Origin of the sequence: Domibacillus sp. PGB-M46 (genome assembly GCF_022668875.1) — a bacterium.
In the GTDB taxonomy this organism is placed as follows: domain Bacteria; phylum Bacillota; class Bacilli; order Bacillales; family Domibacillaceae; genus Domibacillus.
Map to the genome: position 1 here is coordinate 1 of NZ_JAKGCR010000031.1, position 46,440 is coordinate 46,440.

Genomic DNA, 46,440 nt, shown 5'->3' on the forward strand with positions numbered 1-46,440 from the left:
CTCCGCAGGCAAGACTCGAACTTGCGACCGATCGGTTAACAGCCGATTGCTCTACCACTGAGCTACTGCGGAATAATCTGCATTAACGACAGCTATAAAATAATATCACCTTTAAAATTTAAAATCAATACTTTTTTCAAAAATATTTATTACTAACTTCTTTTTTCAGCATTTCCCCTTATAGCCAATTGAGATGCACCTTAAAAAAAAGCACCGTATAAAGCTTTGAATTTATCTTGAAGAGCGGCACTTATCAAAAATAGAAGATGTAAAATATAAATAAAGCAGAAAATCGAGATGCTAAAAACCCATGTAAGAATCACCTTCAAGAAGAAACCCATTCTACACTTAGCATCAGGTTCCGGTTAAACTTCTGTGTATAAGCTTGTTCTACACCTAACACGACTCAAAAATATACCTGAATGACAGAAGCTAGAGAGTTTTCTTGTGCGGGGGGTTTAGGAGTACAGGACAACAACTACCATTGAATATCGTGAACAGTCCGCGTAATATATACAAGCTGCTTTGTGCGTCCTAATGTAAAGTTTTAACCTTTAAACTGTAACAGGGAGTTTTACATGGGATCCGGAATGACAAGCCTCGTTCGTTTTCTAGCTAATGAGGACAGGCAGGAAGGTTTCTGCGAACACCCACTTTGGGGAGCGGTGGTTTAAAACTTTCTTCTATTCAACAATGGCAAGGGCGGCTTACTTATATACCAACCTTACACTTCACCTACATATATGATCGTTAAACCCTGAAAGTAGTTCCTTAGACGACTTTAGATAAATCTCAACATAAAAAAAGCAGCCCCTATACCGGGCTGCTTTTTTTGCGCAGTCACTTGAGATCTTTATGATTAACCTACTCTTTGTTTCCTGATTCCCGCTAAATCATCAGTATTTCACGAATATCCTCTTCAGTAAGCATTGACGATGATTTCTTCTTAGAATCGATAATTTCTTCAATTAGATCCCTCTTTTTCTCTTGCAGTTCATTCATCTTTTCCTCGATTGTACCGCGGGCAACAAGCCTAATGATCTGTACATCATTTGTCTGGCCGATGCGGTAGGCCCGGTCAGCTGCCTGCTCCTCGACTGCAGGATTCCACCACATGTCATATAGGATCACTGTATCGGCACCTGTCAGATTAAGGCCGGTTCCGCCCGCCTTCAGGGAAATGAGAAATAAATCACGTTCACCGTCATTAAATCGACTGCATTTTTCCACCCGTTCTTCTGGTGAAGTTTGTCCATCCAGGTAGAAAAAAGGGAGCCCTTGACTCGCCAGCTCCCTCCCTATTAACTTAAGCATTTGCGTAAACTGCGAGAAAATCAATACTCTTCTTCCAGAAAGCCTTGATTCCTCTACAATCTGCATCAGCTGTTCGAATTTCGCTGAGCTTCCTTTGTATCCATCCACAAACAGAGCTGGATGACAGCAAATCTGTCGTAAACGAGTTAAACCTGCAAGGACTCTGATACGATTTTTTCGAAGTGTGTCCTTGTCCAAATGCTTCAAGGTATCGTGCCTAAGTTTCGCCAAGTAAGCCGCATATAGCTTCTTCTGATCAGGAAGCAGCTCCACTAATTCCATCGATTCAACTTTTTCAGGAAGCTCCGACAGTACCTCTTCTTTCATTCTCCGTAGCAAAAATGGGCGGATTCTGCGGGCGATCTTTTTCCTTGAGAGCTGACTGTATTCCTTTAAACCAAGGAATAATCCAGGAAAGACAACGTGAAAAATCGACCACAGCTCCTCCAATGAATTTTCCACTGGTGTACCTGTGAGGGCAAAGCGATAATCCGCCTGTAGCTTCTTCGCTGCTTTTGCTGTTTGTGTAACAGGATTCTTAAAAGCCTGTGCCTCATCAAAAAACACGGTGTGAAAAAATTGTTTTTCGTACCACCCTTTATCTCTTACTAACAAAGAATAGGAAGTAATAACAACGTCTGCACCCGTTACATTCTTCTGTATATTGAACCGTTCATTTTTATTTCCATCCACGACAATCGCTTTTACTTCCGTGGCAAATTTTTTTATTTCGCTTAGCCAGTTATACGTTAAAGATGAGGGGCAAACAATAAGGACCGGGCGCTTCTTTTTCTGGATATGAGGAAGCTCAGACAGGATAAAAGCAATGCTTTGGAGTGTTTTCCCCAGTCCCATATCATCGGCAAGAATCCCCCCAAACCCATAACGGGCAAGCGTCTTCATCCATTTGTAGCCCTGCTTTTGATAATCATACAATATCGACTCCAAACTCTCTGGCACCTCAAACTCTAAACTGCCTGGATTACGGATTGTTTCCAAGAATTGACGGAATGATTTCTCTAACGTGAAGATATGACTATCATCAGAATCAAGAAGCTGAAGCCCCCGGGTAACGGGAAGACTTACCCCGCTTTCCAGATCTTCCTTTTGTGCCGGAAGTGTTTTAAGGAAACGGTTAATTTCTTCAAATTCCCTTGTCTCCAAGGACAGGAGTGATCCATTCCGCAAACGGTAATACTTCCGTTTCTCCTCTAGGGCCAGTAGAACTTCACGTATTTGTTTTTCGGGAATACCCTCCATTTCAAATTTAAATTCCAGCCAATTGGTTCTTTCTTTTTGGATGCTGACTTTAATTCGAGGCTGAGCATTCCCTCTGAAAAGCCTGTTTCTCACTGACGTAGTGGCGTATACTTGTACAAGCTTTTGCATTTTCGGAACAACATTATGCAAAAACTCATACTCAAGCTTCTCATTATGCAATAGGTATCCGCTGTCAGTCCTGGAAAAAGAACTTTCCTCCATCAGCTGCAGGATTGCACCTTCTTTCTCCACGTCTCTTGCCGGCACGAAGCCTTTTCCATGCTCCCGGCCTTCCAGCGGGTTTAGGACAATACTTTCATATTGAAATTCCAGCCCGGCAAGCAGGCGGTTTTTCACACGGTCTAAATACAGCCTTGCAACCAACGGTGTTTTTAGCCATTTTTCGGAAATCTCTTCTGATATCTGGACATGGCCCATTTTTTTCAAACCCGGAACCACGTTTTCTAAAAAGTCATTCATTTTCCCCTGAGGAATGAAAATTTGATTGGATCCTGAGGCTTCGAGCATCTGTTTAAGTTCTGAAAGACGCTCGCTTTCCTCACTGCCCACCTGAATTAATCTATCCTCAAACAGAACAGACTGATAAGCGTTCAGCACCATTACCTCGCCGAGCCCCTTGATCTTCAGTTGATATCCTTCACTCTCCGCTGCTGAAAGGTCAAATTGCAAAGGAAGTGCTTTATCCGATAAACGTAAATTATCAAACGTATTTCCGCTATGCTCCAGCTTCATTAATGGAGCTCTTGTCAGCACAGGAACAAGCCGATCCCAGGAAGATGGTGGAATGAGCAGCATGTTAGGACGGATTGTATAGGCAGATTTGTCTGGCATTGCATTCACATATACTTTTTCATCATGAACCACTTGGATAAGCTGCTGAACAACCGCATCTGTTTCTTTTTGCAAGCAATGAAGGCTTGGATGGTAGGTAAATGAAGATGAAAGCAGGCTTGGTTTACCTTCTTTCACCTTCTCCAGGAAATCCCGGATATTTTGTACATGGGCCGAACCGATTCTCATTTCTATTCCGAACATGAATTGCCCCTGGCTCATGTTGACAGCTTCGCATGTAAACTCCGTATCAAGAACCTGCCTTTTTTCAAAGTGAAGCTGAGACCCACTTGAACGTTTAGGCGGATTGTTAAAGAGGTTTAGCAGACCTTCTGTCAGTGCCTGATTTGCTGCGAAATCGACCTGACGCTCACTTGGAATAACAGGGAGCGTCCCTTCTCGCTGATGCCCGTAAATCGACAGCAATACGGCCGCAATATGCTGACAATCCTTTTGGAAAGAAGCCAGCACAGGGCAGCTGCATTTCGTGTGGAGCCCGCCATTAGAATCTATTTTTAACGTGACATGGAAGTCTTCCATTCCCGTAACAGTCGCTTCACAGCTTTCAGAACTATAATTTTCGAATGTTACTTTATTAGCGCGGTAAAAAGAATCTCCTCGTTTGAAGGAGGCAGTGCCGCACATATCTTTAATAATTTTTTGATTCAATTGTATATTCAAAGGGTGTACTCCTTTATTGCAGATGTTCTGTTGTTTCTGCCGTACGTTTACGTCTATTTGCCCTGTAACATATAGATATCGCTTATTTGCTGATAATTTCGCTTGAATCTATATTGCTTTGGGTGGAATGATTCATTTTCATTCTATTTGTTGTATTCAATATAGCATATGTATTTAATACGTTGTATTTATAGCTCAGCAGCTAACCCAAAACAGGCGTCACCCCCTGGTGACCAAGGAATGACGCCTGTTTTATTGTACATTTGCGAATGATTAGCCGTATAGGAATCTCTTGAGTCAAGGACATTTGCTAAAGCATTTGTTAAACGAACAACATTTTTTCTTTCCCTGAGATATCTTTTTATCAATACAGATAAACTGCAAGATACTAAAAAACAGGTAACCCACGCCAAAAGAAAAACTTCTAATTCAGGCATTCCTAATGGTGAAAAGTGAAAACGGAGCAGTGTAACTAACCCTGTTGCTATGACCTGCAGTAGTTTATTCTCAAAAGCAAAACCTATTAATACCATTGTCAAAAGGTAAAACCCTGTTAAACTTACCTCTGGGTACACACAGGCATCTATAAATAGGTTTGACCCTAGACGCTCCACTACGTTAAACATAAAGGTAACAGGTTAAAGTTCAATAATTAAAGTTGTATATCCATGCAGGAGAGTATGATGAATATAGGCAGAGTCTGTTTTATGAGGAAAAAATCTTGAACATCTTCTCAAAGCACATACATGTAGATCGGCCAGTTCTGATAAAAAACCGAGCGATAAATGGTGCTGGGGAGAAAATGAATTCGGTAAGAGGGTCTTTTGCTTGAGATTCGCTATGCCAAATGTGTATTTATCCATTCCTTTGGACAAGAATCTAAAAACCCGGCCTTTCTTCACAAAGAAAAATCCATGTGGCTCAACAACCCGCCACATGGACTTTTCGTTTTTTATTGTTGCTTACTGTAAAATAAAATATATACCTACAAAATTCAAAAAAATTCGTTGCCATTATAAGGGAATATTGTCCTTATAAATTTATTGCTACAAGCCTATGTAGGTTTGTAGTATTAAGAACCCGTTTTACGCGCTTCGGTCGTTTCTATAGCAGCTTCCCAATTCGGAAAATGATACAATGCATTTTTCATTAGCTCTGGATGTGACTTTTTTATTTGTTTCTTCCGAAGCTGCTCTCCGCCTCTTTGCTTTAGTTCAGAAATTTGATTCATGACTTCTTCAACGCTCATACTCACTTCCATTTCCTTACCTCCCTTTTCTGACTTATTTTTATTCTCTCCATAATATTGGAGAGTCATACCCCTTTATCCCAGCCAAGGAGGACTTTATCATATTAGGCAAGAACACTACACTTCAAGCTTACTAAGCGGGGGATGTATCATTAAAAATGAAAAAAAGACGGTTAGGTTACAAAAGGCTATAATGCCCTGGAAAGGTATTATGGGAAGAAAGTGACAAAAGCAGAAAAGTCTTTTTTAAACGGAAGGTTCAGAAATACAGGCCAGCAACTACCATTGAACATGAACGATCTATGTAATATATAAATCCAAGCTGCGTTGTGCGTTACAATATAAAGTTTTAACCTTTAAGCTGTAACAGGGAATTTTATGATGAATCCGGAATGACAGGCCTCATTCGCTTTTTGGCCAACGAGGACACGCAGGAAGGTTTCTGCGAACACCCACTTTAAGGAGTGGCGGTTTAAAATTTTCTTCTATTCAACGGCAAAGGCGGCTGGCTTATATACTTTATATTTCATATAGGTATAATCTGCAAACCTTAAATACGATGCTTAAATGATTTAATAAACAACAATACAAAAAAGCAGCCCTCATACCGGGCTGCTTTTTTTATCATTACTTGAGGCGTGATAACTGATGTTAATTCATATAACGATATTCCCTCAGGCTATTCAAAACAGAGATTTCCTGCAATAGCTCCTCGCCAACATTCGTTTCTCCAACCGTTTTTCTCTCTAATTCTTCATCTACCAATCTTTTTACGGATAAAACATCTGTACCGTTACACAGAACATCTTCTTTTGAATTAAAATGTTTATGGGCGACCAGCTGCATACCGTAGGAATTGTACAGTAAAGTGTATCCCGCTATACCGGTTGTTGATTGATACGCTTTGGAAAAACCTCCATCGATGACAATCATCTTCCCATTTGCCTTGATCGGGTTTTCTCCATTAATTTCTTTAACAGGTGTATGGCCATTTATAATATGGCCTTGATCTGGATTCAAGCCAAATTCAGTTAGGATTTTACGGCAAATCTCCTCATCTTCACGCAAATGGTAGTATGGATTCTTTCTTTCTCTATGGGTTTCCTTATCCTGAATAAAGTACCTCTCAAAGGTTGTCATTTCTCTTTTGCCAAAGAGCGATGAATATTCTCCTGTCCATAAATACCAGACCATATCTGTCGCAAGATCATCCGTCTCTTCCGGATGGGCAAAGGCATATCGTAAATAATGTTCAAAAATATCAAGCAAGTCACGGCCGGCATAGGTTTTATTTTCAATGATCATTTTTTCCATATTCCCTTCTTCATCTAAAGGAATACAGCCATGTATTAATAGGTTCCCATTGTATTTCAAATAAAGACTGCCTTTTTTCATCAGAAAATTCATATGTCTAGCCAGTTTTTCTGAATGCTGAACAGAAAATAACAGTTTTTCGATAACCTGCTCTTCTTCCTCTAACAGCTGATCAGGCTGATCTGGGTTAATCGTTGCAAAACAAGTATTCTCCAGTAGGTACGTTTTTCCGTGAATCGTTACTTCGTTTTTGTCATAATCAATTTTCTCAAGCAAAAGCCGATCAGACATATCAAAACACGGGCGTCTCTTTATAATCGGGCTTTCAAGCTTGAACTGAATGATAGAAATGGCTTGATGAATTTTAGTGATTTGCAGCTGTTCTTGCTCAGATAAGTTTTCGTCTGAATTTCTTTTTGGCCGAAAAGCTGGATTGTCGTCATAGTACTTTTCCGCAAGGTTCAGAAGCGGTCTCAGGTTGATTCCGTACACATCTTCAATAATATCTAAATTATTGTACCGGGCACATATCCGAATAATATTCGCAAGACAAACCTTTGAACCGGCAAAAGCCCCTAACCATAGGACATCATGGTTTCCCCACTGAATATCAACGGAATGGTAATTAATGAGCGTATCGATAATTTTATGAGGAGCAGGGCCGCGGTCATAAATATCCCCCACAACATGAAGATGGTCCACAACCAATCTTTGTGTAGTATAAGCAAGACCAATAATCAGCTTGTCAGCTTGGCCAAGCGAAATAATTTGCTTAACCATTTTTGTATAATAATCTTTCTTATTTTTAAACTCGTCTGTTTTATACAATAGCTCTTCAATAATATAAACAAACTGTTTAGGCAATGCTTTGCGTAATTTTGAGCGTGTGTATTTGGAAGACGCATAAGAAACAAGCTTCATCATACGCTCAATGATTTCTATATACCACTCATGTAATTCTTTTTCACTGCTAAAATTGTTTTTAATTAATTGTAACTTTTCTTCAGGATAATAAACCAATGTCGCAAACTCATTTAACTCTTTTTCATATAACTGATCTTTGAAAAGATCTCTGATTTTCACTTTTACATTTCCCGAACCATTTCGCAGCACATGCTGAAATGCCTGGTACTCTCCATGTAAATCACTAACAAAATGTTCCGTGCCCTTTGGCAGATCAAGGATGGCTTCAAGATTAATAATTTCAGTAACCACTTTTTCTTCACTATCATATTTTTGCGCCAATAAATCTAAGTATTTTGAATTCAAAATTATGTATCCCCTTTCAAAAATCGCCATTCATTCTTCAGCTAACTGTTTACTACTTCCATTATAAAAGAAAAATGAAGGATACGTTATAACAATCGTTACTATTTCATCCATGTTTTAAGCTGCGTCTTGTTTAAGAATTACGGATTTTTTTGAAAAGGATACGGTTTTTACATTCTATAGACGAACTGTTGAGTAATAGTTTGAGTTTTTATGCCTACATTTAGTCCGTGTTAAATGTATTATTGACGTTCTATCAAAAGAAACAGAGGCCCATTTTAGGTTCCTCTGTTTTATTTCTTATATAAAAAGCACTTATCATTTAAGTACTCTTCCTGGCAAACTCCATTTAAAGAGAAGGATAACACTTATTTGTCCTTCTTTAATTTCTTCTCCATCACTTCTGCCATTTGCTGAGAATGTAAATCCTCTTCTTCATAGAGCTTATTGACGATATTTTGATAGTCCTTTTTATTACGGTTTTGACTTAGTTTATTGGCAGCTTGGATTTCTTGTACTTGAATCTTAAATCCAATAATTCCTTTTAATTCTTTTTCTAATAACTGGGGAGAAAGCTTATCCCATAAAACTGCATTCTTACGGTATTTTTCGTACTTTTGCAGCAACATTGCCAGGTCCTGTTTTAACTCTTCTTCGTTCAAAATGCTGGCTGTACCATATACATGGACAGCTTGATAGTTCCATGTTGGAACATTTTCCTGTTCATACCAGGAAGAAGAGACATAAGCGTGTGGCCCCTGGAACATTACCAATACATCTTCACAGGTTTCGAATGTTCTCCATTGAGGGTTCCTATACGCCATATGCCCCGTTAAATAGTATGTATCTCCTTCTTTCATTAACTGCAAGGGCAAATGAGTCGCAATGGGCTTACCTTGTTTTGTTGTGACGAGCGTTCCAAATGAGTTCATTTGAATAAATTCTTGAATTTCGTCTACATCCGTGACTCTATAATACTTAGGAATATACATGACCAGGTTCCTCCTTCATTCACTTCATTGTAAAATATAGTATGGTAACTGCTGACATTTAAAAAGATACAATTTCAAATAAACAAACATGTCAAAGGGGCTTAAAAATGAAAAATACTATTTTTGCTTTGAAGAAAGATTCCCCTAAATACAAACAAATCTACGAACAGTTCAAGCTATGGATTGAAGGAGGAGACATACTTCCTGATGAACAATTACCGCCTATTCGCCAGCTTGCAGACTCCCTTCATGTAAGCCGCAATACGACATTAACGGCTTATGAGCAGCTTGTCGCTGAAGGCTATATTCGCGGAGAAGGAAGAAAAGGTTATTTCGCAAATGAATTAGAACCGCTTTTACCCCAAGAGACATTCATCTCTCATAAAGAAAAGAAAAATAAGCCGACAGCACCTGCCCTTATCAATTTCCGGGCAGGCGCCGTAGACCAAACGCATTTTCCTTTAAAAGTTTGGAGGAGGATCGCCAACCAAGTACTAACGTTACCGGAAAGCTTCCGGTATGGGGAACCCTTTGGTGAAATAGGTTTACGCGAGCAAATTTCGAAATACCTGCTCCAATCCCGCGGGGTGAAAGTAGAGGCGAATGCCATTATTGTCGGCAGCAGTACCCAGCAAATGCTTATTCATCTTGGGCATATACTGAAGGATGATTTCTCAAGTGTGACAGTAGAGGATCCCGGGTATGATGGCGCGAGGGAAGCTTTCCAATTTCATCGTTTTACGATTGAAACGCTACCCGTTTATGAAACAGGGGCTGATTTTTCACAATTGGAACAAATGAACTCACAATTAATTTATGTCACACCTTCCCATCACAGTCCATACGGGGTAAGCATGCCTATTCAACAGCGACAAACACTTATTCATTGGGCTGATAAGATGCAAGGATATATTATTGAGGACGATTATGATAGTGAATTTCGCTATACACAACAGCCCTTTCCAGCTCTTGCTTCCATTGATTCAGCAAAAGTCATTTATTTAGGGAACTTCTCAAAGTCCTTTCTTCCAGGAATTCGTTTAAGTTATATGGTGCTGCCACAGCCCCTTTTAAATCGTTATAAAAATCAATTTCTTCATTTTGAAGCTACCACTTCCCTGCTTAGCCAGCTTACAATGGCTAAATTTATGGAAGAAGGGGAATGGAGCCGGCATATTAAACGGATGCGTCTTGTTTATAAAAGAAAAATGCAGCACTTAGTAGCTGCATTAAAAGAGCAACTTGCTGAAAATATATCCATTATTGGTGAACAGTCTGGTTTATACATACTAGTCAAAGTACATCTGAAGCGTTCAGAAGAATGGTTAATTCAGCAAGCTTCCTCTTACGGTGTTACGGTGTATCCTACGTCGCTCTACTTCATTAAAAATAATACGGACGAACCAATGGTTAAACTAGGTTTCAGTAATCTTTCTTATGATGAAATCAAACTTGGTGTGGAACTCTTAAAAAAGGCCTGGCTATAACACAACTCCGCAATGGTTAGCTCTGTTTAATATTGCGGCGAATCCTAGAGATTTAAAAATGCATTTTTTATTGAATGAAACGGATAAGATCTACAGAGAATTTTATTAATCAAAAAAAGAGAAGAGGAATAGTTCCCTTCTCTTCTTGCCTTATGTGCTTTATTAAAGCATAATGTTGTTTTTTCTTAAAAATCCCTTCCGTAAAGAACATTATTGATTGTTTGAACAGTTCAGCGGCTTGAATCATATAAGAAGATGACATACACACGCATGAAGAGATGCTTTCATTTAACACAGTTTAAAAAATCATTCATTGCCAGATTTCGTGATATCAGCTTCAATTCTGCTCATGAACTCTTCCGCTGCACTGTATCCTTGTTCCTTTAAATACCAGTTGTTTGCAGCGGCCTCAATTAACCCTGCCACATCACGCCCAGGCTGAAGTTGGATTTCTATGGAAGGGACCTTAACACCCATATAGTCAGTATAGTGAAATTCCTGTTCCAAATCATTATACAGGGCATCCTTCTCCCATTTCGTTAAATGGATATCAAGAGCGATTCGTGTTTCATCCTGAAACGCCTTACGACCGTATAAGCGGACCACATTCAATAACCCAATACTGCGGAGAGCCAAAAACTCCTTGGTTTTCTCGTCATGTGTGCCTAGAATGGTTTGCGGACTAAGTCTCTTCAGAACAACAATATCATCGGCAACCAGCCGGTGTCCCCGGCGAATTAATGTGTGCGCTGTCTCGCTTTTCCCTACTCCCGAGCTTCCGCGAAGTAATATGCCAATGCCTGACACATTCATACAAACTCCATGTATCGCCATTTCGGACGCTAATTCTTTTATTAAATAACCATCCAATTTGGTGATAAACTCTGAAGTGATCTCAGGCTTGTTTGTTACTAACAAGGGGATCCCCTGCTCTGTACAATGATGAATTAAATAGGTAAGTCCCTCTTCACCAGCCGTTACGATAAAACAGGGTGGATGATAGTGAACAATATTCCCAATTCGGAGCTTACGTTCTTCATGGCTTAATTTATGTAAATAGGTAATTTCCTTTTTCCCCAGGATTTGAACTTGTTCCGTTGGGAAAAAATCAAAATGGCCAACAAATTCAAGGCCCGGACGATGCACTCGTGGCTGCGTAATTATTTTCTGCAACTGGCTTTCACCAGCCAGCACCTTCAATGAAAACTTCTGAACCAAGTTTTCAACCGTTATTTTTTTCACTCTATACTCACGTCCTATTAGACTTTTTATAATGAATTATACTTTAGATTACTGGCGTCGTCACCCATTTACGAACGGGCTTTCCGAAGACTGGACATTAATAGTAAGTATATAGCTGGTTCGTTTCGTTGTTAAAATGGCTCCCCACTCTTTTGATGAAGTGTGAATATTGTTTAACAGGCCTTTTCTTTAAATTCGTTAGCGAAAAATCAACCGCAACGTTTAAGAGAGTCTTTTTGTAAAGAAGCCAGTGTAAGAACCAGAGTAATCAAGCACGTCCAATTGCTGCGACAAAATGCACTCCTAAAAAAATTAACAAGCAAAAATTTTGTACAAGCAGCAAGCTTACAAAAGTGGGCCATAAAGGCTGCTTTTTATCTTGATTAAAGTGCTTTATTATGAAGGATATACGTCAAAATCTAGGAGGGATTTAGTGTGACAAAGGAAAAAACAAAAAACATTGCCGAGCTTTTGAAACAGTCAAGCCATACAGTTATCTTAACTGGAGCCGGCATCTCGACTGAAAGCGGCCTTCCCGACTTTCGTTCACAGGGCGGGCTTTGGGATGGCAGGCGCCCAGAAGAAATCTCCCACGCTTCTAAAGTAGGGACAGATGAGTTCCGCGAATTTTTCACAAAACGATTGAATGATGCAGCCGGGCATGAGCCTAATGCTGCCCACCGCCTTTTGGCAGAGTGGGAGGAAAAGGGATTGGTTAAATCCATCCTTACCCAGAATATTGACGGATACCATAAAGCGGCTGGAAGCAAAAAAGTGCTTGAGCTTCACGGACATCTTCGCAGCCTCACCTGTGATAGGTGTGGACGAGATTATGATACAAGTAAATTTACCGTTGAACACAGTGATGTTTGTGTGGATTGCGAAGGAACTGTCCGCCCAAATGTGACTCTTTTTGGAGAAGAACTTCCGCACCTTGCTTGGTCTGAAGCGATTGAGGAAGTGAGAAAAGCGGATTTAGTGATCATTCTTGGCACTTCTCTTCAAGTATGGCCGTTCAACTCCTTAGTTGATGAAGCATATCAAGGAGGAAATGCCGCCCGGGTTGTTATTGTAACAGAAAGCGAAACACCCTATGATGGAATCGCAAGTATCCGATTGCATGATAAAATTATGGCCACCTTGCAAGCGGTAAACGAATACCTGGTATAACAGCGCCATTCTCCGGTGCTGTTTTTTTATTTTTACTTTTTTTCCTCTGTGAAAGAAAAGAGCAAGCCCTTGTCTTAAATAGTTTCGCTCTACTACGACTTAACTATGAAAACAAGTTCTTGGCTTTTGTCTTTTCTTTAATCCAAGGTTAAATGTCATATCTTTAGAGCTTTTGTCAGATGTATTGTTATTTCTCTTGATTTCTCATATGCTTTTTTCCTGCCTTATTTTAAATAAACAAAATAATATGGAGAAACAACATGATGAATAATCAAATGAATCTAGAAGAGTTAAACAAGCAAATTAACGGCCTTCAACATATTTTGATTGCCGCCGGACTGAAATATGGTCTTGGAAGCCCGGAAGCTTTAAGGTACAGTGAACAATTAGATGAGCTTATCTTTCAATACCAGCTTCAAAATATAGGGAACTTTAAAACTGGATAAGCCTTCTTCTTTTTTCTTCTGCATAGCTTTTCATTAATTAACCATAATAGTACTGTCATCTAGATCCCATATTACACATCGTTATGTTTTCTGCAGTCAGGTTTTTACCTGGCTGCTTTTTATTGATTTTTCCAGTAAGAGAGCAGGCACCCTATACGCTCCACTTCTCTGCCAGTCCACCCAGCCACTAACTTGATAAATGTCGGTATTTGTCGATCAAATTGTATAGAATGCGGCCTTATTTTATAGCACAATAAAAAGAAATACCTATCTCGCATAACGTGATTTCATGGAAAATAAAAGCTCTAAAAAGAGAAAAGTTTTCCCCTTTTATGCAGTCCGGTCAGCTAATGTAAAAATTGTAAAATTATACGAACCGATCATGAAAACGGAGCTGATAAATTGAGTAGCTTATCAGATGGTATTCAAAACGCATTATTAAATATTTTCATAGTTTATTCTTGTTTCACTTTTTATTTCAAGTTTATTGAAGGAAAAACCACCCCATTGACAAGTAAAATTATAGTTACTCTTGTTTCTGCCGTATCTATTATTTTTTGCATGAGCTTCCCTATTATCAATTCTGCAGGCTATACCCCTGATTTTCGTCAAATCCCCCTCATCGTCGGGGCATTATATGGAGGGCGCAGGGTTGCGATTATACTAACAGTAGTGATGCTGACATATCGTTTTTATTTAGACATCCCTCATTTTCATATGGCTTTATTGATTTATTCTCTGTTGCTTATTTCAATCATTTTTATTATTCCTTTCTTCCAAAATGCAGTTAATATGCGGCGAAAAGTACAACTGGCTGCAATAGCCGCTTTATTTGGATCAGGTTCCAGAATGGCACTGATGTTTTTCTTTGATTCAGAAAAAACAGATGTGGAATACCTTACCGTTTTTATTACGATCTTGTTCACCCAGTTACTAGGAGTTGTATCGTTTGTGATTGTAAATGAAAGAACAAGGCAAAGTTCGTTGCTTTCCAGAGAAGTACTAAAGCTTGAAAAACTTAGAACGGTCAGTGAATTGGCTGCAAGTATTTCTCATGAAGTTAGAAACCCGTTGACTGTTACAAAGGGATTTGTTCAGCTATTGCGCGAGCCTGGCCTTTCGGATGAGGAGAAAAATAGATATGCTGAAACGGCATTGGAAGCACTGGACAAAGCAGAAGCTACGATCACAGAATATCTTACCTTTGCAAAGCCTTCATTAGAAGACGTAAAGATATTAGATCTGCATCAGGAAATCATCCATATGCGAAACTTTGTTGATTCTTATGCTGCTATGAATAGTGTGGAAATTGAAATGAACCTGACAGCGAATATTTATATTGCCGGTGAAGACAAAAAACTACATCAGTGCCTTATAAATGTAATAAAAAATGGGATTGAAGCGATGCCTGGCGGAGGGAAGTTACGAATTGATCTCTGTCATATTGCAAGTAATGCCATTGTCACTATAACAGACACAGGGATCGGAATGAATAAAGCGCAGCTTGACCGTTTAGGAAATCCTTTCTTCACGACGAAAGACATTGGAACCGGTCTTGGCACGATGGTAGTCTACAGCATTGTGAAAACCATGGGTGGAAGAATTAAAGTGGACAGCGAAGTTGGGAAAGGCACTCGCTTTACGATCTTTTTCCCAACAGTGGAACAGACTGTTCAACCTTCAGTGGAAGTATCGAATAAGCTGTCCTCTCCCCTTGTTTAACATTAGGATTTATAAGAGTGGCTTGCTATTTTAAGCTGCTCTTTTTTATTTTCTCACATAGGAAATGCTCAAAGAACCATAAACAATTAAAAGAGACAGGGTACTACTCATGAGGATATTGGGTTGGGCCTGATCATTTTATCATTCTCATATCTCTTTTTTAGTATATATAACGTTATGCATGATACTGCTTTTGCGGACTATTTCAGGACATTTATTGGCCAGAGTTGCCCCCCTTCTCTTTATTAATGAAATGGTTTTTTTGATAGGAAACTTTACAAGTAGAAGGATAGCCTTAAAAAAGAATGAGGGTATTTCATTAGGCTGCTTTATGCACTGGCAGGATTTGAACATAAAAAAAACACAGCCGATTTGCTGTGCTTTTTACTCTGCTATTTCTAAATCTTCATTGCTCTCTAATTGCACGGAAGGCTTTTGAGCTGCCCCATCCCCAAGTACGACCATTTTTCTGGCCCTATCCATAATCCTTACTAAATCCTCGTAGTCCTGCTGCATGGTGCGTGCTCTTTTTTCAAGCTCTTCGTATTTTGTTTCTATAGCCGTTTTCTCCTGTTTTACCGTTTCAAGTTCTCTTCGAAGGCTTTCGTAGTCTTCCCCAGAAGTATTTATATTTTGCAGGAAAGCGATAATCTGTTTTATCGTAAGGGTATTAGAGCTTGGAATCTCTACTGTGTCTTGGTCTGCAGGATTATTTTCAGTAATAACATGAAGTCCTGAAGTCCTGTCCTTCTTTTGGCCGCCACGAAGATATTGTTTTCTTTGTTTGCGTGCAAGACCTAATGCTTTTTCGTACTGTTGCCGGATCACAGCATTCCAGCGGAATCCGCATGCCGCGGCTGTTCTGTTCAATGTGTCTCCTACTTCTTCAAACGCTTTCAGTTGGGTACTTCCCTCCCGCACATGGCGTAGCACCGTCTCAGCAAGCAGCAAATCATTTTCTTCTGACCAGGCATCTTGTCGCACTTTCATCAGTTATCTCCCCTTTTATTTGGATAGCCTTTTCATCAAGATAGCCGCTTCTTCCACCTTTTATACAAAAATACTTAAAATTATCTATTCTATTTATATTCTGTTTAGCTTCAAAGTATTTGTGAATTTTGACCAATATTCACTTTATGTTCATCGCTGCCATACAATCTGCTGTTATGTTTATAAAACCTAACAGGATCTTGCGTGCCTTGAGAAGTTGGTGGCGTTGGACCAGGAAGTGCAGATCGGGCACAGAAGCTCTTGGTCCATTTCCAACTATTTGACGGTAAATCGCTTTGTATTCAACTTCGTTTTGACTGTATGTTTAATAACAGGTATTCTATTTACAGCAGCTGCATCCGTATATTCACTTATGTATCACTGCTTTTTGATTAGCGGTTATTTCGCATTCCGCCAGGGGATAAATAGCTTTACTGAAGAAAGGCTCAAGTTATCACCATGCTTTCTATTTAGATAATGCCAGATAAAAGTAAACTCATACTGACAAAAGATAATGACTTCAACTCGACAAAGAGTCTTCCATTTTCCCTGCTTCCTCCGATTACCCAAAATGAAACCAGTTAAACACCTAAAACTTTTAGTAATGTCTTTTATTCCCCTCTTGTCATTCCAAAAAACAGTCGCTATTCCTTAGGATGAAAGGGATAGCGACTGTTTTCTTTAGATTTCAAAACAAAATTCTATTCATGTTGAATTTGTAACTAAACTTTATATTCCATTTTCTTCAAACAAGGTATCCATTAGTTCCTCATTTTGATTTGAAGCTATATTTGATAATTTGCGGATATTACTCTCTTCATACTTTAACCACAAGAGTGAAAATTTTAAATTGTTCCAATTAGAATTGTACAGTAAGAAAAAGAGACAGAACTAAATAGCTTTGCCTCCTTTCAGTCTAAATACAAGGGCTGCACTGACTACGGAACAGTCTTGGATCTCATCGTGCTGTGTTTTCAGGCCGTATGGATAGGATTAAAAAACGCGAAATTTGCACTATGTTTTCCAAATAAGGAATATTTTTAATTAATACGGGCATAAACTAAAATAGATTCATATAGAAAAGTAAAAGGAGTTTTATTTGTTAGCAGAGGTGGGGCTCTTATTATTTAATGAAAAGGAGCGTTTAAAAAGTGAAAATCAATCTGCCGACAGAAACAATGGAGGGAATTATTAAGTCACTTGAGATTAAAAATCAAGCCAGCACCCGGTTCAATGGCCAAGATTTTCATTTCAAAAAAGAGCGATTTTCATTTGATTCAGGTAAAACGCCGAACTTTTCTACTGTTTTAGAGAAACTTGATAAAAAAGTTGAGAAAGTGATTCGACATGAAGCAGAATTTAAGAACTTCACCTTTGCTACAATTGGTCGCGTCTGGCAACAAGAAAATCTGGAATCCGGAAAAATTGTTTATATTTACTTTTTTTCAAATGATAAATCTGATACCACGTTTCCAGATGAACTGGTCAGTCAGTACGAGCTGCATACCTGGACAAGAACGATTAAATAAATGCAAATATTAAATCCTCTTTGAGGTTTCTCAGCTTGTAGACAAAGCCTTTATTCTAAAGGTAATGTTTGCAGGCTTTTTTGTTTAATAAAACGATCAAAATCTTGCAAAGGGATTAGTATGTGATTAAGTGTCTTTACTTATGTATGCTGCAGGCTCTTTCACTGCTTTTTGATTGGTATTTATTTTGCATTCTATCAGGAGATACGTAGCTTCACTAATAGAAAGGCCAAGTCTCTAAAGTTTCCATATAGGCTGTCTGGCAGGCAGGACCGTTAAAGCTCTTTTCTCCTTTTATTTTTCTCGAATTGCTCAAGGTATCTCATGGGATCTTCTTTCCTTCTGCCTTTTTGTATACTAATACATATGACGACAAGTGAAGCTTTATGTATACAAAAATACTGAAGATGAATACAACAGACATTGTAATTTGGAAATCAGGGATAGCGCAGTGAACTGTTAACCTGAAAACAAAAAACTGGACCCGCTCTCGGGTCCAGTTGTAACTTATCTTATTTAGCGATGCTGTAAAGAGAATCTACCTCGTAGCCCTTTGCTTTATAGTAATCCAAAATACCAAGATAGATCGCTTTGGCTGCCGCTGTCTGCCAGTAATCCGATTTCAATTTGTCATTGTCACTTTTATTCGTAATAAAACCGAGTTCCGCCAGCGCGGCCGGCATATTGTTTTCACGGAGAACACCGTAATTTCCTGACTTTACTCCGCGGTTATTTAAACTCCAGGCGTCTGTCATTCTTGTTTGAATTTTTAACGCCAGTAATTTGCTGTCTGACACATACGGGTTTGCAGCAGCTGCATAGTAAAATGTTTCTGTACCGTTCGCATTCGCACTAGCCGCATTTGCATGAATGCTGACAAACACATTCCCCTTGTTTTTTATAGCAAAATCAGGCCGGGCATTCACAGAGACAAAGACGTCTGAAGAGCGGGTCATTTTCACCTTAAAAGGTGTTTTCTTTAGCAAGTTGTTTATTTTCAGTCCTGTAGAAAGGACAACATCTTTTTCTCTAAGTCCAAAGCCAATTGCACCCGGATCTGTCCCGCCATGTCCTGGATCAAGAATAATTGTCTGGCCGGAAAGGGGTGAATCTGGACTGGCAAAAGGCTTTTCAGGCGAGGCAGTTCCTAAAGAAGTACTTCGTAAATAAGAAGCACTGACAAACCCCGCTGTGTTACCTGTTTTAATGTATATCCAGTCCCCAACCGAATGCGCACCTGATACTTTTACATTTTTTTCAATCTTTCCTTGTGAAGCAAAAGATGTCGAAGGTCCTGTGCGGATATTTAAGTTATCAGCACTTGTCCAAAGTACCTTTGAAAAACTTACAGATTGTTTTGTACGGAACGCGGGATTAATCGCACGTGCTAAAAAAACAGCAAAATCAGCACGTTTAATCGTTAAATTTCCGCCAAACGTACCGCTGGCAGTTCCACTGGCAATGCCGCGGTCCGTTAGCTCTTTTGCAGCTCCGGAAGTCGTGCCGTTATAAGAGTAGCCGAATGCATTCGCGATCATAATGGCCATTTCCCCGCGCGTAACTTCCTTATTCGGATAAAAACGACCTGCACTTACCCCCGATAAAGAGTTAGTAGTAATTTTTTTGTCCACACTAGATTGTATAAACCCGGAAGCATAGTTACCCGTTCCAACATCAGAGAATACTGTTTTTCTTTGTGCGCCGTTTAATTGAAGGGCCCGGCCGATTAATGTAACAGCTTCTGTCCTTGTTATCGCTTGATAGGGGTTAAAAGACGTTTTAGATGACCCTTTTACAATCCCCCCACCCGACAAATAGTTCACTTCCTTTTTTACTCGGCTTGGTACATCCGTAAAACCAGCTGCCTGAGCAGACAGGTGGGTGCTCCATTGGGAAATAGTCAATAAAAAAACTAGAATAAAAATCATGCTTTTCTTCACGTTTAGACCTCTCCCCTTATCGTTTTATCCAAATATCTTGCATGGATCTCTTACATATTATTTCCTTTTACTAATTTTGTTTATATGAAACTTTTTAAGATAGTTTTTGCCCATATGTAACAGTAATTTGATTTTCGTTATGAAAACGAAATAAAAAATTGTTTTTTGTTTAATGCTTAAAATATCTCTAAGAGTATCTTAATTCCCCCTTTAAAAGGTTTGCTCGAGGCCGTTTAAACTGGATTATTACCACTAAATTAGATAGTTTTTTTAGGAATGATCACTTTGATTACAAAGCCTATAGCCTATGTGTTCCATGAAAGTATAGCTTGTTAAATGGGTTAACATAATTACGGGATTTAAGTGTAAGAGGTTCTAGACTATCAAACTTCACCTAGCTGGCAAATGCTATTTTCTGATCGGAAACCCAGGGATAGCAATGAATTGTTAATTTAAAAACAAAAAAACAGAACCCTCTCTCGGATCCTGTTTCACCTTTTGTACGCTATTTATTATTACCTTTTTTCATTTGCTCAATTAGCTTTTTTGTCCTCAAGTCCTGGCTTCTCGATAATTTTACTGGGGGCAACATACACGCCGTCTTTCGCTTCATTTTCAAGATCCACGATTCTATTCTTTTCTGATAGTGTTAGCAGAAAGATCATAGCCATGTTAAGGAAAGCAGTGGAGCATGCCATTGTATGTATTACGCTTTTTCACTGCTAAATTCCGTTTTTTGACGCAAAACTTTATTAACAGAACTGCGGTTCTTCCAGATAAACTTAACCATTTCTGCTGGTTCCAGCAGCTGTTCATCTGGATCGCAATAGGTTTCACCTTTTCCATGAATGGTCCACGCCTTTGTGTATTCATTAAACATCAGCGTCCACTGCCCATTTCGCTGCTTATCTTCAAAAATAAAGTAATGCTTGTTTCCTTGATCATCGTAAAAAGCAATTTGAGGAAAATCCATTAAGAATTGTTCAATATCTTTTTTCGATCTTAACACTCTAGCCATAATTCAACTCTCCTTCACGATAAACTTGAGAAATGCAAAAATGTCTTGTTTTTAGACGGCTATTTTCAATATTATATATAATTCGAGAAAGTAATGCACCCTGTCCTTTTAGTTTATGTTCTTGCTTCCTGGAAACAGGAACGCTGCCTCCGTAAAATAAGTAAAAACAAAGAGATCCCCCCCTGATCTCTTTGTACCTATTCTTACTATCGATCTGAAAAATTCTTTAAATCCTTTTCAACAATTAATGTAACCGTTTTCCTAGTATCATCCTTTTATAGAGGCAGAAAGGCGTTCTTTCTTAAACTGACTTATGTATGTACGATTGATTAAGTAAATTAAAACCTTTTAAAAAACTAGTTACAACCCTCTATCTTTGTCTAGCTACTCTTCACCGTTCCATTCAGCAGACATTACATCCAGGTTTGGAAAACTCATAGTAGCGTCGTTTGTTTGAACAAAGGATAACAGTTTCACATCCTCGATTAAAAATCTCCAGGAGTTTATTTGGATAATGTTTAATAATTTAAATGCCACTTCGAAGTTTTGTTTTGCAAACAGCTCATAGTTTTTAAATACCAAAACGAACTCCGTTTCTTCCTCAACCATGTCTGATAAGCACTCTTTAAAAGCGTCTAAATTTTCTCCGTAATAACATGGCAAATCAAGAACAGCTGCCAAATCATGATGGTGGTTTTTTAACTTCCACTTGGAATAATCAAAAGTATATATTTCAAACCCTTGACGGGATACATCGCCTATATACTTATTTAAAATTTTATTACTCATGAAGAGCTTTACAGAGCCATTTAACATAAGGTTCTTCCATAATTCCCTCTCATACTCACCACCCAAAATTTGATTTTATTTAAATGAATTGTTTCTTAATCAACAGCACCGGTCAATAGAGCCTTTTCCCCAAAAAATGCTTTTTGACTATATTGCCAGTGAGAAGGGAACGGAAACGACCTATACTGTTAAGGCAAGACAAATCAAAAACCCATAAGGGAGTGACTGATCATGTCAAGCAGAGACCGCAACCGCCTATTGGCTCCAGGTGTCCAGCAGGCTAATGACCAGATGAAGTACGAAATCGCTTCGGAATTTGGTGTTCAGCTAGGTGCGGATACAACAGCGCGCGAAAACGGTTCTGTCGGCGGTGAAATCACGAAGCGCCTTGTACAAATGGCGAAACAGCAATTGTCTCGTCGTTAGAAAACATATAAAACTAAAAAGCAACAAAAAAAGACACTCCTTCGTTCTGAAGGGTGTCTTTTTTTATTTAAGGCTCTGTTAGAGATTGGTGTGAATGAACGTCTAGTTTTTGTATGCAAAATTTGAAAATATCCAATTTGGCCGTACTGTTGATTAAAAATGTAAATTTAGATTATTTTAAGAAAAGATTTTAACATTTGTTTAATTAGCTTTTTTATCATTAAGTTTCATTCCGTTTGTTGTTTACCAGTGTTAATTCTTTGTCTTTTGTTTTAACAGTGCTGATAAAAAGGCTAATGTTAGTCCCTGTCCCCAGCCCTGAACTCTCTTATACGGAACCTGTTTGTATCCTTCTGCATTATCCATTACAGCCGTCCCTGCGGAGACACTTGCTACGGATCCATCTTCTTTGATCTGGCTAAGAATTCCTTCAATCGACCTCTGGATATATTCATTATACAACTTCCCTCTAGACAACAAGGCAGCAGCAATTCCAGCAGATCCCGATGTCTCTTGATAGGAATCGGCATCCGTTAAAATCGTATGCCACAGTCCAGTTGTAGATTGCAAACGGACTAAAGCGCTCAACTGATCACGAAGAGAATCAGCAATAATCATATAAGATGGATGTTGTACTTTGATTAACTCCAATGCTCTTGCCATCGTGTAGGCTGCCCAGCTGTTTCCTCTGGCCCAAAAAATACCGGACATATGATTTTGAGCAACATGATCCCATCCGTGATAATATAAATTTGTTAATTCATCCTGTAGAAATTGTTCGTGTCCGTGATATTGTTTCAAGCCAAATTCAAAATAATCATTTCGATCTAACATATGGCCAATTCGTAAAAGAAAATATCCTGCCATAAACATAGTATCTGCCCATGCTTGCTCGGGAAATACATCCTTTCCTCCGTTAACGGTATGCTGTAAAATACCGTCTGCAAACCTGTCTGCATCATTTAATAAAAAATCTGCCATTTGAATGGCATAGTTCAGATAGTTTTCTTCTTCTGAAGCCTTATACAAAGTGAGAAGCGTGTGACCAATGGCACAAGCATTTACAGACAATAAAGGCAGACCGTCTTCCAGTTCCTTATCTATCCAATTCTTAAGAAAGTGTAAGTATTGCTCCTCTCTGGTGGCTTCAAATGCTTCAGCAATACCGAAAAAGGCTACCCCGGCGGGCCAGTCCCACCCGTAATCCATCTTCATGGTCCTTTCAACAACTTTATCTATTTTATCTCTTACTTCATTTTCATCAAAAATAAGCTTAGACATCTTCCACTCTCCTAAATGATAAAAATAAATAATTCGATGTATGACCCATAAATTTCACCCGGCCCCCTCCTTTCATATGCCATCATTGTAAAATATATCTTTTTTTCTTTATATAAGATTTTTTTCTATATAGATAAATTGAACAAAGAACACTGTTAAATGCACATTTTTCAACATTCGCAAGTGCTGCATGAGATCAATAACGTAAAAAACCGAGACATTATACAGGCCTCGGTTTTCTTAGGTTTACACTTAGAGAAAATTATTTTGCTGTGAATGAATACAGTTCAGTGTGAATTCGCTTCCTGTACTTCACATTTTCTATAGTAACGGTGTTAATGACAATTAGTTTGATTAAATCGCTTAATAAAGAAGCAAAAGAACTTAATTTAAAAATCTATATAGACACACCTAAGAAAATATAACAAAAAAGAACAGCTGCGAGCTTTCGTTGACTTACGACGAGGAAATAAATACTAAAAATAAGCGATCCTAAAATAGATCACTATAGATTAAACGCGTTTACAGAGAGTGAATAAACAGAGGGACTCCCTTATATAATGGTGGGACAAGTACTAATAACTTATCAAATTCTGTTTACTATATGAGTACGAAGGAGGGGTTTCATGCTTTTTATTTTATTCGGAACAGCTGGGGCTGCAACGATACTAGCAGCGATCGCGCTATCGAATTACGCGGATGAATTAAGTGAGAAAACATCACTTGGCGGGCTGCTTGTTGGAACAGTTCTGCTAGCAAGCGCTACTTCCCTTCCAGAAGTAACTACAAGCGTTTCCGCTGTTCTTCTCAAAAATCCGGATATTGCAGTGGGAAATATGCTCGGGTCAAACATGTTCAATCTTTTTATTATTGCGAGCTTTGATCTATGGTACCGAAAATTACGCTTATACCAATCTGTAAGCAGCGAGCATATATTCACAGCGGGACTTGGATTTTTTCTTTCGGTAATGGCGCTTCTCGCCCTGGTATGGCAGCCAGGCTATACGATTTACGGGGTTGGAGTAGATTCCTTATGTATTGCACTGATTTGTATCCTAGGTATGTCTCTCCTCAACAAAATAGCCTACACATCCGGACCTGAACAGGCTATATCCGCAAATGAACCATCTATATTGTCTGGTCACGCCTCTTTTTCACTAAGAAAAACGATAGCCGGTTTTTTGATTATGGCCTTGCTGATCACCGGGGCAGGAACCACACTTTCTTTTGTAGGCGATGAAATTGCAAGAGTTACTGGAATTGGATCAAGTTTTGTAGGCAGCTTTTTCTTAGCGGCTACAACTTCTATACCGGAAGCGATCGCTGTACTTGTAGCCCTCCGGTTAGGAAATGTCAATTTGGCCCTTGGCTCAATACTCGGCAGCAATATTTTTAATATGTTAATTCTAACAGGTTCTGATGCTTTTTATCGGAAGGGACCTATCCTTTCACACGTCTCCCCTATCCACCAGGTTTCCGCACTGTCTGTATCGGTTTTGTCTCTTGTTTTACTGATGGCACTTAAGCAGAAAAAAGAAGTTTCTTCTGTAAAATACCTTATCCCTTCATTGATGATTATCATCTGTTATTTATATTCTTCCTATAGAATTTTCCAGGGATAAAGGCAGGCGCTTCCGCTCCCTTCACCTTAATGGTTGTTTATTACATGCTTCATTAGAGAATATGTAAAAAACTATGTTTATGTGGTGCATTTGTATGAAAAAATTTGTGGAAGGAGTCAGTGCATTTTCCGGCTGGCTGTGGGGCATCCCCCTCATTACATTGCTTGCCATAACAGGTGTTTATTTAACCGTTCAATTAGGGTTCTTCCAGTTTCGATAACCGCTTTATATGATCAAGCAAACCTTTGGCAGTATATTTAAGGAACCAAAAGGAAATATTACACCACTGCAGGCATTAACCTCTGCTTTGTCTTCTGCCCCCGGTGCCGTATTTTGGATGTGGGTGATTGCGGTCATTGGCATGTCCATTAAATTTTCAGAAAGTGTATTAGCCGTTCATTATAGAGAGAAAAATGAGGCAGGCGAATATGTGGGCGGCCCTGTCTATTATATGACAAAAGGGCTAAAGTTAAAGTGGCTGGGAGCCTGGTTCGCCTTTGCTTTAATGATCGAGCTGATTCCAAGTATTATGGTCCAAGGAAATGCTGTATCTTCTGCTGTAAAAGAAACGTTTAATGGAAATGAGCTGCTGTCAGGACTTATTACAGCTGTTCTTGTTGGACTTGTTATCTTTGGCGGCTTAAAACGTATTGCAAAAGTAACGGAAATTATTGTGCCGTTTATGGCGCTTCTTTATGTAGGAGCAGGGCTGACCATTGTAGCAATGAATATCGGCAAGCTGCCAGAAGTCATTGATCTTATTTTCTCTTATGCATTTCAGCCCATGTCAGCAGTTGGCGGCTTTGCCGGTGCAGCCGTAGCAGAAACCGTCCGCTGGGGATTCGCCTGCGGCTTGTATTCAAATGAAGCAGGACTTGGAACAGTATCGATTGCTCATGCAGCTGCCACGACCGATCATCCGGTCCGACAAGGTTTTTGGGCTGTAATGGGGATTGTGATTGGATCTGCAGTGCTGAAAATTATGTGGAGTATCATTTTCAGCGGTGGTGCAGGTATGTCGGTTATAAAGCCTGCCATTACAGGTGTTGTTGTATGCATTTTAGGAATTTTCTTCTATAAAAGACGGTTGTCAATACGTAAATAACCGAGTACTTGCTAATCTGCTTTACTAAACTAAATACAACGTACGAATAAATTACTGTTGCATTCAACTGAAGGAGCCAGAATTATTTTATTCTGGCTCCTTTTTACTCTTTATCATTGTAAAATGTGTATTTGCTATCTGAAGCTTTGGATGATTATATTTATCCCCTTTTTCCATCAACTATGATTAGTTTAATTTAATTGTCTATGATATAGATGATACACGGTACTGCATGGGTATAATAGAAACAATAAATTAGGTAGGAGAAATCTATATGAAGATTAAAACTGTTGACACTTGGGATGATGAACTTTGGCAGGACGCGAGCCCCCTTTATATGGAGGCATTTGGAGATAAGGGGGCCAAGCCGGTTAAGATCGTCAAAAATATGTTTGCACAAGGAATTGCCGAGCTCCATGTGGCGTACAACGAGTCGGGAGCGGTTGTTATGGCTCTCACAGGGAAGCTCATATCTGATCGGGTGATGATCATCGACTATTTGGCTGTATCTGAAAAAAAGCGAGGCCATGGACTTGGCAAACACTTTGTTGATTACCTGCGGCACAAAGCGGATCATGAGGGGTATCAGAAGTTAATTATTGAGGCTGAGTCAGAGAAAACACTAGATAACAGAAGACGTATCCACTTTTGGCAGTCATGCGGCTTTCTTCTCACAGCGTATGTCCACCACTACATCTGGGTGCCGGAAACCTACCAAGCTATGTACCTTCCCCTCACTGCTGATTCGAGGAAGGTAACGGGAGAAGAATTGTTTCTGTTTATCAATACCTTTCACCGGCTGTCGTTTCGCGGCTTTGGAAAGGACGAAGATTAAGGGTTGCTTCTCCCGGCTAAATCGTTTTAACTAAGGGAGTTTAATAAGCTTATAAATAAAAAAGGGCGTTTAGTGCGAGGAAGGGATCTTCCAGCATCAAAAGGTCCTGTAAAAGAAAGTCTTATCCCCCTTATTAATGAAAATAATATAAAAGAATTCAGTGAACTGCACAAAAAGAAAATTTGGGAAGTCCGGCTCTCCCAGCGGCAATACTACAATAAAAAACCAAAGAAGCCGCGTATCAGTGCTTTTCTTCCCCCTTCTCTTCCGGAAGCAAAACTTATGCGCAAGGGTTTAGGAGACCGGTACTTTATTGTGCTCGGAACCGGGGACACCTTCAGTTACATGGAAGGGATATATACAAATAGATTGACACCTGACTATTCCATTGAAATGGGCAAGCGCAACACGAGGCCCGGGTATGCGGTGTTCAATCTGCCGGCGGTCAATTCCCTTACTTATCAAGTGATAGACCTGCTTTATCAGCAGGTTCCTGCAGCTAATCTATATATGGAGCGGCTAAAGGACCAATAATAGGTCATTCATATGAAAGATGCCCGATTAAATGTACCGCCAAGGGCATTTGCCAGCGGAAAATCATTGATCATAAAACCTGCTTTAATCGCTTGCTGAAACAGGCTTTGTGATTGCTATTGTAAAATAGAATGCAAAAATAATTTTCTAAATAAAAAAAGCGGAGAAAATAAACAGATTATTCTAAAGAAGGGTTGTATTTTAATTTTTCAGAATATAGAATAATGAAATAGTTCTTGTTTACATCAGGAGGTTTCATCAATGATTACATTTTTATCATCTATTGTTCTACTTTTATGCGGGTATCTTTTTTATGCAAAATTCGTTGAGCGTGTGTTTGTAATTAATGATGCACAGCAAACGCCGGCTTTTGAAAAAACGGACGGCCTTGATTATGTTCCAATGGCATGGTGGAAAGGCTGGTTTATTCAGCTGTTAAATATCGCCGGACTCGGACCCATTTTCGGTGCAGTATCAGGTGCATTATATGGCCCGGTCGCTTTTATCTGGATCGTAGCCGGCTGTATTTTTGCAGGGGCGGTGCATGATTACTTTTCAGGTATGCTGTCATTACGCCATGGTGGTGCCCAATTTCCGGCTTTAGTAGCAAAGTATTTAGGCAATGCTGTAAAATCAGCGGTCAACGTCATCTCTCTTATTTTAATGATTTTAGTAGCGGCTGCTTTTACAGCAGGACCGGCACAGCTGCTGACACAATTAACGCCGCTTAGTTTTATGACCGCTCTTATTCTTGTTTTTACGTACTTTTTATTAGCAGCTGTGCTGCCGGTTAATCAAATCATCGGAAAGATTTATCCGGTTTTTGGTATTATTTTAGTTGTCATGGCTGTGGCGATTGGTGTAGCGCTTTTATTTGGCGGCAAACCCATTCCTGAACTCACTCTTGCAAACCTTCATCCAGCGGAGCTTCCTGTGTGGCCGCTGATTATGGTGACCATCTCATGCGGTGCCATTTCTGGATTCCATTCTACACAAAGTCCAATTGTTTCACGGACATTGAAAAAGGAATCGGAAGGGCGCAAAGTGTTTTACGGAGCAATGATTGGAGAAGGTGTGATTGCCCTAATTTGGGCGGCGGCCGGCATGACATTCTTTGGCGGTACAGCGGGCCTGCAAGAAGCATTAGCGGCCGGTGGTCCCGCCGGGGTTGTAAATGAAATTTCTGTTTCATTGCTTGGCACATTTGGCGGCATTCTAGCGATTCTTGGGGTTATTATTCTGCCAATTACAACAGGCGACACGGCACTTCGTTCCTCCCGGATGATTTTATCTGACTGGCTTTCTGGTTTTGTCAATATGGACCGGAAGGGAATGGTGCTAATTATGACAATAGTGGTTAGCGTGCCTACTTTTTACCTGTCAACAATTGACTATTCGTTCTTATGGCGGTATGTCGGTTGGAGCAACCAAGTTGTGGCGGCCGTGATGCTTTGGACGGCGGTTTCATATTTGCTGAAAGAAGGGAAAAACCACTGGATTGCCGGAGTACCCGCTGTGTTTATGACCGGGGTTGTCTGCACGTATATTTTTTACGCGCCAGAAGGATTTGGTTTGGCATATGGGGTTTCAATGGCTATCGGTTTTACGCTTGCTGCGGTTGTAATTGCTTTGTACGTAAGACAGATTTTGCGATATAAACGAATGGAATCAGATTTGCACATTTCAGCTTCATAAACGGGAAAGCATTCTGCAGATGCAGAGTGCTTTTTTGTTATTTTTTATTAACAGCCTTTAATGAATGGGAACTGACCCCCATTTTTGATCCCTGTCTCAAAAATGGGAGTCAGTCCCCGTTTGTAATCATGATTCTCTTTCTTACTGACTCAATTACTATTCGGCGGCAGGTCGAAACTTTTAAGTTATGACCACCTATTCATTGACTACATGTAGTCAAAACATGAATTCTTCACAAAAAAAGCTTTAACCTATTCTTCTGAGGGCACTGTAGGTCCTTTTAAATCCAATTGATAAAAAGCAAGATCCAGCCATTTATCAAATTTAAATCCAGCTTTTTTAATTACACCAGAAAATTCAAATCCCATTCTCTCATGCATTTTTATACTGCCTTCATTTGTTGCATCAATTCCAGCAACAAGTGTTGCATATTCTCTTTCATTAGCCATTTTTATTAATTCTTGCATTAATTTTTTTGCAATGCCCTGACTCCTATAATCCTTATGAACATAGACAGAATGTTCTATTGTGTATTTATAGGCTGGCCAAGCTCTAAAAGGACCAAATGTAGCAAATCCAACTGCTTTGCCATCTTGTTCGCATACTAATACTGGATAACCTTCCTCTACCTTTTGCTTGTACCAAATTTGTCTGCTTTCAAGAGTCTGAGGTTTATAAGTATATACAGCCGTGGTATGAAGAATTGCATCATTATATACCTCTAAAATATCCCTTAAATCTTTTTCCGTTGCTTCCCTTATCATTTCTTTCTTCCTCTCGCACTAAATTTGATTTTCTATATTTATTTTAGATCTCTCTGTACATAACGTAAAATTGAAATTATTTCTATTCCTCTGGAAGGAAGCAACCTGATTCAAGTAGGGTTGGTGAACAATGTGTTTTTACCAGAAGAGATTCTAGTATATATTGATTTTTTGAAAATAGCTTTGGAAAAATCTATTCCGAAGAATGTATAGAGTCAGCATAGCAGGCTCTTCCTTCTATCTTTAGTCCATAAGATTGAATTGTGCCACTCGCTTTGCCTTGCTCCATCTTTTTTAGAATTGGCATCGAGCCTGTTCTAAAAAAAGAGCACTCGCCCGTCATGTGTTTTCTCTTCTTTTCTCAATTACAGCCAAAGACATAGTCCCCCCGACAAAAAATATTATAACAATTATTTCCACATTCTCCGCAACATACTTTGCATTCAGAACTTATCAGAACAGCAAAAAAGCTTCGAGGAAAAACCTCGAAGTGTCATAAGAAATGTAGATGCATATATTATCACGACCTGACAGAATCCAGTGAGCTGCACGAAAGGAAGATTTGGGAAGCCCGGCTTTCCCAGCGGCAATACTACACTACAATAAAAAACCAAAGAAGCCGTGTATCAGTACTTTTCTTCCCCCTTTTCTTCCGGAAGCAAAACTTATGCGCAAAGGTTTAGGAGAGCGGTACTTTATTGTGCTGGGAACTGCTGATACCTTCAGCTATATTGGAAGGCATCTATACACGCAAGTTAACAACGGACTATTCCATTGAAATGGGCAAGCGCAGCACGAAGCTGGATCTGCCGGCTGTATTCCCTCACCTACAAGTGATGGATCTGCTTTATCGGCAGGTTCCAATGGCCAGCCTATATATGGAACGGCTAAAGAATTGATGGATCATTCATATGAGAGACGCCTGATTGAATGGTGTTTCGGTTGAGTTAGCCTTCTTCATTAAACGTTCAACTAAACAGGCCATGTGCGGGATGTTCCAGAATATGAGGCACTTCGCATTGAATAGGAGGAGGAATTGCTGTCTGTTTCTGTCCGTCGATCCTAATGACTGGCTGCGGAACAAAGGAGAACAGGCAGGAAAGAGTATGCAGGACATTTCTACGAAGATTCTTGAAGATGTATATCAGTAAGAAAGAAATTGAAGCAGGAATACAACCAGCCAAAAGTGTGACTTTAAAAAAAAGGAGTTGATCTATCTCTTCAAATCGACTCCTTTTTTCTATATTTTTAATATTGAATAGAATTAATTATCTCGAGTCCAGATTTATATGGCGGTTATAACAAATCCAATTGTTTTGTTAGTTTTTGCTGCCGGTTGTTTACATGTAAACCCATGGATATAGGGATTAATTTTATATCCTCTATTCTTTCCATATAACATGAACTTAACTGTCATTAATAATATATTATAAGGCTATACATGACAGCTTAATGATTAAAATCAAATAAGTATAAAAGCCATTTTTCTGTTGTAGAGCTTTGCTTTTTCTCTGGTAAGAACGTGCAAAATAGGGCTTAAAACATTTCTAACCCTATGATCTGGTTTGCAGGGCATCAGACCAGCTACTTTTTCTAACACCTGTATTCCTCCAGATGTCGATCAACCAGCAGCCTTATACGGTGCTGTGTTTGTAAACATATGATCCGGTTTCACTCCACAATCTTTTAATATTGTTTAGGGTTGATACATTTTCTTGATATAATCCCATTCATTTTGGATGCCCTCATGCAAGGTGATTTTCGGGTTATATCCCAGCTTTTCACGCGCCCGGGATATATCAGCCCATGTATGGAGCGGATCACCAGGCTGCCTGGACTGGTAATCGATTTTTATTTTCTTTCCTGTGACAGCTTCGATCACAGTAAGGACTTGATTCACGGAAGATCTTGCCGCGCCGCCGATATTGAACACATTTCCATGCTCCGGGTGGTTCATTGCCAGAATATTTGCTTCAACGGCATCACTCACATACGTGAAATCCCGGGTTTGCTGGCCGTCGCCAAAGAGGGGGATAGATTCGTCTCTTAGAACGGCTTTCAGGAATTTGTGAAAGGCCATGTCAGGACGCTGCCTTGGACCATATACGGTAAAGTATCTTAAAGAAGTTGCCGGCAGCCCAAAACTCAAGTGATACATACGAAGTAAATGCTCACCGGCCAATTTACTTGTACCATATGGAGAAATTGGCATTGCAGGTTTGTCTTCAGAGGTTCTGCCGTCCGTTATACCGTAAATAGAAGAAGTCGAGGCGTACACGAATTTCTTGAGAGGCAGCTCCTTGCATGCTTCCAAGAGCCTCTGAGTCATTAGGATATTCAGTTCCACGTATTGCCGAAAGTTAGTTCCCCAGCTATTCCTGACGCCTGCGATCGCTGCCTGGTGGAAGATGACTTCGATCCCCTCAAGGAGTTTTTTTAAATCAAGCTCGAGGAGATTGCCGTTGACTAACTTGAAGTTAGGATGCTGTAAAAGTTCTTTTACGTTATATTGCTTAAAGCGTTCCCATTCTTTGAACAGGAACATATCAACACCCACCACGTCGTGTCCTTCAGCCAACAGCCGTTCACATAGGTGAGAGCCTATGAAACCAGCTGCACCAGTAACGAGTACTTTCATGTTTAATTTCCCCTCCCTAATGCTAGATAGGTTATGCCGGCTGCCTTCATTATGTTTGGATCGTAAAGATTCCGCCCATCTAACAGGATTGGGTTTTTCATAAAATCCTTTGCCTTATTCCAATCAATGTCGGTGAAAGTATCCCATGCTGTACATAAGATTGCTGCATCAGTTCTGGTCAATGTCTCTTCGATTGTTTGGCAGACTTTTACTTTACTGTCATGAGGCCATGGAGTTTGCAGGTTTGATTGAATGGTAGGATCAAGGATACGGATCTCTTTACATGCAGGCAGAAGTTTGTTCACGATTTTAATGGCAGGTGATTCTCTTTGGTCATCCGTTTCGGGCTTAAAAGTGAGGCCGAGTATGGAGATTGTCCAGGGTTTCTTTTTTAGAGCAGCAGCCAATTTCGCCAGGTACACATCAGGCATTGCTTCATTAACGGACTCTATTTCTTTCAAAATATGAGTTTTAACGCCTATCAGGTCCGCTGTAGAAATCAACGCTTTTACATCCTTGGGAAAACAAGAGCCGCCATAGCCAATTCCCGATTTAAGAAATTCTGCGCCTATCCGTGAATCTAGTCCGACTCCGTAAGCAACTTGAAGAATATCGGCCCCTGTCTTGTCTGCGATTTGGGCTACTTCATTGATAAAGGAAATTTTGGCTGCAAGGTAAGCATTCGAGGCGTACTTAATTAATTCAGCTGTTTCCCAATCGCATATAACGTATTTGCTGTTAAGCTGGTGATACAGTTTTTTTATAATGGTAATGGCACCCTGGCTGTTTCCGCCAATGACGATCCTGTCAGGATTAAGAGAATCATAGACGGCATGACCTTCCCGCAGGAACTCCGGATTGGAGATTACATCAAATAGGGTGTGGTCAGAGATTTTTTTCCCTAGATAATCCGATAACCAGCGATTTGTGCCACTGGGGACCGTACTTTTGGTGACAATGACCTTGTAATCATTAATGGAAGCAGCAATTGCATCAGCTACTGAACGGAGATATTTTAAATCGGCAGTACCATCTTCACGGGAAGGAGTCCCGACAGCAATAAACAAGATGTCACTTGCCTGAATCGCTTCCTCTATCTGATCGGTAAATTTTAACGTGCCCTTGATGTTTTTATCATTCAGCATTTTGTCCAGACCAGGCTCTATAAATGGGAGAATCCCGGCCGATAACTTTTTTACCTTTGCGGAATCCACATCCGCACCGATTACGTGATGGCCTAAAGCAGCCAATACTGCGGCTGTCGTGGTTCCAACGTACCCGGAACCAATCACAGTAACTTTCATGATCCATTTCATCCCTTCAAAGTCCTCCGTCTTATGAGGACGAATTTGTCCCTTGCTCACTGCTTTCAAAAAGTTTTGTATAGAGAAGTGCGATATCAGAGGTGACCCGGTCAAAGTTATATATCTTTTTGACGTCTTTCCGGCCCGCTTTCCCCATTGCGGTAGCCTTCTGTGGATCATTAAGGATGTCAATCGAAGCGGCTGCGAAGGCCACTGGATTTTTATAATCATCTATCACAATCCCATTTTTTCCATTACGAACTACCTCATGATTGCCGCCCCGGCGGGTTGTAATGACAGGCAATCCTGCCGCCATTGCCTCATAATGCACTCTTGCAAGCGGCTCCTTCCATTGCGATGGACAGATGAAAAGGTCTGCGGCTGCGAAATACTTTGGAATTTCCTCTACAGGTACATAGGAAGCGAATACGATACTGTGTTCATGTTCTGCTGCTAGCTGCTTCAGTCCCTCTATATATTTGCTGGTGGATCCATCTGCATACCACTTACTTCCAACTATCAGCAATTTTGCATGTTTAACGTTTTTCAGAATCTCGTTCATTGCAGCTAAAATAAGGTGGCATCCTTTGTCTGGAACAAGGCGGCCTACAAAGAGAATAACAGGATCCTTTGAATCGAGATTATACAATGAGCGAATTTCATTTCGCCATTTTCGTCCTCTCTTTGACCAAATGGGTGAGTAATCATCCAAATCTACGCCAGTGTAAAGGGGCTGGATTTTAGTGGCAGCTTCCGGGAACTTTTCGGCGGTATCTTCAGCGATGAACCTGCTGACTGTAAAGATCCAATCTGCTTCCCTGAATGCCGCTTCGGCAAGAAGGCTTTCTACTTTTAATGTGTCATACACAAGGTTATGGAGTGACAGGATGATTTTCGACCGGGGGGAGGCCTCTCGAATCAATGGAATATAGCCTGGCCTGTTGTAAACCTGGATTACATCAAATTGAACTTGCTTTACCCTTTCACAAACTTGCTGGAAAAACTGGTCCTTATCATAACGTTCGAAGTAAACACCATTTGTACATTCTGTATCGGGGAGGGAAGGATCAGTGATGGAAAAAACCGTCACCTCATATGTTTTGGCAAGCAATGGTGCAATTTTGCTGATTAATAATTGGATGGCTCCGCCCTTCACAGGAGGGGCGGGGCCTCTATCTGAACATATTAAAGCAATTTTCATCAAGAGTTACCCCCGTTGACATCAGGGTTGTTTGATCCGTTTCCGGGATTTTCTGACGGGTATTGCACCCCTTGACTTTGCCCTTTTCCATACTTTTCTTCTAATTTAGCAATCTTCTCCTCATCCCATCCATAAAGCTTTAGTGTGGACTCGATAATTTCAGGATGGTAGATTCTAACCCTAAGGCTGCTGCGATTATCCTCATGGAGCCAATATTCAGCTAAAGGCTCTTCCAGACAATAGCCACGATAATAGGCAGCCAGCCGAAGCCACATATCCCAATCCTGGGAATACCAATATTTTTCGATAAAAAGCCCCGTCTTTTCAAAGCAGCTCTTGTGAACCAGCAAAGTGGAGGTTCTGATCGTAAATTTGCGGCTAAACAAAAAATATTGTAAATGCTCTTTATTCTCACAAGTATTCGGTTTCCGTAGTTTCGTGTATTCCCCTTGATCATTCACATTGTAATACCAGGTATATAAAAATTTGCAGTCAGGGTTCTTTTCGATAAATTCCATTTGTTTCTCGAGCTTCTCAGGCAGGAATCTGTCATCCGAATCACAAAAAGCGATGTATTCACCTTTCGCAAGGCGGATACCGGTATTCCTGGCAGCTGAAGGGCCTTGATTTTTCTGCTTTATATAGCGGATCCGATCCTTATATTGCTCTAATAGCTCTTCCGTATCATCTGTTGAACCATCGTCGACAACGATGATTTCATAATCCTTGTATGTTTGAGCAAGGACACTCTCGACTGCATGCACGGTAAACTTTCCCCGATTATAAGTGGGAATAACGACACTTATCTTGGGCAAAACTCATCACCTCTTAGGTAAACTTATTTTGACAGCAGCAAGCTGTATATTCTTTCTAAATTTTCAATTTGTCTATCTATGTTAAAGAACTGTTCAACAGTTTCTCTGCCGTGTGTACCGAACCTTTCCCAATCCTCGGGGTGCTGAACAAGATGCAGCAAGCGCTCAGCCAATGCGACGGGATCACGTTCCGGGACGAGAAATCCCGATTTTCCATCCTCTACAAGCTCTGGTATGCCTGCATGCTTTGTTGAAAGCACAGGCAAACCACATGCCATGGCTTCTTTTAAAACATTTGGAATTCCCTCTTGATTTCCGATGTTGTCAGTCGTACTGGCGAGGGCGAATAAATGGGCTTTTTCCATTTCTTCTACTACAGCCTGATGGGAAACTTCCCCGAGGAACTTGACGATTCCATCCAAGTGCAGCCGTTCTACCTGTTTTTCAAGCGTTGGTCTTAACTTCCCATCCCCGGCAATACGCAGCCTGATGCCTGGGTAATGCTGATGAACCGAATGAACAGCTTCAATTAGATATTCCATTCCTTTCTTTTCAACAAGCCTCCCGACCGTCAAGACCGTAATAATTCCATTTTCTGGTTCTGTGCGCTTTTTATATGAAAACTTACTTACATTGATTCCGCTTCGATGGACGAATATTTTATCCGGAGAACATCCGTATTTGATAAGGATTTCTTTCATGTTCTCTGAAGTAGCCGTGAATGCATCTCCATGTTCAAATAAATGCTGCAGCCGATCGCCATATCTTCGCATGGACTTTACATTTGTCGGCAGGTCAAAACCATGAAAAGAAGTCAACATCGGGATCCCGAGTTCTTTTTTGACTTCAAGCAAATCAGCTCCAGTTACGCCAAACCTTGCGTGAATCAAGCTGATTTTTTGGGTGCGGAGTATGTCTATCAGATCATCATTATCCTTGTATTGGTGGATGGTCTCAAAAGGAAAATGCTCAAGGTTCATGATCTTCTTGCAACAAACGATAGGGGAAACCGACTTGACATTTACCAATTCAGAGTAAATGAATGTTTCACTGATCGGAAGGTACCGTCCTCTGAGAACTGCCACGCGTAATATGGCTTTTCACCACCTCTGTTGGAGCTGTAAATTAGCAGCCGGAAGCGACACAACCTGTTCTTCCATGCTGCAATTACTATATCTTATGAAAGTCTTGTCTGATGCGTTCATGGGTGTATAGATAGTATTCTCTGATTTTTTTCTGGGAAGAGGGGCTGCAGATTGAAAGGTTAGAAGCAAGATTAGGATTATCATGGAATGTCTTTATTTTTCGCCATTTCAAGTAAAAGCCAAGTACTAAAGGATATGCGGAACATATATAATGGAATATCTTAGACGGCAGTAAAGGAAGGGGGAGCAGAATTGATTCATTATATTGTCGGGAAAAACCTGGGTCATTTAAATCCCTGTGTGGCCAATATTTCAAAGTTCAAGGAAATAAGCAATGAAGATGTGAAAATTTTTGCTTTTTCACATACACACGAATGGTTGAAGTCGAATCTCACTCATACAGAAATACATGATTCCGTACGTTTTAGAAAAGGGGCAGACCAGCTTCTTAATGCCGACTTACTTATTCATGATTGGAGAGATGAAGTGAAGGAGACGAAAAATCAGCGGAAAGGTCAGGGACCCATCATAGGCGGAATTTATCATAGTGATATGAGTGTATCGGATGGGGATACAGATCGGACGAAAAAGTTTAAGGAACAAATCCGTGCGGTTTCCCAAAGATCAACAGATATCTTTTTTCACATTAATCTTACACAGCCAAAGGAAATTCCGGAATTGACTACTTTATATGTGCCAATCCCCATTATAGCCCGGGATATCACCCTGCACCCGGAACAGGTGAAATTGCGACTGGGAATTCCGGCAGATGAACCATTCATCCTCGTTCAAATGGGAGGAGGGGTTGGAAAATTCCGATACCGCTACATGGATGAATGGTATGAAAAAATCAATCAGTTGAAAGCAACGTATCGGATTGTTGTTGCAGGTCAGCTCGGGGGTGCGGACTTTCTATTCAATTCAAAAATAGTCCAGGCGCCGCTATTCGAAAACGGGCGCGAATTAGTGAATGCAGCTGACCTCGTGATAAGCAAACCTGGAATGGGCATCTTAATGGATTGCATCTCTACAGGAACTCCTTTGCTGGCATTGCCTGCAGATACAAAGGAACGAGAAGTCAAAAATATGATGCTGAAGGAGCTTACGGGGGATGATTCTTGCGTCGCGGAGCATGACATGCCCTTGCCGGAACTGGAGGCAAGAATAAAACAAATGATCAGCCAAAAACAGTATTACGAAGCGGCCTTCAGCAAAGTACCTCATCATGGGGCAGACATTGTAGCTCAATCGATGAAAATGCTGTCTGGGAAATCTCTGGTGGATTTACCTGACATATATGAACAAATATTGAAACTGACGCCTTTTCAAGTAAAGTAGATCTATCCAAGCTGTTTTTACGTCCAATGGATTAGATCGGTGAAGGATGTAATAAAAATATAATGGGGGCAGGCGGCTTCCTGCTCTCACAGAGGAAAGTCCCAACTACCATCGGCGCTGAAGGGCTTAACAGGTGTGACCTCTTTGCTATTGCCACCAGACTATAGGGAACAAAATTGCTCCTTCAAAACTGGATAATCTCTGTGAAGTAACGGCATACCGTACTGCATATATTTTAATTAATTCCTCGATCCCAGCTCGCGTACCGCTTTAATGGGCGAACAGCCCAACCCTTGGGATCCACGCAGCCCCAGGATGCATTAAGCCGATATCGAGGTGCCAAACCTCCCCGTCGATCTGAACTCCTAAGGGAAATTATAGAGTGTAATGTAAAAAGCTTTTGCTCTTAAGAGCAAAAGCAAAGACTGCCTGCCGGCAAAGACGCAGACATTTTTCGTTTAAAAATGCCGCCAAGCCTAGAAGTTTTTAAATGTTAGAATCCTAAATGCAGGACTGTTAAAAGCCGCTCAAGCCTTTCCCTCGTTGTGTTTTACTGGGCAAAAAGATCCGCCTGGATTGGGAATATAAAGTTTTATACCATTGCAATATCGTCCCTATTCTCCTTTATGACAGGAATCTTTTTGCCCGATTCTACAAATTGCTCATGTATCTGATTCCTGCTCATATAGTTCATATACCGATTTGTCTCCAAGGATGCAGCGAACTGCACCTCTAATCGTATCCCCTTTTATGGCTGCCCCCTGCCCTAAAATGCTATCACGAATGGATTGACGAGTATGAACAGTTGCACCCGCCAGCAAAATACTGTTTTCGATACGGCACTCTTTCACCACACAGCCATTTTGCAAAGATACGTTTGGCCCTATCACTGCATTTTCCAGTATACAGTCATCTCCAATGTGTACGTTCCCAAGAAACACACATCTTTCCACACTTGTATTTCGTCCAATGCTAACTTCTCCCTGTCCCTGTCCCTGTTCAGCCATCATCCATGTGTTCGCCTCTAGCCAGCGGCTGTGCGTCCCAACGTCAAAAATGGGTAAAAGTGTTTCACGATACGTCACCGGATAATCATGGTCGATCAGCCACTGAATAGCATCTGTAATCTCGTATTCACCACGTCCTGATGGTTGAATAGCATTGATTGCATCGAAAATAGCAGGCTGAAATACATAAGCACCCATCACGGCCAGATCACTTTTTGGTACGGCAGGTTTTTCTTCCAGTTTTAAAATACGGCTCTGTTTCTTGTCGACTAACGCAACACCAAATTCCTGCGGGTTCGGTACCCGCTTTAAAAGAAGAGACGACTTTCCGTCCGCTGCTGACTGAACTAATGCACGCAGCGGGCCGGTTAAAAGGTTGTCACCGAGAAGCAATGCGAATGTCTCTTCTCCAATAAAATCTTGTACAGAACGAAGCGCATGTGCAATACCCAGTTGCTTTCTTTGAACCAGCAACTCAATTTTCTGGCCTTTATAGGCAGCGTTTATATGATCGGCAATTGCCTGCTGAGAGGGATTGATGACCAACCCAATCTCTTGTATGCCGGCCGCCCGAAACTTTTCAATCGCGTGATCGATAAGCGGGCGGTTCATTATCGGCAATAGCGGCTTTGGCAATGAAAAAGTAAATGGCTGCATCCGCGTACCATTCCCAGCGCATAGAAGTATTCCTTTCATTTAATGCCCCTTCCCCTCACAATGTAATCATAAATTTCTACCATGACCACTGTTCAACGCCGCTTCCAGAAACAATGTTTCATGGCACTTTCAGCGAGCGAAAACAAGGATGTCCCTAAACAGCCAGCTGTGAGAATTTGTCTCTATCCCGTCATTAAAAGCTACCTACCGAAAACAAATCTGCTTTTATATAAGCAATAGAAGATGCTTAATTACGGAGGCTAAGAACTATATAACACCCTCCCTCCTAATTTCCCAAACCAATCTGTGTAGCATTTCTTTCAGGCATCAGGACTTAAGAGGGCTGGCTGGAAGCTCTTCATACATCCTATTCTCTGCGTAAATGTTGCGTGTTTTTTTTCTCAATTTCTTTCCCGCTTTCGAAATAGGCATCGGACCGATTCTAAAGAGAACTGGCGCTCATCCATCATATGTTTTTCCTTCTTCTCTAAATTGTAGCAGCCAGGCTTATACGCAAAAGTTTAGGGCTCTGGTACTTTATTGTGCCGGGAACTGACGATACATTCAGCTACATGGAAAGCATCTATATACATAGGTTAACCTCCAGTGAAATGCACAAGCGCAGCACAAAGCCTGAATAAGCGGTGCTCCATTTGCCGGCAGTCTATCCCCTCGCTTATCAAACGATGGATGGTTCATTCACATGAAAGATGCAAGGTAAAATGGTGTTTCTGTTGAGTTAGCTGACTTTATTAAACGCTCGGCTAAACAAGGACTTATGAGGTATGTATCTGAATATGATGTCCTGAAACCATATCTATTTTTGTATATATAGCTATAATCGCATTTACAGATATAAACATTGTCTGCGCTGCCGTATACCATACAAAGCGGTTTATCAGGCGAAGTATTACACGTAGTTGAGCCCTTAAACAATATGTCTTGTTCCTTTAGAAGGTCAACTTTATGCTTAAAAAATATGTATTGGCTTTGTTTTTAACACCCACATCAGCTCTCCAATAAAATTATCCTCATTGAATATGATGATTATGAATACGATATGAGAGTATGGATGAAGCAGAAAGTATAAATGGATTCGAGAATACACCCATATTAGGTTTTACCGTCCCTTTAATGAGGGAATCCGTACAAACAGATGCAGAAAATTAAGAATCGATTAAATGAGGGAAATATGATGAAAAAAGTAATCTTATGGACGGGAGCAATTCTGCTTCTTACTGCCGGCTGCAGCTACGATAAAAAAAGTTATAGTATAAGAACACTAAACAATATGACATACGTGAAGAAAACAGAGATTAAGAATGATGTGATTTTGGTTTTTAGGCAGCCTAATGGTGTAAGACGAGAGCTTTACTGGGACGACTATAAAGATTCTTTTCTTGTGGAAGATAAAAAATACGATATCGACTTTATGGCTGGCGACAAGAAAAGTCCTGATCGGATTGTACATATTGAATTATCCGATGCCACGAAAGAGGAAAATCCAAATGATTAAGCTTATGTTCCTCTTATTCGTTGCTGCAACAGTGTTTCAGATCTACCGTTTTATGGAACATTAAAAACAGCGACTATTTACGGTCTCTAAAGGTGGAAAGCATTGCAAGAATATAAGGAATATAACGCGCTCAGAGTTGAATCGGAAGAAGAACTGCTGTCAGTTTCCCTTTCAGTGAATATGGAGAATTGACTGCAAAGTAAAAGGGAACAGACAGGTAAGAATATTTAAAATATTGCCGCGGGATTAAAGCATTAAGATATTAGAAGAGTCTTCGGCCAGGAATAATTCCATAGTAATAAAAGTGTACTTTTGCTTAAGTTTATCTATGCTAGCTTCGGTAGAGTGTAGATATTGGATCGTAGACTATATGAATCGGTTTCCTTTAAAAAATTCACCAATTCACTCAAATTCGATAACATAAATCTGCCCGGATGAATGAATTCATCCGGGCAGATTTATGCAGCCTGTTTTATAATGGTGAAATTTTAATTTTAAACTAGTTATTCCTTGCTGCCATTTTCATGTCCGCAACCGCAATCTGCATACAACAATGTTACCTTTTCTTCTTCAAAATGTTCCATAGTTTCTAGACAAGTTTGACAAACGATAGTACCCATTGTGTATTCCTCCCAGCTTTTTTGAAAGCGTTTTTTATTTGAATTTATCATAATACAAATCAGAGGATGAATCAAGTGGCTGGGACAAAAAATTCCCGGTTTATTTATTTCACATCTGTTTTCTACAAACGGGACATCCTTTCTCTTTTTAAATAGATAGGAAGGGTCCCTTTAAAAAACTTTGTATTATCAAGGTTTTCTCAAGCACGAAACCGCTCCCTGGTCTGATTTCCTTGGAATCTACTCAGCTAATCAAAACAAAACCTCATGTTAGAGACTTTAAACTTTTTGTATAAATTAAGAAGTATCAAAAAATATATTTGGTTTTTAATTTACAGGGACAAAAAATGACCCTCCATTATATTGTTTGTCCTATTAAACAGAAATTTAAATGATTTGTCTTTATTAACCCTTAGGGTTTTAAATCTTTACCGAAAGGAGCATCAAGTAATGAGTATAATTTTAAAGAAAGTACAGCGATGCCCAGATCAATGACTTCTGTTCCTAAAACACAAGTGCTTTTTCCATTTTAAAAACACCCTTCCCTGCCAAAGGGATAGAAACGCCTTTAATGATGGAACCTATTTTCTTTGTAAACACAAAATACCGATCTCATTCCTAAGGAATCAACCGGTTTTGAGTGTTATCCGCTATTGCACAGATTTAAATTTCTTCATTGTCATACAGCTTCTATACTTCATAGATAATCATGCACTTATAAAGCATAGATAAAGAAAGCCGCGAGAATGTCTCACGGCGTTTTCTTTTCTATTATTCGCCCGTTTTCGCGAAGCGTTCGATGCGCTCACCGATTTCATCGCGAACACGCTGGAAGAATGCCCACTTTTCTTCTTCTGTTCCTTCCGCTTTTGCAGGATCATCAAATCCCCAGTGAACACGTTTAATGTGAGGCGGTGTTACCGGGCAGTTGTCCGCCGCATGCCCGCATAATGTAACGATTAATTCCGCATTGTTTAGAATTTCAGGATCAATCACATCTGATGTTTGGTTTGAAATATCAATCCCTGCTTCCTTCATGGCTTTTACTGCATTTGGGTTCAATCCATGGGCTTCTAATCCGGCACTTTTTACTTCCCACCCATCATCTAAATGTTTTTTCGCCCATCCTTCTGCCATCTGGCTGCGGCAAGAGTTGCCTGTGCATAGGAAGTAGATTGTTTTTTTAGACATAATTATATTCTCCTTTTACATTCGATTAGTTAGATTAATGAATCAATAATAACCATACATATAAGCCAACCAGCGTGATAAACAAGGTTGGAATGGTTAAGATGATGCCTGTTTTAAAATAAGTACCCCATGAAATTTTTACGCCTTTCAAACTAAGGACGTGAAGCCACAATAGTGTAGCAAGTGATCCAATTGGCGTAATCTTTGGACCTAAGTCTGAGCCAACAACATTCGCATAAATTAAGGCTTCCCTGATCATTGGGGATGTAGCCGTATCAGAGATCGCCAATGCATTAATCATGACAGTTGGCATGTTATTCATGATTGACGATAGAATAGCAGCGATAAAGCCCATACCGATTGTGGCAGCGAATAGACCCTGTTCTGCCGTTGCTTGAATGGCATCTGCCAGAACCGATGTTAAACCGGCATTGCGCAGTCCGTAAACGACTACATACATGCCAATCGAGAAAAAGACAATTGCCCACGGTGCGCCTTTAATAACGTTTTTCGTGTGAACAGCCGGGCTTTTTCGTGCCATCGTCAAAAAGAATACGGCGACGATGCTGGCAATAATGGATACAGGAACGTCCAGAAACTCGCTGGCGAAATATCCAATCAGCAGGATGCCCAGCACAAGCCAGGACAAGCGAAACATCTTATGATCTTTGATCGCTTCAGTCGGTTCTTTTAACATGGACATGTCATACTGTTTCGGGATGTTTTTGCGGAAATAAAGATACAACACCGTGATGCTGGCTATTAATGAAAATAAGTTCGGTACAACCATCCGGGATGCATACTCCGCAAATCCAATGTTAAAGTAGTCGGCTGAAACGATATTTACAAGGTTACTGACCACTAATGGCAATGCCGTTGTATCGGCAATAAATCCACTAGCGATAATAAAAGGAAACACCATCTTTTCCTCAAATTTCAGGTTTCGGACCATTGCCAGTACAATCGGCGTTAAGATAAGTGCCGCCCCATCATTTGCAAAGAAAGCCGCAACCAGAGCGCCCAGTATGGATACATATACAAACATTCTGACGCCGTTTCCTTTGGCCATGCGGGCCATATGTAGAGCCGACCATTCAAAGAAACCAATTTCATCGAGGATGAGAGAAATAACAATGATTGCAATAAACGCCAATGTGGCATTCCAAACAATCGATGTTACATCGATGACGTCTCCAAAGTCTACCACCCCTGCCAGTAAAGCAACTACTGCACCTACACAGGCTGACCAGCCAATGGATAACCCTTTCGGCTGCCAGATAACAAAGATGAGCGTCACGAGAAAAATAATGGATGCTGCAATAATAGAAAACAAACCTCTTACTCCTTTCTAGTCACAGGAAATACGCAATCCCTGCGCTTCCAGTTCAGCTAATCGTTCTCTTTGGTCTGGAAGATGCTTTAATAAATCTTCGACCAAAAAAGCACAGTCATGGTTCCGGTTAAAAGAGTAGAAAATCCACTGTTTTTTCCGGCTTTCCTTTACCAGTCCAATGTCCTTTAGCTTGCGTAAATGCTGGCTGATAGCTGGCTGGCTCATGTTAAAAAGTTCAACAAACTCACATACACAGAAATCCTGCAATTGAAGCATTTTCATCATGGTCAGGCGCGTCTTATCACCAAGCAGCTTCATGATTTGGGATACTTCCTGCACATCTAACCTTGTATCAGCATTCACGTATGATCTCCCCCATTCCGGCATCAGTATATAATAATATGCTTATATAAGTAAATGCTTTTATTAAAAAAATTTGTTTAATTGGTTGCAAAACGCTTTGTCCTCTGAGACTATTCGTGGATCTGGCAAAGATGCCAAACAGATCGTTCGCCATCTACAGCAACAGCTGAAGGATGAGCGAAGTCAAAGCTGATATGCTGTCATGCATCAAGTTAAAAATTATTTAAAAACTTATTCAACAGGTTCTGTCAACTAAACCTGAGTGAAAGGGACCACATATTTTGAGAGGGCTTAATTCTCCAACCCTGAAATAAGAAGAAGTAATTTAAATACAAAAACACCGCCTGAATTTTATTCAAGCGATGTTTTTCTATATAAAAGGCGGTGCTTGCTGCAGTACCCGCCCTTTTTCTTGAGGGATAGCGCTTATTTTATTGGGTTATTTCGAGCGAAACATAGTATCTGTCGTGTATTAGAAAGCCAATTTTTATAATAGATGAATATTAATTAATAGTAAGCTGCTCATCCCTCATAAAAGTCCCGTCTGTTCTTATACTCACTGTCACCTTTTTACAGATCTTCTTTTTCTAATGATTTATTGGCCGGTGCAAACCAGCCAAGCAGAGCAATACCAACTAATACTCCATAGAAGACCAGAGTCCAAGCGGTACTGTGTGGAAAATCATGGTCTAAGACACCAATATCCTCATGGGCAAGAGTAATGACAGCAAGCTTAACACCGACCCAGGCAACAATTGCATAGGCGGTTGTTTCCAATGCTGGACGTTGATCAAGAAGCCGCACAAACCAGGTTGCTGCATACTTAATCAAGATGAGGCCAGCAATCCCTCCAAGAAGAACAACAATAAACTTACCTCCATCCATCCCGCCGAATTCACCGAGCGGCGAATCCGGAAGTCCAAGGGCTAGAGCAACTGCAGCTAGAATCGAGTCAATGGCAAAAGCGAGATCGGCTAAACCAATCTTCCCAACAGTAGGCCAGAAACCTTTCCCTGCGGCTTCCTCTTTAACTTCCTCGCGAATATTCTCGTTTTTCTTCCCGAACCGGGCCTGAATGACATGCTTTAAGCCTAAGTAAAGAAGATAAGCTGCTCCTATCGCTTGTACCTGCCAGACGTTTGCGATAAAGGAAATGGCAAAAAGTGCAGCAAATCGGAAAAAGAAAGCCATGATAATTCCGTAACTTATAGCCTTTTTTTTCTGATCTTCAGGCAAATGCTTAGCTATAACTGCTAATACAAGGGCATTATCAGCCGATAACAATCCTTCCAATCCAATTAGGATTAACAATGCCCAAGCATACTCCAGCCAGATTGACTCCATTTATCTCTCCCCTTTCTAAAACACCATTTGTTATGTAAAAGTTTTGATAACAATAGTATTACCCTTTCATTCCACAGTTAATCCTCCAGCAGTGTTGCATGCTCTGACACTTTGGTCCACTGCATTGCCAGTTTATATTTTAAAGAAAATAACCTCTGCCTAAACATTATAACAGGCCGTACACGCAGGTCTCCGAAATCACAAATATAAATCACGATAAAATCACGACACGTCCTAGAATTGATCATGTAAATAAAATCTTAAAAGAAGGATTACACAGCTTCCTGAATATATTTAACTTTCCAATCTTAAAACAAGAAGCAGCAAACCAATCCCTATACAAAACACAAAAAAAGGACAGCTTCCGCTGTCCTCTCTGCTTGCCTGGCGGCGTCCTGCTCTCACAGGGGGAAACCCCCAACTACCATCGGCGCTGAAGAGC

Annotated in this window: 37 protein-coding genes, 1 tRNA gene, 1 rRNA gene, 2 other RNA genes, 1 pseudogene and 1 other annotated feature; of the genes and pseudogenes, 16 read left to right on the forward strand and 26 right to left on the reverse strand. The window is 40.2% G+C overall.

The features are described 5' to 3' along the window. Positions 1 to 72 (reverse strand) — tRNA-Asn (locus L2D08_RS21355). A 442-nt stretch (positions 73 to 514) separates the two neighbouring features. Here L2D08_RS21355 and ssrS (L2D08_RS21360) point away from each other — a divergent pair. Further along, positions 515 to 713: non-coding RNA, 6S RNA (gene ssrS, locus L2D08_RS21360), on the forward strand. A gap of 175 nt (positions 714 to 888) precedes the next feature. On the opposite strand, the gene L2D08_RS21365 is transcribed toward ssrS (L2D08_RS21360), so the two are convergent. The 3 genes from L2D08_RS21365 to L2D08_RS21375 form a co-directional block, all read right to left on the reverse strand. Next, positions 889 to 4,107: a DEAD/DEAH box helicase gene (locus L2D08_RS21365; RefSeq protein WP_242237078.1), complete on the reverse strand. Its 3,219-nt coding sequence runs from the start codon at positions 4,105 to 4,107 to the stop codon at positions 889 to 891. 188 nt (positions 4,108 to 4,295) lie between these two features. Further along, the gene (locus L2D08_RS21370) at positions 4,296 to 4,646 is read right to left on the reverse strand and encodes a hypothetical protein (protein WP_242237080.1); all 351 of its coding nucleotides are present in this window, start codon (positions 4,644 to 4,646) and stop codon (positions 4,296 to 4,298) included. Between the two features lie 533 nt (positions 4,647 to 5,179). Further along, complete coding sequence (locus L2D08_RS21375) at positions 5,180 to 5,368, reverse strand: hypothetical protein (protein ID WP_242237081.1); 189 nt, start codon at positions 5,366 to 5,368, stop codon at positions 5,180 to 5,182. Between the two features lie 304 nt (positions 5,369 to 5,672). On the opposite strand from L2D08_RS21375, the gene ssrS (L2D08_RS21380) reads away from it, so the two are divergent. Next, positions 5,673 to 5,868, forward strand: a non-coding RNA gene (gene ssrS, locus L2D08_RS21380) — 6S RNA. Between the two features lie 139 nt (positions 5,869 to 6,007). On the opposite strand, the gene fbp is transcribed toward ssrS (L2D08_RS21380), so the two are convergent. Together fbp and L2D08_RS21390 are read right to left on the reverse strand one after the other, a co-directional pair. Continuing rightward, on the reverse strand, positions 6,008 to 7,939 hold the full coding sequence (fbp, locus tag L2D08_RS21385; RefSeq protein WP_242237083.1) for a fructose-1,6-bisphosphatase: 1,932 nt from the start codon (positions 7,937 to 7,939) through the stop codon (positions 6,008 to 6,010). A gap of 368 nt (positions 7,940 to 8,307) precedes the next feature. After that, positions 8,308 to 8,931 (reverse strand): FMN-binding negative transcriptional regulator, encoded by a 624-nt coding sequence (locus L2D08_RS21390; protein WP_242237086.1) that lies wholly within the window; start codon positions 8,929 to 8,931, stop codon positions 8,308 to 8,310. Positions 8,932 to 9,038: 107 nt separating this feature from the next. Here L2D08_RS21390 and pdxR point away from each other — a divergent pair, with 107 nt between their 5' ends. Next, on the forward strand, positions 9,039 to 10,418 hold the full coding sequence (gene pdxR, locus L2D08_RS21395) for a MocR-like pyridoxine biosynthesis transcription factor PdxR (protein ID WP_242237090.1): 1,380 nt from the start codon (positions 9,039 to 9,041) through the stop codon (positions 10,416 to 10,418). Between the two features lie 306 nt (positions 10,419 to 10,724). Here the strand turns inward: pdxR and hprK are convergent, their stop codons facing one another. Then, positions 10,725 to 11,660 carry an HPr(Ser) kinase/phosphatase gene (gene hprK, locus L2D08_RS21400; protein ID WP_242237093.1) on the reverse strand — a complete coding sequence of 312 codons (936 nt, stop codon included), beginning with the start codon at positions 11,658 to 11,660 and terminating at the stop codon, positions 10,725 to 10,727. Positions 11,661 to 12,095: 435 nt separating this feature from the next. On the opposite strand from hprK, the gene L2D08_RS21405 reads away from it, so the two are divergent. The 3 genes from L2D08_RS21405 to L2D08_RS21415 all read left to right on the forward strand — a co-directional run bounded on the left by L2D08_RS21405 (position 12,096) and on the right by L2D08_RS21415 (position 14,998). Then, the gene (locus L2D08_RS21405) at positions 12,096 to 12,830 is read left to right on the forward strand and encodes an NAD-dependent deacylase (protein ID WP_242237094.1); all 735 of its coding nucleotides are present in this window, start codon (positions 12,096 to 12,098) and stop codon (positions 12,828 to 12,830) included. A 260-nt stretch (positions 12,831 to 13,090) separates the two neighbouring features. Beyond that, positions 13,091 to 13,276: an aspartyl-phosphate phosphatase Spo0E family protein gene (locus tag L2D08_RS21410; protein ID WP_242237097.1), complete on the forward strand. Its 186-nt coding sequence runs from the start codon at positions 13,091 to 13,093 to the stop codon at positions 13,274 to 13,276. 402 nt (positions 13,277 to 13,678) lie between these two features. Next, on the forward strand, positions 13,679 to 14,998 hold the full coding sequence (locus L2D08_RS21415; RefSeq protein ID WP_242237099.1) for an ATP-binding protein: 1,320 nt from the start codon (positions 13,679 to 13,681) through the stop codon (positions 14,996 to 14,998). Between the two features lie 384 nt (positions 14,999 to 15,382). On the opposite strand, the gene L2D08_RS21420 is transcribed toward L2D08_RS21415, so the two are convergent. After that, positions 15,383 to 15,988, reverse strand: coding sequence for an RsfA family transcriptional regulator (locus L2D08_RS21420; protein ID WP_304653944.1), 606 nt, complete (start codon positions 15,986 to 15,988; stop codon positions 15,383 to 15,385). A 1,151-nt stretch (positions 15,989 to 17,139) separates the two neighbouring features. Here L2D08_RS21420 and L2D08_RS21425 point away from each other — a divergent pair. After that, complete coding sequence (locus L2D08_RS21425) at positions 17,140 to 17,517, forward strand: hypothetical protein (RefSeq protein WP_242237101.1); 378 nt, start codon at positions 17,140 to 17,142, stop codon at positions 17,515 to 17,517. A 512-nt stretch (positions 17,518 to 18,029) separates the two neighbouring features. Here L2D08_RS21425 and L2D08_RS21430 read toward each other — a convergent pair. From L2D08_RS21430 to L2D08_RS21440, 3 genes are all read right to left on the reverse strand, one after another. Continuing rightward, complete coding sequence (locus L2D08_RS21430) at positions 18,030 to 19,457, reverse strand: N-acetylmuramoyl-L-alanine amidase (protein WP_242237103.1); 1,428 nt, start codon at positions 19,455 to 19,457, stop codon at positions 18,030 to 18,032. A 706-nt stretch (positions 19,458 to 20,163) separates the two neighbouring features. Then, positions 20,164 to 20,475: a hypothetical protein gene (locus L2D08_RS21435; RefSeq protein WP_242237105.1), complete on the reverse strand. Its 312-nt coding sequence runs from the start codon at positions 20,473 to 20,475 to the stop codon at positions 20,164 to 20,166. 384 nt (positions 20,476 to 20,859) lie between these two features. Then, positions 20,860 to 21,291, reverse strand: coding sequence for a barstar family protein (locus L2D08_RS21440; RefSeq protein ID WP_242237107.1), 432 nt, complete (start codon positions 21,289 to 21,291; stop codon positions 20,860 to 20,862). A 204-nt stretch (positions 21,292 to 21,495) separates the two neighbouring features. On the opposite strand from L2D08_RS21440, the gene L2D08_RS21445 reads away from it, so the two are divergent. Beyond that, on the forward strand, positions 21,496 to 21,690 hold the full coding sequence (locus tag L2D08_RS21445) for an alpha/beta-type small acid-soluble spore protein (RefSeq protein WP_242237108.1): 195 nt from the start codon (positions 21,496 to 21,498) through the stop codon (positions 21,688 to 21,690). A 252-nt stretch (positions 21,691 to 21,942) separates the two neighbouring features. Here L2D08_RS21445 and L2D08_RS21450 read toward each other — a convergent pair whose 3' ends face one another. Further along, positions 21,943 to 22,971, reverse strand: coding sequence for a glycoside hydrolase family 88/105 protein (locus L2D08_RS21450; RefSeq protein WP_242237110.1), 1,029 nt, complete (start codon positions 22,969 to 22,971; stop codon positions 21,943 to 21,945). A 626-nt stretch (positions 22,972 to 23,597) separates the two neighbouring features. On the opposite strand from L2D08_RS21450, the gene L2D08_RS21455 reads away from it, so the two are divergent. The 5 genes and pseudogenes from L2D08_RS21455 (at position 23,598) to L2D08_RS21475 (ending at position 28,762) form a co-directional block, all read left to right on the forward strand. Next, a complete protein-coding gene (locus tag L2D08_RS21455; protein ID WP_242237113.1) occupies positions 23,598 to 24,593 on the forward strand; it encodes a sodium:calcium antiporter in 996 nt (331 codons plus the stop codon). A 94-nt stretch (positions 24,594 to 24,687) separates the two neighbouring features. Further along, a pseudogene (locus L2D08_RS21460) lies at positions 24,688 to 25,698 on the forward strand (alanine/glycine:cation symporter family protein). Positions 25,699 to 25,972: 274 nt separating this feature from the next. Next, positions 25,973 to 26,533: a GNAT family N-acetyltransferase gene (locus L2D08_RS21465; RefSeq protein ID WP_242237115.1), complete on the forward strand. Its 561-nt coding sequence runs from the start codon at positions 25,973 to 25,975 to the stop codon at positions 26,531 to 26,533. A gap of 72 nt (positions 26,534 to 26,605) precedes the next feature. Then, complete coding sequence (locus tag L2D08_RS21470) at positions 26,606 to 27,067, forward strand: hypothetical protein (protein ID WP_242237118.1); 462 nt, start codon at positions 26,606 to 26,608, stop codon at positions 27,065 to 27,067. Between the two features lie 261 nt (positions 27,068 to 27,328). Beyond that, positions 27,329 to 28,762, forward strand: coding sequence for a carbon starvation CstA family protein (locus L2D08_RS21475; protein WP_242237121.1), 1,434 nt, complete (start codon positions 27,329 to 27,331; stop codon positions 28,760 to 28,762). A gap of 251 nt (positions 28,763 to 29,013) precedes the next feature. Here the strand turns inward: L2D08_RS21475 and L2D08_RS21480 are convergent, their stop codons facing one another. Then, positions 29,014 to 29,526, reverse strand: coding sequence for a GNAT family N-acetyltransferase (locus L2D08_RS21480; protein WP_242237123.1), 513 nt, complete (start codon positions 29,524 to 29,526; stop codon positions 29,014 to 29,016). A 698-nt stretch (positions 29,527 to 30,224) separates the two neighbouring features. Between L2D08_RS21480 and L2D08_RS21485 the strand changes: the two genes are divergently transcribed. Further along, positions 30,225 to 30,425 carry a hypothetical protein gene (locus tag L2D08_RS21485; protein ID WP_242237125.1) on the forward strand — a complete coding sequence of 67 codons (201 nt, stop codon included), beginning with the start codon at positions 30,225 to 30,227 and terminating at the stop codon, positions 30,423 to 30,425. A gap of 563 nt (positions 30,426 to 30,988) precedes the next feature. On the opposite strand, the gene L2D08_RS21490 is transcribed toward L2D08_RS21485, so the two are convergent. The 6 genes from L2D08_RS21490 to L2D08_RS21515 all read right to left on the reverse strand — a co-directional run bounded on the left by L2D08_RS21490 (position 30,989) and on the right by L2D08_RS21515 (position 36,464). Next, positions 30,989 to 31,126: a hypothetical protein gene (locus L2D08_RS21490; RefSeq protein ID WP_242237128.1), complete on the reverse strand. Its 138-nt coding sequence runs from the start codon at positions 31,124 to 31,126 to the stop codon at positions 30,989 to 30,991. A 96-nt stretch (positions 31,127 to 31,222) separates the two neighbouring features. Then, a complete protein-coding gene (locus L2D08_RS21495; protein ID WP_242237131.1) occupies positions 31,223 to 32,164 on the reverse strand; it encodes an NAD-dependent epimerase/dehydratase family protein in 942 nt (313 codons plus the stop codon). A gap of 2 nt (positions 32,165 to 32,166) precedes the next feature. Next, the gene (locus L2D08_RS21500) at positions 32,167 to 33,480 is read right to left on the reverse strand and encodes a UDP-glucose dehydrogenase family protein (protein ID WP_242237134.1); all 1,314 of its coding nucleotides are present in this window, start codon (positions 33,478 to 33,480) and stop codon (positions 32,167 to 32,169) included. A 19-nt stretch (positions 33,481 to 33,499) separates the two neighbouring features. Then, the gene (locus tag L2D08_RS21505; RefSeq protein ID WP_242237136.1) at positions 33,500 to 34,669 is read right to left on the reverse strand and encodes a glycosyltransferase family 4 protein; all 1,170 of its coding nucleotides are present in this window, start codon (positions 34,667 to 34,669) and stop codon (positions 33,500 to 33,502) included. Next, positions 34,669 to 35,484: a glycosyltransferase family 2 protein gene (locus L2D08_RS21510; RefSeq protein ID WP_255822076.1), complete on the reverse strand. Its 816-nt coding sequence runs from the start codon at positions 35,482 to 35,484 to the stop codon at positions 34,669 to 34,671. The genes L2D08_RS21505 and L2D08_RS21510 overlap by 1 nt, the downstream gene beginning before the upstream one ends. Positions 35,485 to 35,507: 23 nt before the next feature. Further along, a complete protein-coding gene (locus L2D08_RS21515) occupies positions 35,508 to 36,464 on the reverse strand; it encodes a glycosyltransferase (RefSeq protein WP_242237142.1) in 957 nt (318 codons plus the stop codon). 417 nt (positions 36,465 to 36,881) lie between these two features. Between L2D08_RS21515 and L2D08_RS21520 the strand changes: the two genes are divergently transcribed. Continuing rightward, the gene (locus L2D08_RS21520; protein ID WP_242237145.1) at positions 36,882 to 37,967 is read left to right on the forward strand and encodes a glycosyltransferase; all 1,086 of its coding nucleotides are present in this window, start codon (positions 36,882 to 36,884) and stop codon (positions 37,965 to 37,967) included. Between the two features lie 67 nt (positions 37,968 to 38,034). Here L2D08_RS21520 and rrf read toward each other — a convergent pair. Then, a 5S ribosomal RNA gene (gene rrf / locus L2D08_RS24720) occupies positions 38,035 to 38,128 on the reverse strand. 81 nt (positions 38,129 to 38,209) lie between these two features. After that, positions 38,210 to 38,356 (reverse strand) — a sequence feature (23S ribosomal RNA rRNA prediction is too short). 273 nt (positions 38,357 to 38,629) lie between these two features. Then, positions 38,630 to 39,670: a sugar phosphate nucleotidyltransferase gene (locus L2D08_RS21525; RefSeq protein ID WP_242237148.1), complete on the reverse strand. Its 1,041-nt coding sequence runs from the start codon at positions 39,668 to 39,670 to the stop codon at positions 38,630 to 38,632. Positions 39,671 to 40,826: 1,156 nt separating this feature from the next. On the opposite strand from L2D08_RS21525, the gene L2D08_RS21530 reads away from it, so the two are divergent. Beyond that, a complete protein-coding gene (locus tag L2D08_RS21530; protein WP_242237149.1) occupies positions 40,827 to 41,147 on the forward strand; it encodes a hypothetical protein in 321 nt (106 codons plus the stop codon). Positions 41,148 to 41,650: 503 nt separating this feature from the next. Here the strand turns inward: L2D08_RS21530 and L2D08_RS21535 are convergent. From L2D08_RS21535 to L2D08_RS21555, 5 genes are all read right to left on the reverse strand, one after another. After that, positions 41,651 to 41,767 carry a GapA-binding peptide SR1P gene (locus L2D08_RS21535; protein WP_242237150.1) on the reverse strand — a complete coding sequence of 39 codons (117 nt, stop codon included), beginning with the start codon at positions 41,765 to 41,767 and terminating at the stop codon, positions 41,651 to 41,653. Between the two features lie 771 nt (positions 41,768 to 42,538). Beyond that, positions 42,539 to 42,958, reverse strand: coding sequence for an arsenate reductase (thioredoxin) (arsC, locus tag L2D08_RS21540; RefSeq protein ID WP_242237153.1), 420 nt, complete (start codon positions 42,956 to 42,958; stop codon positions 42,539 to 42,541). 34 nt (positions 42,959 to 42,992) lie between these two features. Continuing rightward, a complete protein-coding gene (locus L2D08_RS21545) occupies positions 42,993 to 44,291 on the reverse strand; it encodes an arsenic transporter (RefSeq protein WP_255822077.1) in 1,299 nt (432 codons plus the stop codon). A 15-nt stretch (positions 44,292 to 44,306) separates the two neighbouring features. Beyond that, a complete protein-coding gene (locus L2D08_RS21550; RefSeq protein ID WP_255822079.1) occupies positions 44,307 to 44,609 on the reverse strand; it encodes an ArsR/SmtB family transcription factor in 303 nt (100 codons plus the stop codon). Between the two features lie 615 nt (positions 44,610 to 45,224). Further along, positions 45,225 to 45,998 carry a TerC family protein gene (locus L2D08_RS21555; RefSeq protein WP_242237159.1) on the reverse strand — a complete coding sequence of 258 codons (774 nt, stop codon included), beginning with the start codon at positions 45,996 to 45,998 and terminating at the stop codon, positions 45,225 to 45,227. Positions 45,999 to 46,440: the final 442 nt, after the last annotated feature.

Coding starts and splice junctions, on each gene's coding strand:
- L2D08_RS21550 (WP_255822079.1), bottom strand. CDS start 44,609: ATGAAGCTGCTTGGTGATAAGACGCGCCTGACCATGATGAAAATGCTT.
- L2D08_RS21390 (WP_242237086.1), bottom strand. CDS start 8,931: ATGTATATTCCTAAGTATTATAGAGTCACGGATGTAGACGAAATTCAA.
- L2D08_RS21525 (WP_242237148.1), bottom strand. CDS start 39,670: ATGAAAGGAATACTTCTATGCGCTGGGAATGGTACGCGGATGCAGCCA.
- L2D08_RS21450 (WP_242237110.1), bottom strand. CDS start 22,971: ATGTCTAAGCTTATTTTTGATGAAAATGAAGTAAGAGATAAAATAGAT.
- L2D08_RS21465 (WP_242237115.1), top strand. CDS start 25,973: ATGAAGATTAAAACTGTTGACACTTGGGATGATGAACTTTGGCAGGAC.
- L2D08_RS21480 (WP_242237123.1), bottom strand. CDS start 29,526: ATGATAAGGGAAGCAACGGAAAAAGATTTAAGGGATATTTTAGAGGTA.
- L2D08_RS21555 (WP_242237159.1), bottom strand. CDS start 45,998: ATGGAGTCAATCTGGCTGGAGTATGCTTGGGCATTGTTAATCCTAATT.
- L2D08_RS21495 (WP_242237131.1), bottom strand. CDS start 32,164: ATGAAAGTACTCGTTACTGGTGCAGCTGGTTTCATAGGCTCTCACCTA.
- pdxR (WP_242237090.1), top strand. CDS start 9,039: ATGAAAAATACTATTTTTGCTTTGAAGAAAGATTCCCCTAAATACAAA.
- L2D08_RS21410 (WP_242237097.1), top strand. CDS start 13,091: ATGATGAATAATCAAATGAATCTAGAAGAGTTAAACAAGCAAATTAAC.
- L2D08_RS21515 (WP_242237142.1), bottom strand. CDS start 36,464: ATGAACCTTGAGCATTTTCCTTTTGAGACCATCCACCAATACAAGGAT.
- L2D08_RS21445 (WP_242237108.1), top strand. CDS start 21,496: ATGTCAAGCAGAGACCGCAACCGCCTATTGGCTCCAGGTGTCCAGCAG.
- arsC (WP_242237153.1), bottom strand. CDS start 42,958: ATGTCTAAAAAAACAATCTACTTCCTATGCACAGGCAACTCTTGCCGC.
- L2D08_RS21505 (WP_242237136.1), bottom strand. CDS start 34,669: ATGAAAATTGCTTTAATATGTTCAGATAGAGGCCCCGCCCCTCCTGTG.
- L2D08_RS21535 (WP_242237150.1), bottom strand. CDS start 41,767: ATGGGTACTATCGTTTGTCAAACTTGTCTAGAAACTATGGAACATTTT.
- L2D08_RS21420 (WP_304653944.1), bottom strand. CDS start 15,988: ATGAAAGTGCGACAAGATGCCTGGTCAGAAGAAAATGATTTGCTGCTT.
- L2D08_RS21435 (WP_242237105.1), bottom strand. CDS start 20,475: ATGGCTAGAGTGTTAAGATCGAAAAAAGATATTGAACAATTCTTAATG.
- L2D08_RS21500 (WP_242237134.1), bottom strand. CDS start 33,480: ATGAAATGGATCATGAAAGTTACTGTGATTGGTTCCGGGTACGTTGGA.
- L2D08_RS21440 (WP_242237107.1), bottom strand. CDS start 21,291: ATGTTAAATGGCTCTGTAAAGCTCTTCATGAGTAATAAAATTTTAAAT.
- L2D08_RS21475 (WP_242237121.1), top strand. CDS start 27,329: ATGATTACATTTTTATCATCTATTGTTCTACTTTTATGCGGGTATCTT.
- L2D08_RS21375 (WP_242237081.1), bottom strand. CDS start 5,368: ATGGAAGTGAGTATGAGCGTTGAAGAAGTCATGAATCAAATTTCTGAA.
- L2D08_RS21530 (WP_242237149.1), top strand. CDS start 40,827: ATGAAAAAAGTAATCTTATGGACGGGAGCAATTCTGCTTCTTACTGCC.
- L2D08_RS21455 (WP_242237113.1), top strand. CDS start 23,598: ATGCTTTTTATTTTATTCGGAACAGCTGGGGCTGCAACGATACTAGCA.